Genomic DNA, 53,409 nt, shown 5'->3' on the forward strand with positions numbered 1-53,409 from the left:
AAGAACTGGCCCTCGCGGCCTGACTAGAACTGTCACCTGTTCCTGCATCAGACCCTTCTAAGAAAGTTTTCCGCCGTAAGGCTCTGGGGTGTGTGGCAGGAATCGAGCGCCTACGCGGGTGCGCGGGCACGCGTTCACCACCCCCGTTCACCAGCGCGTCAGAGATTCGTGACTGTGCAGGAGATTGCGGCGCGGATCCGGCACGCGGCCCGAGAATCTCCTACGAACCGAACCGAACGAACGACCGAGGCCCCGCGAGAACGACAGCCCAGGTCTGAACGAGGGCGATGACGCCGGCGCGAGGCGCGGACTCGCCGGCCCCGAACCCACGGAAGACCGTGACTAGTAGTTCTCGGCTGGGACCTTCTCGAACCACCAGAACGGGTGCGTCAGCACCTGCATCAGGGGCTCCTTGCCGACCCACATGCCGAAGTGGCCCTCGCGCCAGCGGCCGCTCGAATCGCTCAGGTATTTCATGTGCGGCATCATGAAGCGCTCCTCATAGGCGTGGTATGCGACGGTGTCGCTCCACTTCTCCTGCAGCGCGTTCGCGAACTCCATGCCGCCCATGCGCGCGGGCTCGTGCGAGCTGAATCCGCCGAGGGGCCGGCCCACGGCGGCCTCGAATACCGCGCGCTGGCGCTCGGCCCACTCCCAGTTGTCGCCGCCAAGCCAGTCCGACAGTCCCCCCTCCAGGTGCAGCTGGACCTCGTGCCCGAGCCCCTCCATCTCCTGGATGAACTGCAGCGACTGCAGGCTCATCAGGTTGTAGCCGCGGGCGTGCACCCGGAGGAAAAAGGTCGAGGTGCAGCCCGCCTCGGCGTCGACGCGCGCCACCCGCATTGCCTGCTCGATTGTGTTGTCGATATCGTGACGCAGCACCAGGTGCTGCGCCTGCGGCTCGGCGAGGTACTGCTGGAACCCGGTGACCGCGTACCCGGCCTCGCGGTAGGCGCGCAGCGTGTCCGAGTAGGACTTCAGCGAGTAGTCGTACGTTTCAGTGGCGGAAGAGGTCATGCTGGTCTGCCGTTCGGGTCGCGGCCAGCGTGCGCCGGCAGTGGGTCTGACAAGAGAACACAATGTGCCCCATGCTACGGGAGGCGCCCCACCGCTCGCACCGGGGCCATTCGAGGGCCCACGCTAGGATTGCTCGCATGGCAGCACCGAACCACGCGGGAACTCGCGCCCTGTGAACCGCAATCGCCTGCCCGCGTGGATCAATCGCGGGATCGACCGCCTCGCTGATGCCCCAATGAGCCCGCTGGGCCGGATCGCCGCGCGACGCCTCGGTGCACCCGCCCCGCGCGGCACGATCCCGGCGACGGAGTTCGGAAGCGCTCCCACCCGCGTCCTCATTGCCCCCGTGAATTATTCGGGTCAGGGCACCGCTTGGGCTCGCGCGCTTGAAGCGGCGGACCCCGAAGTCTCAGCCCGGAATATGGCCATCGAGGTGCCCGGCGGTTTTTCCTTCGATGCGGACCTCGTGGTCCCGGTCGGCACGTACCATAATGACCCCGACTGGCAGCGGCGACAGTTCGCCGCTGCGGCAGGTGCCACCCACGTCCTCATCGAGGCCGAGGAGCCCCCGTTCGGGCGGCTCATGGGCCGCTCAGTCGCAGCCCAAGCCCAGGCGTTGCAGGACCACGGCGTGAATGTCGCCTACCTCGCCCACGGCACCGACGCTCGCCTCCCCTCGCGTCATGCCGCGTCGAGCCCGTGGTCGTACTATCGGGACGAGGCCGTGTATCTGCCGCGCGCCGAGCAGCTCGCGGCCCGGAATATCGCGGTCGTCGAGGCGAGCGGACGCCCGCAGTTCGTTTCCACGCCGGATCTCCTTACCGATCTCCCGAACGCCACGTGGTGCCCTGTGGTCGTGGATCCCGTGCGCTGGGCGAGCGCCCCCCGTATTCCGCGCCCCGCGGGTGCTCCGCTCCGCGTGGCGCACGCCCCGTCGAACCCGGTACTCAAAGGGACCCCGTTAATCATGCCGGCGCTTGAGCGCCTCATCGACGACGGAGTCATCACCCTCGAGCTTGTGCAGGGCGTCCCCTCGGCGCACATGCCCGAGGTGTTCGCGCGCGCGGATGTGCTGCTCGACCAGTTCCGGTTGGGCTCCTATGGAGTCGCCGCGTGCGAGGCGATGGCCGCCGGCTGTGTGGTCGTCGGGCAGATATCCGAGCAGGTGCGCTCCGCGGTGCGCGACCGCAGTGGACAGGAGCTCCCTATTGTGGAGGCGGACCCAGGCACCATTGAGACGGTGCTGCGGGAACTCGCAAACGATCCCGCCCTGTCAACCCGCAGTGAACTGAGCCGGGACTTCGTGCGCACACTGCACGATGGCCGCGCTTCCGCGGCCGCGCTTCGCGCCGCCTGGATCACATCCCCTGGAGAGGACCCCCACCATGCATCCCGCAGCTGAACGCGCGTGGCATCTCGTCCCCAAGTTTGCCCAGGACGCAATCGCGTCGGGGATCGACCGTGTCCGCGGCATCACCCCGCCGGCACCTCCGCTGCCTGATACGAGCAAGCCAATCCGACTCTTCGTTGGCCCAGTGAACTACGCGGGGCAGGGACACCAGTGGGCGCGCGCCGCAGAGTCTTCAGGGCTCGTTTCAGCCCGGAACTTCGTCCATGACGAGAACAATCTGCTCCGGTATCCGGCCGACTACACCGTGCCGTGGCGCACTTCGGAGCACTCACGCGCCTGGCAGAAGGCGATGCTGCGGACGCTATCGGAACAATACACACACGTGCTCATCGAGGCGTGTTTCCCCATCCTCGGCGGCCGCTACTCCGGGGACGTGCGCCGTCAGGTCGCTGAGTTCCAAGACGCGGGTCTGAAGGTCGCGGTCGTGGGCCACGGCACCGACGTCCGCTTGCCCTCCCGCCACGTCACGACCGAACCGTGGTCAATGTTCCACTCGGATGAGTGGGTCGCCCCGGAACTCGTGGAGCACGCCGTCTCCGAGAATCTCAGACTGATTGAGGATCTCGGGGTGCCGACGTTTGTCTCCACCGCTGGCCTGCTCCTCGATTTGCCGCGGGCCCACTATCTTGGAGTGATCATTGAGCCAGAGCGCTGGGTCGCCCCTGAGCCGCCCCTGCAGCGGGACCGGATCCGCGTGGTGCACGCCCCCACGAACCAGCATGTGAAGGGCACCGCGGACATCGCCCCGATCGCCCGGCGCATGCACGAAGAGGGCCTCATCGAGTATGTCGAGATTGACAAGATTCCGCACGCCGAAATGCCCGCGGTATTCGCCGGTGCCGACGTGGTGCTCGACCAGTTCCGCATCGGTGACTACGGCGTCGGAGCGTGCGAGACGATGGCGTCTGGCCGGGTCGTGCTCGCTCACGTCAGCGAGCAGGTCCGCGCTGAGGTCGAGCGGCACGCGGGGATGCCCCTCCCGATCCCAGAGACCACAATCGACACGGCGGAGGATGTGCTGCGCGACATCGTTGCGCGGCGCGATCATTACCGGGAGATCGCAGCGCAGGGCCCGGAGTATGTGCGCCGACTGCACGACGGCCGGTTCTCCCGCGACGTCCTGATGTCGCACTTCCTGGACGCATAGCCATGCGCGTTGTCATCGCCACCCGCATCTACCGGCCCGAACCCTCAGCGGCGTCGTTTTTCCTCGGGTCCGTCTCTGACGCACTGACCGCGGCCGGCCACGAGGTCGAGGTACTCACCGCGAAGCCACTGCCCGGGCAGGGCGAAGCCGCGCGCGGCGAACGCGTCAAGACATTCCCAGTGCTGCGAGACGCAAACGGGTACGTGCGCGGCTACGTGCAGTACATGAGCTTCGATATTCCGCTTGCGTTCCGGCTGTTGTTCGCACGTCGACCCGCCGCCGTGTTTGTCGAACCGCCCCCCACCACGGGTGCCGTGGTGCGCGTGGTGTGTGCGCTGCGCCGGATCCCCTATGTGTACGACGCCGCCGATATCTGGTCGGACGCCGCCGGCCAGGCAACCGATTCCGGGCTTGTGGTGCGGGTACTGCGAGGGCTGGAGCGCTTTGCAATGCGGGGGGCGGCGGAACTTGTCACGATCTCGCAGGGCGTTGTCGACCGCGTTCGGGATCTCGGGGTCACCACCCCTGTGGACGTGACCGGGTTCGGGGCCGACACCTCGGTATTCGGCTACCGGGACGTCCCCACAGAGCGATTGTTCATCTACGCGGGCACCTACACCGGGCTCCACGGTGCCGACATCCTGATCGACGCCTTCGCCCGGTTCTCCGAAACCCACCCCGGCTATCGGCTGCGCTTCATCGGGAACGGCACTGAGCAGGACGAGATGCGGGCGCGCGCCGCCTCGCTCGGGATCGGCGAAAGCGTCGAGTTCGCCGATCCGGTACCAGCGGCAGAACTCAGTCCGCAGCTGTCCCGCGCCGTCGCGAGCCTCGCGACGCTGAAGCCCGGCGGCGGATACGAATACGCGTTTACCTCGAAGGCGTACTCCTCCCTCGCGGCCGGCTGCCCGGTGATCTTCTCCGGGCCTGGGCCCACCGCGCCCTTCCTCACCGAAGCAGCGAAGACGGTGCCTGTGGGCCACGTCGCGGAGTATTCCGCTGACGCCATCGCGGACGCGCTGCGCCAGGCCGCGGACGCCCCGCTCTCCCCCTCCGACAGGCAGCGCGTTGCGGAGTGGACTGCAGCCCACCACTCGATGCGTGCCGTCGCCGAGCGGGTCGCCGCGCGTATCACGGCGGTCGGATCAGCGGGCCGCCGTCCGGGTCGTGCCAGGCGATCCGGAGCGAAAGGTGGCACCGCATGACCGGACTCTTCGCCAGACTCGCTGGGTGGGCTGTGGCCCACCGATCGAAGCTGCCGCAGTGGGCGCAACGCCTCATGGAGTCCGCGGCACGAAACCCAGACGGTCTGGTGGGCCGGCTCAGTGCACGGCTCATGGGTGCCGGCGGCGATGCCCCCGTGACGACGGTGCCGGACACGGAGATTCGCGTCTATGTCGCCCCGACGAACTACGCAGGCCAAGGGTACCTTTGGGCCCGAGCGCTTGAGGCGTCCGACTCCCGCGTCGGCGCTCGCAACATGGCGGTTGAGCTTCCGGGCGGATTCGCGTTCCCGGCCGACACGCTCGTGCCGATCGCCGCAGTGAATGCCTCCGAGGATTGGGCTGCGGCGGAGTGGGCTGCGGCGAGCCAGTTTAGCCACGTACTCGTCGAGGCCGAACGTCCCATGTTCGGCAAGCGCTGGGGCCGAGATCTCGCAGTCGAGGTCGCCGAGCTCGAACGAACCGGCGCATCCGTCGCGTTCCTTGCGCACGGCACCGATGTCCGTGACCCGGACCGCCACATGTCGCTGACCCCGTGGTCGCCCTACATGGAGGACCCGCGCACGGACATCCTCCGAGCAGACGCGCGGGCAAACGTTGCCCTCCTCGAACGGCTCGGCCGGCCGACGTTCTTCTCGACCCCGGATCTTGCCATCGACCTTCCCTGGGCACACTGGTGTCCAGTCGTCGTGGATCCCACCCGCTTCACCGCACCAGCCCCGACGTTCGGGAGCGCCCGAGCGCGCGTGATCCATGCTTCGAGCAACCCACTGCAAAAAGGCAGCGACCGGATCGAACGAGCGCTTGCTCCGCTCATCGCGTCCGGTGAGATCGAGTACGAGCTCATCACGGCAACGCCCGCGGCTCAGATGCCCGCCGTGTTCACCGCAGCCGACATCGTGCTGGATCAGTTCCGGCTGGGTTCCTATGGTGTCGCCGCGTGCGAGGCCATGGCGAGTGGACGAGTTGTGGTTGGGCACGTCCTGCCCGAGGTGCGCGAGCGCGTGCTCCGCGATACCGGACTGGACCTCCCCATCGTGGAGGCGACTCCCGAAACCCTGCACGATGTCGTCGCCGGGCTCATCGCTGATCCCGCAGCCACCCGCGCCGCAGCAGCAGCAGGGCCTGGGTTTGTTGCCGCCGTGCACTCGGGTGCGATGAGCGCGAAGGTGCTCACTGAGTATTGGATCGCGCCGGGGAGCGCCGAAGCGCCCTCCGAAGCACCCTCCGACGCGCGCTAGTTCGCGGAGGCCGCCGCCGACTGCACGGGAGCTCGCCGCTGATCCCGCGCATCCTTCCAGCGCCGCATGCGGCGCTCGACCGGGCGCTCAATCCCGGCGTGCAGGGCCCACGCCAGGACAATGTCGACGGCCAGGATCACACCAAACCACGCAAGGTTGCGCCAGCTCGCCTCTTGGAAGCCGAAAACGCGCAGCGCCAGGTAGATCACCGTCGCGTGCACGAGGTAGAACGCGAACGACCACTCGCCGAGCTTCACCTGCCAGCGAGTTTCGAACAGGAAGCGCTTCCCGTTCAGCGAGTGTGCAGTGAGCGCAACGATCGCGATGCCGACGGCGACCGTGAAGAACTCATTCCCAAACATCGCGAACCGACCGAACACGGGTGAAAGCGGCGAAAGGACGATTGCGGCGACGACTATACCAAGCGCCCCGATCCCCCACACTGGATGCAGGCGCGGTCGCCAGCCCGAGCGCATTGCCCAGGCGAGCGCCATCCCCAGGAGGAACTCCGGGACACGGGTGATGGGCATCGGAACCTGCGTCAACCAGGACTCCGGCCAGACAAGCACGCCGAGACGATAGGCAAACGCCCAGACGATCGCCGCAAGCGCGAGCCAGAGCGCCCCGCGCTTCGCAAGCGGGGTAAGTACTCGCGAGATCACCGGATGCAGTGCATAGAACAGCGCCTCGACGGTGAGGGTCCAGGCAGCCGGGTTCCCCGAGAACAGTACCGCCGGGTTTGCCCACCATCCCTGCAGCAGCACGACCGACAGCAGCAAGATCCCGAGGTCAAAGGGCTTCAGGAAGCTGCCCTCGGGAATCGTCGCAAATGTGTAGAACACCGGGATCGCGAAGAGAAGTGCCACGATGTGTGCCGGCCAGATGCGGGCGAAGCGACGCCAATAAAAAGTCGATGTCGCCACCGCGGGCCGCATCGACCAGGTCAGCACAAAGCCCGAGAGTACGAAGAAGAACGTGACGCCCAGGTACCCTTCGTCAAACAACCGCGTGATCGGGCCGGGGAGCGGCGCAAAGACGCGCATGTGGTACAAGAACACAAGGAACGCAGCCCACCAGCGAAGTCCGGTCAGCGAGTCAAGGCGGGGCGTCGGCGCGGCAAGCGTCGCTGAGGCGGGTCGGGTCACGGGAGTCCAATCGGGATCTGCGGCAGGGACCAGGATACCCGAGCATTTCCTGCAGGCACACGGTGCCGGCCCGCCCGGTACGATCGAGGCTATGCCCGCACCCCGCGTCGACGTCATTATTCCGGTCCACTCGGCTTCCCGGCCCATCGCACGAGCTGTGGCTTCGGTGCTCGATGGGTCCGCCGCGGCAGTGCGGGTGATCGTGATCGCGCACAACATCGAGTCCGAGCTCATTCGTAGCGCACTCCTCGATGTTGCGGATGACCCTGCGGTGGAGGTGATTCACCTCGCAGACGGAATCCCCTCCCCCGCCGGCCCCCGGAACCTGGGCATCACCCACGCGACCGCCCCCTACTACGCGTTCCTTGACTCGGACGACACACTCGCTCCAGGAGCTCTGGATTCGTGGCTCACCCTCGCGGAGGAAAGCCACAGCGCCGTGGTGATCGCGCGGATGGAACAGGAATCATCCGGGGCCGCCGACCCGCTGCCGCCGACCCGCCCGGAGCGGGACCGAGCATTACATCCGGTCAAGGACCGGCTCCCGTACCGTAGCGCACCGTTCGGCCTCATCGACCGCGAGCGCTTTGCCGGGCTCCGCTTCACGCCTGGGCTCGAATCCGGTGAGGACATCGTCGCCTCTGCCGAACTCTGGTTCAGCGGAGCACGCATCGCCTACGATCGCACCGGGCCGGCCTACCGGGTGGGCGGTGACGCGAGCGACCGCGTCACCGCGGCCCGCCGTTCCCTCGCCGCTGACTTCGCATTCCTTGGGGCGATCGCGGCGACGGAGTGGTTCGGACTACTGCCGCGTTCGGCGCGCCGCGCGTTCGGGGTCAAGGTGTTCCGCCTGCACTTCTTCGATGCGGTACTCGCGCGCCTCACCGACGATGGGGTCCACGGCGGTCTCGACGCGCACCGCGAGCCTTTCGCCCGCCTCGTGCACCAGGTTGAAGAGCTCGCCCCCGGATCGCTGGCGCTGCTGTCCCGGCGAGACCGGGCGGCGATCGACGAGGCGACTTCTCCCACGGGCACGCCGGAGACCATCATGGCGCTCCTCGAGGCCCGCTGGCTCGGTGGTATCGACGCGATGCTCACCAGGAATCCGTTTCTGTCGATGCACCGACAGGGCCCGCGCCGCACTCTTCGCGACATGGTGGCGTAGCCGCGCGGTAGCATCGAAGCCATGCTCGAGCCCCGCGTCGATGTCACAATCGCAGTCCATTCCGCCTCGCGCCCCATTGCGCGCGCCGCGTCCTCCATCCTCGACCACACCGAGGCCCCGGTTCGCGTCAATGTCGTGGCCCACAACATTGATCCGGAGATCATCCGCGCCAATCTGGGAGCGTACGCCGACGACCCACGGCTGCGGCTGCTGGCCCTGGCCGACGGCATTCCGTCCCCGGCCGGCCCGATGAACCACGGCTTTGCAATGTCAACGGCCCCGTTCGTCGCTCTCCTCGGTTCGGACGACGAGTTCGCGCCGGGTGCGATCGATTCGTGGCTGCGGGTCCAGGAAGAGACGGGCGCCGAGGCAGTGATCGCGCGGATCCAGCTCGTCACCGGCGGCACTGACCCCTACCCTGCGGTCCGGGGAGGCCGGCGAAGCCGGGAGCTCAGCGGACGGCGGGATCGGCTCTCCTACCGGAGCGCGCCCCTCGGCCTGATCGATCGCCGTCGTTTCGGGGAGCTTCGCCTGACAGAAGGCGTCCGATCCGGCGAGGATCTCGCCTACTCACTCACGGTGTGGTTCACGGGGAAGCACCTTGCGTATGACCTTGACGGCCCGCCCTACGTGGGCCACGACGATGCCGAGGACCGGGTTACCTCGGCCCCACGGCCCCTCGCTGAAGACTTCGCGTTCCTCGATTACATCGAGCAGCTGCCGTGGTTCCGCGACACGTCTGCAGCAGACCGCACAGCGATTGCGGTCAAGCTGATCCGGATCCACGTCTTCGATGCGGTGCTCGCTCGAGTGAGCAGTCCCGAAGCACTCGCGGAGAACCGTGCGGGCTTGCTCGCGCTCGTCGATCGACTCGAGCGGCTCGGCCCAGGAGCGCTCCGACTGCTCGCCCGCACCGACCACGCGGTATTCGACACGTTGCGGGATCCGCAGAGCACCCCGGAGCAGGTCACTGAGCGATTGCAGCGCCGACTCGCCTACCTCTCGGTGCCGACGCTCCTCACCCGCAATCCGTTCCTCGTGTTCCATGCGCAGGCTCCGTTCCGGAACCTGTTCGCGGGCTACCGGATCATGCGGCGCTTCCGCTAGTCCTGTTCGCTCTCGCGCACCACGGACGCGAGGCCCGCGAGCGCGACCTGCTCGCCGAACGCCGGATGCGCGCGGGCCACCTCCGCGAAGGTGCCCTGCGCGACGATGACCCCGTCGTCGAGGTAGCAGATCTGGTCGTAGTCTTTGATCGTAGACAGACGGTGCGCCACCGAGATGAGCGTCACCTCACCCTGAAGACTCCGAATCGACTTGGTCACCTCGTCCTCGGTTTTCGTGTCGAGGGAGGACGTCGACTCGTCGAGCACCAGTACGAGGGGGTCCGTGTAGAGCGCGCGAGCGATACCGAGGCGCTGCTGTTGCCCGCCCGAGAGCGATACCCCGCGCTCGCCAATACGTTCGTGAATTCCGCCGGCACGAGAATCGATGAGTGAACCCAGCTGGGCGCGCCGCAGCGCGCGTTCGACCCGCTCGGGATCGAGTTCATCACCCCAGGTGAGCGCGACGTTCTGCGCAATAGTCCCGTCGAAGAGCGCCACTCGCTGTGGCACGTACCCGACACGGCCACGCCACTGTTTGAGCACCGCCTGGAGCGACTCCGCATCGATGTCGATGCGCCCGGATGACGGTTGACTGAGACCAAGCAACAAGTCGATGAGAGTCGACTTCCCCGCCCCGGACGGGCCGACGATTCCCACGGAGCTCCCGAACGGGATCGCGAGCGACATGCCCCGGATTACCTCGTCGTCAGCCCCCGGATACCGGAAGTGCACGTCGGTCAGCCGGAGCTCGTCCGGGCGCTCGGCAAGCGTCGCGGTGTCCGCGGGTGCCTGTGACGTTTTCATGTCGTGTTCCGCGGCCAACATGTCCCCGATGACATCTTTGGCACCCGGCACACTCGCGGTCGCCTGCACGATCCCGCCCTGCACACCGGTGAGCGCGGGGATGAGGCGGATCCCCGTCATCGCGAAGAGCGACACGGAGGTGAGCCCGGCGGCCATGCCACCCTGCAGCACTGCGACACCGCCGATGAGAATCACGCCACCGAACAGCGCAGCCTCATACGCGAATCCGGGCAGGATGCCCAGGAACGAACCGTTCGCACGCGCACGCACGCTGTGCTTGCGGTTCGCGGTGACAAGATCTGCGACCTCTCCGAGGCCGTTCCGGAGGCTCAGCTCCTTGAGCGCGTCAATCATTTCGGTCATGAGGTTAGCGACTCGGTACCCGTAGTACAGCCCCACCTGGCCCGCTTCAAGAACACGCTTCGTGACAACGAAGTGCACGAGCAGCATGACAAGCGAGAGGTATACGAACGCAATCGCGGAGGTCAGTGGATCAGCGAAGACCAGCACCCCGAGCACAAGCACGAAGGTAAAGAAGGAGCTCGGGATTCGCATGATGGGCAGCACGAAGCCCGCCATCGTGTTCGCGATGCCCGCATCCGCGATACGCGTGATCTCGGCGACCGAGCGCTTCGCGCGCTCCTCCCAGCTGGAATTGATGTAGGCGCGGAAGAGGCGGTCACCGATCTCCAGCTCGTACTTCGCAAAGCGCCGCGTCGCGAACCACTGCAGCACCACGTTGAGCGCCGACTTCAGGATCATCAGCAGCAGCGCGATGAGCACAAAGAGTGGTGCCACCTCGGGGGACACACTGCCAATGACCGGCAGCGTAATCGTCGTGCCACTGATTGCGGGGCCGATCACAACCGCGAGCAGCGCCATCCCAATCGCATCCAGCGTGGTGATGAGGCTCGTGGCAACCATGTAGCCGACGAAGTACCGCTGTGCTCCTGGGGGGAGGAGCGGAAGCAACTGCCGGAGAACTGACCAGATTTCTTTCATAGTGCCGTGAGGCCCCGCGCTCTCGGGCGGTGCCCGAGCCTACGCCCCCGCCTGCAGCACGGCGGTAACGCCGGCGATAATGCGATCAACATCGCCTTCACCCAGCGAGGGGTGCACCGGAAGCGAGAGTACCTCGGACGCGGCCTTCTCGGTTTCTGGGAGTTCCAGGCCCGGGGCGAACGGCGCGAGCGAGGGCAGGCGGTGGTTCGGGATCGGGTAGTACACCCCCGAGCCCACATTGTGCTCCGTCTTCAGGGCGTCGCGCAGGCGATCTCGCTCGCCCGCGTCCACGCGGATCGTGTACTGGTGGTACACGTGCACGGCCTGCGGAGCCACGTACGGGGTAGTAACGCCGGCGATACCTGCGAGCCCGGCGGTGAGCGCGGCAGCATTAGCCTGGCGCTGCGCGGTCCACGCGTCGACCTTCGTGAGCTGCACGCGGCCGATTGCGGCGTGCACGTCCGTCATGCGAGCGTTGTAGCCAATGACCTCGTTGGCGTACTGGGTTTCCATGCCCTGGTTGCGGAGCAGACGCACATTGCGCGCGATCTCCTCGGTGGCGCACGTCACCATGCCGCCCTCACCCGAGGTCATGTTCTTCGTCGGGTAGAGACTGAACATCGCGAAGTCACCCAAAGTGCCAACGGGGCGGCCATCCCAGGACGCGCCGTGTGCCTGCGCGGCGTCCTCGTAAATCGCGAGGCCGTGTTCTTCAGCGATGGCGTTGATCTGGTCCACCAGGTACGGGTGCCCGTACAGGTGCACCGGCATGATGCCCTTGGTCTTCGGGGTGATCGCTGCGCGGACAGATGCCGGATCGAGCGTAAAGGTCTGCGGGTCGATGTCCGCGAACACCGGGGTCGCGCCGGTGAGCGCGACCGAGTTCCCCGTCGCGGCGAAGGTGAACGAGGGGACGATGACCTCGTCGCCCGCTCCGACACCCGCGGCGAGCAGGCCCAGGTGCTGACCGCTCGTGCCCGAGTTCACTGCGACCGTGGCGCGCCCGTTCACGAAGTGTTCAGCGAACTCGGACTCGAACGCGGCGACCTCGGGGCCCTGCGCAATCATGCCGGAGCGCAGCACGCGGTCGACCGCCGCGCGTTCGTCGTCGCCGATGATCGGCTTGGCCGGGGGAATGAACTCTGCTGACATACGGGAACACCTTCCGTGGGCACGGGTATGCCCAACATTCATCTGCCAGAATACCTGTATGACCTCCGAATCCGCGGCAGCAGCCGTCTTCGCTGCCGACACCTGGGTCGTGATCCCCCTGTATAACGAAGCGACCGTGATCGCTGGGGTGATCCGCGACCTCCTCGCGCAGTTCCCCAACATCGTCTGTATCGACGATGGATCACGGGACGGCTCCGGGGATATCGCACGCCAGGCTGGAGCCCGGGTCGTCACCCACCCGATCAATCTCGGGCAGGGTGCCGCACTGCAGACCGGGTTCGAGTACGCCCTCGAGCGCGGTGCTCGATATGTGGTGACCTTTGATGCTGACGGGCAGCACAGAGTCGAGGACGCCGTGGCGATGCTTGAACGTTCACGGTCAGAAGACCTGGCGATCGTGTTTGGCTCCCGATTTCTCGACGACCGGACCAATCCGGGCTTTCTGAAGAAGGTTGTCCTTAAGACCGCCGTGGCCGTGACGAATATCACTACTCGGACCAGGCTCACTGACGCGCACAATGGGCTGCGGGTCATCCGCGCCGACGCGCTCCGGCAGATCAAGCTCCGTCAGGATCGCATGGCCCACGGAACGGAGATCGTGGTGCAACTCGGACGCACCGGCCTGCCGTACGCCGAACACCCCGTTGAGGTGATCTACTCGGAGTATTCAAAGGCGAAGGGCCAGTCCCTGCTGAACTCCGTGAACATCCTCGTGGACCTGATCATCCGGTAGGGACCCCAGACATGACACTCTTCCAGTTCCTCCTCATCGCCGCGGTGATCGTGGCCGCGACGCTCGCGGTCCGGTTTCTGCCCGGCGAGCGCTCACTCGCGCTGAAACGGATCTTCGCGATCCTCTTCGTGATCGCTGCGGTGGTCGCGATCCTCTTCCCCGGAGCGCTCACCTCGGTTGCGAACTTCTTCGGGATCGGCCGAGGCACCGACCTCCTGCTGTACTTGTTCATTGTGGCAATGCTGATCTTCGCTACGGCGACCGTGCGGGCAAAGGCCCGCAGTGACGCCCGCGTCTCGGAGCTCGCCCGGGCGGTCGCGCTGATGGAAGCCCGGATCATCGAAGGCCAGGATGACCCGCAGAGCCCGAGCACCGAGGAGACACCCGCACCGTGATGGCCTGGATCGCCTTCGCCGGCCCCGTGCTCGCGGGACTCCTGATCGTCGTGGTGCTCGGCGCACCGGCCGCGTGGGCACTGCGCCTCCGCGGCATCGCGATCCCGCTCGTGGCCGTGCCCGCGGCGTTCGCCGTCATTGCTGTCAGTAGTGTGGTCGCCTCGATCGCCGGGGTTCGGTGGTCGCTGCTCCCGGCTCTTGCGCTCGCAGTGATTCTTGCCGTGGTACTCCGGCTGCTCAGGCGCTGGATTGGAGCTCCCGCCGGCCCGCGGTCCGGCCGGAACCAGCGGAGCGAGCTCTGGGTCGCACTCGCCGCGGCCGCCATCGGCGGTGCGGTCATCGCGATTTCTCTTGCGGCCGGGCTCCGCACTCCCGGGGCGATCTCGCAGACCTTCGACGCGAACTTCCACCTCAACACGGTTCGCTACATTCTCGACTCGGGATCCGCGTCGCCGTTCACAATGGAGCTCACGACCCCGGGGTCGCCGGCGTTCTATCCGGCGCTCTGGCACGGTTTCGTCGCGCTCATCGCCCAACTCAGCGGTGCGTCGGTGCCAGTCGCCACGAACGCAGCTCTGTTCGTGACTTCCGCTGTGATCTGGCCGGTCGGGGCCGTAGCGCTGGGCCGTGCCGTCGCCGGCCCGAGCACTCGCGTTCTGGTGATTTCGGGGGCCCTGTCGGCCGCCTTCCCGAACTTCCCCCTCTTCCTCGCGGGCTACGGCGTGATCTACCCGAACCTCTTCGCGCTCGCGCTGCTTCCCTATTTGCTCGTCGCGGGGCTTCAGCTTCTGAACCTCGGACCCGCGCGGCGCGCGACCCCTCTGGCCCGTGGCACGCGCTGGTTGCTCTTCGTGGGCGCCCTCGGTGCCGCCGCACTGGCCCACCCAAATGTGATTCACGCGGTCCTCGCTTGGGGAGCGATTCCCGTGCTGTGGGTCGTGTGGCGCGGCCTGCGCGGTGGCCCTGTTCCCGGGCCCGACGGGGTGCGAGTCGCACCACCAACGCACGTTGCTGTTCGCCGCATCGGTGCCGTGATCGGCTTCGCGGTCCTTGCTGTCTCGATCCCGGCCGCCTGGATCCTCGGCCAGACCTACGACAACGCCTGGGAAGGGTTCTACGGTCCCCGGAGCGCCGCACTGCAGCTGATCGGCGGCACTCCGCACCTTGCCGGCCATGCCTGGACCGTAGCGCTCATCGTGTTGCTCGGCGCGCTGCTCGCATGGCGCTCACGCAACGTGCGGTGGCTTCTCGGGTCGGCTGTGGCTCTCGCCTTCCTCTACTGGGTCGCTGATGGGTTCCCTTCAAACGATCTCCGCACTGCGTTTGTGGGCCCCTGGTACAACGACCCCCGCCGGCTCGCGTCACTCGTACCGTTCGGTGCTCTCCCCCTCGCCGTGCTCGGGGCGTCCGCCGCGTGGACGATGCTCCGCCCTGGCCTGCACCGGTTTGCCGGGATGAGGTCGACCCGTCCGCAGCGTGCGCGCCGGATCCTCACTGGTTTCGCGGTGCTGTTCCTGCTTGCAGCAGGGCAGGCGGGCACGTTCTCAGCAATGCAGTCGCTGCGCGACGGCTACGAGACGCACGACGCGATCCTGCTTGACGATGACGAGCGGAAGCTGCTTGAACGGCTCGGGGAGGACGTGCCGGAGGGCGCGACGATCGCGAACAGCCCGCTGAACGGCGGCTCGCTCGGCTACGCGATCGCGGATCGCCCGGTACTCTTCCCGCACACGAACGGCACCTACGATCCCCGCGCCTACACGCTCGTGACGAAGCTGACCTCGGATCCAGCGGCCGCCTGTGCCGCCTCCGAGGAACTTGGCGTCGAGTACGTGTTGGACTTTGGCACGGACTACGTATTCGAGAACGCGGCGAAGGTGTGGCCCCAGTTTGATCAGCTCAAGCATCTCGACCGCTCGCCGCTCCTCACAGAGGTCGATCGCGAGGGCGACGCCGCGCTGTATCGGATCACCGGCTGCGCTCAGTAGCACCCCGGTTCCCAGTGCGTACGCCGCGAGCGCGCTAGCATCGACTCAGACCCCGATCCAGAGGAGCAGCATGCCCGCATCGATCAGTTCGCACGCGTTTATCGGCGAGGGCGTGACCCTCGGCGCCGACGTGACAATCGGCCCAGGTGCCGTGATCCTGGGCCCCTGCGTAATCGAAGCAGGGGCCTGGATCGGCCCTGGTGCCCAGATCGGCGCACCGCCCGAGATGTCGAGCCTGCGTCAGAACACGGCGTGGGCCGGTGATCTCGAACACGCGGGCGTCCACATCGGGGCCGGTGCCGTGATCCGCGAGGGTGCCGTAATCCATCAGGGCACATACCGGGAAACCACCGTCGGACCGCGCAGCTGGGTACTCAACCGCGCCTACCTCGCGCATGATGTCCTACTCGGGGCCGACGCGACGGTCTCCGCGGGCGTCTCGATCGGCGGCCACTGTGTGATCGGTGACCGCGTGAACATTGGCATGAACGCCGTGGTACACCAGCGCCGCGTGATCGCACACGGCGCGATGGTGGGCATGGGTACTCCCGTTACCCGAGACGTCCCCCCGTTCGCGAAGGTGTACGGCACCCCACCCCGCCTCGCCGGTGTGAACGCGGTCGGGATGGAGCGCGCCGGGCACGACCCGGCCCTTGCCGAGGTGCTCGCCTCGCACTATGGCGAGGGTGAGTTGTTCACCAGCACCGAGTGTGTACCGGACGACCTCGGAACCCTGAGCGAGGCCGTGCGTTGGTGGCGCGCTCAAGGCGATCTGCGGCCTGTCTCAGTTGCTTCCCCAGATTTTGCAGCGCCGAGGAAGTAGACTCCTCTGTCGTGGCATATGTAGCAGCACTTTCCGACCCGGAGTTTGATACTCCAGGGAAGAGCAAGGGCCTCATCGATGTATTTCGACACCGGTACCTCCTCTCTCTTCTCCTCAAGAAGGGCATCACCACCCGGTACTACGGGTCCGTGCTCGGCTGGGTGTGGTCGTATGTGCGACCCGCCGCACAATTCCTCATGTATTACCTCGTCATCGGGGTTGTACTCGGCGCGAACAGAGGCATGGATTTTTTCCCTGTCTACCTCTTCGCAGGGATTATCACTGTCAACCTCTTCAGCGAGGCGCTCCGAAACACTACCAACGCGATCACGGACAACGCTGCTCTCGTGAAAAAGATCTACTTGCCAAGGGAGCTTTTCCCCGTTGCAGCCATCGGGGTCGCGTTCGTTCATTTTCTTCCTCAGGCCGCGGTTCTGCTCGCAGTATGTCTATTCCTCGGCTGGACGATTACTTGGATGCAAGTCCTTGCCTTCGCCGTCGGGTTGTTTGTTGTTCTGGTCTTCGCGCTCGGACTCGGTCTGTTCTTCGGGGCGATCAACGTCGCCTATCGTGATGCGCGCAACATCGTCGATTTGATTCTCATGTTCGCAACCTGGGCATCCCCGGTTCTCTATTCTTGGGAAATGGTTCACAAGCTCATGCCCGACTGGCTGTTCAACCTTTTCATGGTGAACCCGGTCACCACGGCAGTTGAACTCTTCCACAACGTTTTCTGGCTCCCACTCGCGCCCGGCACGCCCCGGCCAGAGCATCTCCTCATCAATGCAGGGATCGGGCTTGTACTGGCGCTCATCACGCTGCTTATCGGCCAGTTCACGTTCCGAAAGCTGGAGGGGAATTTTGCCCAGCACCTCTAATTCCGAACCCAAGTCGGTCAAGCCCGCAATTGTCCTCAACGACGTCCGCAAGACCTTCACAATCAAGCACACACAATCCTTCAAGGAAGCATTCGTTGCGACTCTGCAGCGAAAGGAGCTCAGCTCCTCGTTTAATGCCATTGACGGGCTCAGTCTTGAGGTCCCCGAGGGCCAGTCCATTGCGCTTCTCGGCCGCAACGGCTCTGGCAAATCAACCACACTGAAGCTGGTGTCCGGGGTCATGCGGCCAGACGCAGGCTGGATCCGTACCCGAGGCCGCATCGCAGGCCTGCTCGAAGTTGGGGCCGGCTTCAATCCGAACCTCACCGGCCGGGACAACGTATATCTTAACGCTGCGATCCTCGGCATGAGCCAAGAAGAAACCGAAGCGCGCTTCGAGGACATCCTCGAATTCTCCGAGATCGGAGACTTTATTGATACTGAGGTCAAGCACTATTCCTCCGGCATGTACTCGCGTCTCGGATTCGCCGTCGCTGTGCACACGGAACTTGACGTCCTCCTCGTCGACGAGATCCTATCCGTTGGGGATGCGGCATTTCGCGCAAAATGCGCTGAGCGTATGAAAATGCTCCGCGAACAGGGGAAGACCATGTTTATCGTGAGTCATTCTGCTGGGCAAGTAATGGAACTCTGCGAGCGCGGCGTCGTATTGCAGCGAGGCAAGATTGTTTTCGATGGCCCTATCGCGGAGGCAGTCGCCTTTGTCGATCCCTCATCTGGGAAATTGAAAGAGGGGCCAGTCAGCTACTCAGTCCACGGCGACATCCGTTCGGTATACGAACGCAACCGGAGCGGATTTGGCCGTCCGTTGCACAGTGGGGTCGAGGTCTCCGAGAACGGTGGCGGTTGGTTCCAGCAGTTCGAGCACGGACTCATCACATATTCCCATGCGCTCAAGAAGAGCCACGGGATCCTCCACGGCTCGTTTCTCGAAGAGTACCTGGAGCACGGCGGAGCAATGGGCGAATGGGGATTCATCGCTGGAAATGCCAAGGGCCGCGTTGCTGACGGAAACCGTACGCTCGAGTTCCAGAACGGAGTCGCCCGGTACGATGTGAAGACCGGAGTAACATTCACGCCGGCCGCATAACCGGGCCTTTCAGCAGCACACCGACTAGACTTTCTCAGGTGTTTTCAAAGCGAGCGGTTCCCCATGCACTTGAGCAGGGACTTAGTCTCGTGTTCGACCGCCAACGGCCCTGGCGACGAGAGTTCTTCATACTCCGCGCACTCCATTCCTCACGTGGGGCGTACAGCAGTATCACTCTTAGGCAGCGTTCCCGATTCGAGTCGCGTCTTGGGAAATATCCTGACGCCGTTGTGCCTTACTTGCAGTGGGTGAACGAGAGGGAAGGCGGGGACGCAGCTGAGGGCCTTGCCAGAGAACTTGCCGAACAGCCGAAGACGTCGGCCGGGCTCCTCGTTGAAGTTGCGAAATTCCACTATCTCCTCAACCGCACGTCCCTGGGTGATGGGTATATCGAACGAGCCAAAGAGACCGACCCGCGTCTGCTCCGGATCTACGATGAGGAGGCTTGGAATCAGCGTGCACGCGGAAACCTGCACCGCGAGCTCCAAGCAGTGCAACATGCAATAGACGTCGCTCCGGATGTGCCTTCCCGGTTCTATTGGCAAGTATGGCTGGGAGAGATACTGGTCCGCCAAGACCGATTTGACGAAGCATGGCAACATCTCGGGTGTTTCCCCGAGTTCGCGACCGATGACCCTGCCCTGCTGAGCGCTGGATATTGCGCGCACATGCTCGGACTCGACGCTGAGTCGATGGCCGCATACCGACGTTTCGCACCGGAGGGGCCGGACGGATACGACGCAGTCAAAGTGGCACACTCTCAGTTCACACTCTTCCAGCGCGCCACGGAGGCAGCACGCCTACTTGAACCTGTTTCCTCAACGGCTCCGACGAAAGCGCTCGAACTGAGCGCCGAGGTGCAACTCCGGCTCGGCAATCCCGAACGCTCCGCAGTGGAACTGGGCCTCGCGGCTTCACGTACCGACCGCAGCACGGAGGTTCGCCCAAAACTCGCACAGCTGCTCGAACTGCTCGAACGCCCGAGCGAGGCCATTCACGCGTACGAGTCGTTGACAGCTACCGAGTCTTCTGCGTTCCTCCGTTTCAGAGCCGGTGAGCTTCTCGTAGCGCAAGGTCGGACCATGGAAGCTGTGACACGGTTCCTCGCAGATGTTTCGGCCGAGGGCCTCCCCCCGCTTGCCGACGTTGATGTCGATCCCGCACTCCCATCACTCATCGCGCAAACCCGAGATGCCGCGCTCGACGATTTCGGGGCCCTCTTCCCAGAGATCTTGCAGCGGGCAAGCTCTGAAGCGTTGATTTTCGCGGCTTCTCTAGCCTCGGCCGCTGCCCATGCACGTGGTCAGGAATGGGATGCTGCCTGGGCGGCAATCCGACTAGGCCAAACAAACCGTCTCCCGAGCGTCTCTCTCACAGACGGGAGCTGGGAAAACTCGGACTCCCAACGCGCTACGCATTACGCAGAGTGGATCGAGACAGAGCCGATCGCCCCGGACATCACGCTGTATGAATCCTCGCTCGGTGCTACCACCTCCTGCAATCCGTTGGCAATCTGTCTCGAACTCTTGAATAACCCCGCGCATGCTTCACGGGTGCATGTCTGGAGCATCGAACCGGGTGCATCGATTCACCCGGAGCTGCTGAACCGGGCCAACGTACGCTTCGTTGCCAAGCAGTCTCCCGGCTATTTCCGCGCTCTCGCTGTTGCGGGAACCATCATCAACAATGCGACAATCGACCATGAGTTCATGAAGCGCCCCGGACAGCGATATCTCAATACCTGGCACGGTGTTCCCTGGAAACATATGGGCCGCGACAACCGTTCTGAGCCATTTGCATACGGCAACATCGCCCGGAACTTCTTGCATGCTGATGTGGTGCTCGGGCCAGACCCCCATACGCTGGACGTGCTGTCGCGAGGGCATGATGTGGACGAACTCATTCCAGGTGTCTTTGTGCGCGCCGGGTACCCCAGGAATGACCTTACTTTAAACCTGTCCTCGGGACGGCGGGACCATATCAGAACCGCTCTTGGGGTCCGAGAGACCGACAATCTCGTCGTGCTATTGCCCACGTGGAAGGGAACTTTTGCGGATCGCAACAGCGAGGTGGATCAAGTCATTGCGGTCGCTCGCGGACTCCTCGATTCAGGGGCAAAGGTTGCCGTCCGCGCACACCACTATGTCAGCGCCGCCTTCCGCAATACAGAAATTCTCGGAGTCAAACTGGTGCCAGATGAGTTCGACACGAACGAACTTCTCGGTGCCGCGAATGCCATCGTCACGGATTTTTCAAGCGTTTTGTTTGATGCAGCTGCCACGGGCGTCCCGGTCGTAAAACTGGTTGCAGACATTGAGCAGTATGCGGCCGATCGAGGGCTCTACTTTTCAGCCGAAGAGGTTCCAGGTGCCAATGCAGCAACGATCCCGGAAGCTGCAAGACTTGTTGCCGCTGCATGTGCAGATCCCACCACATTCACGGCACAGTACGCCGAGCAGACCGCACGATTCAGCGCCACCGAGGTCGGTTCCTCGGCCCGACACGCTATTTCGTTGCTCTTTGACGACTCATCGCACAACAGTGCGCCCAGACCCGAGCCGGCGAAAAGCGTGCTCCTCTCCACAGGCGGGCTTCCACCAAACGGCATCACACGGTCAACCCGGAGCCTGATCGCTTCGTTGCAGGGCACTGAATACACGCCATACCTTATTCCGGGCAAGAACACTCTTGAGGGCGCTGATCCCGAGACATTGCGTGACGTACGACGCTACGCGAAGGTGCTCCCTCGTGTAGGGACTATCGCTGGTACTCGTATGGAACGTGAGACCCTCTACTTCGGCACAGGACGCAACTATGTTCCATCGCCTATGGTGCAGCGGTTCCTAGATTCCGGCGCGCGACGGGAGGCGATGCGGCTCTTTGGAGATACGAACTTCCACGCTGCGGTGGAGTTCAGCGCCTACGACGCGAAGAACATCACGTTGCTGAATTACGGAGTACACGTTGGTGCTGGACGGCGCGGAATCGTGTTCCACAATGAGATGTGGCAGGAGGTACAGAACCGCTTTCCTCGGCTCCGTTCCGGTTTCTACTCTCTAGACCGTATGGACTTCCTCGCGTCAGTAAGCGATGACGTGCGAGACTACAACGCACGCACGATGCACGAACACTTCGGAATCGCGACTGACCGTCACATCACGATCGAGAACACGATCAACGTCGCTGAGATCCGGGAACTCGCCAGCACACCGCTCGATCAGGAAGACCACGAGTGGTACGAGGCGGACGTCGCCCACGCGTGCATCGTGGCGCGTCTTTCCCCGGAAAAGAATCACGAGCAGTTCTTCGACGCTCTCGCCTCTTGCCGGCGGGATCTGAGCCGCCCGGTCCGAATCACGTGTCTCGGTGACGGTCCACTCCGGATGAAGCTCGAACGTCAGCTTCGCGACCTGGGACTGACAGATATCGTGCGACTGCGTGGCCTCGTGCCGAACCCACAAGCCCATCTGAAAGCGGCAGGAGCGATGATCTTGCCGTCGCTCCACGAGGGCCAACCGCTGGTGATCCTGGAGGCACTGACCGTTGGTGCGGCGGTCGTGGCGACCGATACTCACGGCTCACGATCAGTGCTCCACTACGGGGCGTTTGGTCAGCTGGTCCCGATTTCGAAACCAGGACTCGTGTCTGCGCTGCATCGCGTTGCCGATGGTACCTTGGACGGCACGGCTACCTTTGACGCGGAGGAATTCACTACGCATTCGCGCGACATGTTCCTCGACGCGATAGACCCCGATCGCACACGGTAGTTAGCTGGGAGCCGAAGAGGCTCCGCCCCCCAGCTACCTACCGGCCACGCATACGTTGCAGTGCCAAGCGGATCCGATCGCGAGTTCGCGCCCCGGGCGGACGAACACGATGTGACAGACCCGCGAACTCAGTGCGCAAGTGCTCGAGTTCCTTGCGGAGATGGTCGGCTTCACGATGGTTGGTTTTCTCCGTCCGCTGGTGCGCCCGTTCCAACTGCGCAATGCGGGCAGCATGATCCTCCACGTTGACCAGGTTGTTCATGCGGTACATGTTCGTCGCCTCGTGAGCGACCCGTGACATCGCCAGCAACCGTTCGTCGTGCGCATCACCCCAAATCCACGAGCCCATCTCTGAGGTATCCGCTACCAACACGGGTTCGCGCGTGCGTATGCTCTGCACAATCGCGTCCCACCAACGCGACTGAAATGCCCGTTGTTCGACACCGGCCCCACTGACGTGGGCGGCAAGTTGATCGCGACGCAGACTCAGCGTTTCGAGGAGCGGAGCACCGAGAGCCGGAGTCCAGTACTCGAATGGCACGGCGAGCGATTCGACGCCAAACGCGGCCAAGGCCCCCCGCATCCGAAGAGCAGAATAGTAGCTCGTCACCAGCCCGATCGCAGGGACACCTACCGCGGCACCGAACACCAACGGGTGGTAACGAGTAGACACGGTGTATTCGGCCCCTGTGGTCACGGCAAGCACCTCCCGAGCGGAGATCATCGGCAAGGAACGCACTCGACCGCTCTGTGAGTAGTGCACCACGCGGTCGTGCCCATATACGTCATTGTCTCTGCCCGTTTGTTCTGCTGCTCCTAGTACACCCATATGCGGAAGTAGGACCACGTCGACTCCATGCGCTTCGACGATCCCGTCGACAATGCGTGCGAGGTCACGGTAGTATTCTTCCCGGCCGAGGCCGGTCGAGTATGCGTGGAAGGTGAAGCTTCCCACTACGTATCGCGAAGGAAGCTTCATCGTTTCCAGCCGCTCACTAGAGAGCTCTACAGGATCCAACAGCAGGGCATCATCCAAGGTCTGCACAACGTTACCGATTCCAGCACCGATCTCCCGCATGAGCGCCGCGGTAGCGCGCTCACGAGCCCCGAATGCCGTGGCATACGACAGGAGTTCTCGCACCATTGGGCGGTCTTCAGGCACGAGCAGCGGCCCCACCGTCTGGCTCGAGATAAATAGCGGAACGCCCACCGCCTCGGCGATGCGTTTCAGCGCCACACGCTCAAAAATATGCTGCGAGCCGCTTGAGTTGAGATTCCCTCCCCCCGCAACGACGACGGCGTCGGCATTCTTCACAGCGGCCACGGTCAGTGCGTCGTCCGAGCTGAGTTCCGCACGTCCGCGCGCACCTGCCACCAATGCATCCAGGCGACGCACCCGGGCCGTCCGGGTCTTCTCCCTCACGAAACCGAAACTCGGCACCGCCTCCACGCCATAGTGTTCTCGCGTCACCAAGGGATCGCCCGCAACCACTGTGACCTCACAGCCTCGCTCACGCAACTGAGCGATCGCAGCCTCAGTCATGGCTTCATCACCCAGGTGGTACCGGCCGTTCCAGCTCACATCCCCGATGACAAGCACGCGTGGTGCAATAAGGTCGGATCCAGCCTGAGCCGCAGCAACAAGCCGCGCGGGCCCGTGGAAAGTTGGGCACAGTTCCCAGAGAGAAGAAACGCCGATGGCACCATCCCCAACGACTTCAACCTTTTCTTGGCCAAGTGCCTGAACGGGAGAATGGTTGGTCTGTCCCCGGGCGTCAGTCGCGATAGCGGTGAATTCGAGGACAGGCGACGCGAGCGTGCCGGGGTCGACTTGCGGAAGCGCGACTTCGGCGACCCAACTCACACCCTCATCCGTCGCAGCGTGAGCCGTTGCCATCTGCTGGCGATTTCCCCCGTCAGCAACGAACAGGGAAAGCCGGGAACCTGGCTCACGCAATACGCCGATCGGGTCTGTGCTCCATCCATGCACCCGAATCGTTCGCTCGTCCACTTCGACCCGCTGGATCGCGTGCAGGTACATGAGGTTCGCATGGGTCCTCGGCACTCGGGGCACACCGTCCATTGCGCTCAGCTGCTTGGCGAGAGGAGTCGAAGAGGGGCGACTCTCCGGGTCGCGAGGCGCCCAGAAGCTGGGACTCATCTGGGTAAAGAATCTCCCGGACAGCGCGCCACCGAGCTTGCCGCGGAGTACCGCTCGCACTCCGTCGACGTCCCCCCCGAGCGCGGCAGCATAGAGTAGTCGGTCCCCAAGGAAACGGCGTTCAAACGCCTCCAACGGGGTACGTTCCAGACGCGGACGAATCATCTCCAGAACTACAGCGCACCATTCATCCTCAGCTTCGAGGAAGTCGTTCAGGTAGAACCGCAAGTGGTGCGCGATTACTTTGTCTTCGAACTCCGCACGGACTTCCTCGCCAGATTCCGCAAACGCGGTTTCTGCAAGATCGAGCGCTCGAAGGCGATCCTCGAGATTCTTTCGTGTGTGTCGCTGATTCGTGATCGACTGCCGTTCCTCACGCGGGTACACGTTCCAGTGGTATACCTCGGCTGTGATCTGCGCGATGCCCTGAGCCGCAGCAAGCGTGTGTGCTGAAAACACCACGTCCTCGTACAGCATTCCCTCCGGGAAACGAGCACCAATCCGCTCCAGGAACTCACGACGGTACAGCTTGTTGGTCGTGAGCGTGTCCTGTGATTCGGCGGGAATGTCTGCAAGGGTCGCCCCGTAGCGTAGCTCCGCGTGGAGATTCGGGAACCAAGGCACCCGACGATCTCCTTCGTTTCGGAGCACGCGCACCAGTAATCCCGATACGACGTCGGCCGCACTTCGTTCAGCTTCTTCCAGGAGCGACGCAACTGCGCCAGAAGGAAGATCATCGTCAGAACCGAGGAACATGACGTAGCGCCCCCGGGCGAGCCGGAGCCCGTCATTCAGGGGCCCACCGGGAGCTCCTGAGTTCTCGCTCCGTCGGTGCGACCGAACACGCTGATCTTGAGTGAGAAACGCGGCGACGATCTCCGGCGTCTCATCCGTCGAGTGATCATCGCTGATGATGACTTCGATGTTGCGATGAGTCTGGGTCAGAACCGAGTTTACCGCAACGGGGAGGTGGGCTGCATCGTTGTACCCAATAACGATGACGGAAACGTCGGGCACAGTCATATTGCTGGTCCTCCGGAGTTCAGACTTGGCGCGAGCGAAATCCGCCCAGCGCTACCCCCTAAGAGTATCCGCTGAGTCACTACAAAAGCGCTCGACGCGTGTTCTGCCAATGGCCCGGGCACTCGAGCGTTTTCTCTGCGTTCACGGTACGATTACCTCGGTACATTGGCTTGCATCTCCGGGAGAACCGAACGAAATGATCCACGATTCCTCGGCCCCGGTCCGGGTCACCACAAACGAGCGCGCTGCCCGAGATGATTCAATCCCGCAGCTCAGCCTCGTCATCCCCTGCTACAACGTTGAGACCTATCTCCCCGTTCTGCTCCGCAGCCTTGACGCACAGGACTGTGATCCTGCCGCGATCGAACTAATTTTCGTGATCGACGGTTCGCCAGACGACTCCGAGCATGTGGTCGCAGAGTGGATGCCACGTTCTCAGTTCCCCGTCTCGCTCGTCGTACAGGAGAACCGTGGCGTCTCGGGAGCCCTCAACACTGGCCTTGAACAGGCACGGGGAGAATGGGTGTCTTTCTCAGGACCCGATGATGAGCTCTCCTCCAACTACTTCTCCGAGATCCTCGCGGGGGCTCAATCGTTCCCAGATATCGACATCATAGTTACTCGACTCATTCGCGTTGCCAGCTCAGGCAGGGTGGTTTCGCACCCGCTCGACTACAAATTCGCTGATCGTATAGAAGCTTTCGTAGTCGATTTACATCAGACGCCCGGAATGATTCATTTGGCGGGTGGCACGATCGCCCTCCGACGTATTCGGGTGGAGGAGACTGACGTAACGCACGACGAGACCCTACGAAGCGGCTTCGAAGACGCACAACTTATCTCGCAGTTCCTGCTTCGGCTACCCGAGGCCAGGTATCTCATCGTGCCGCAGGCACACTACTACTATCATTCGCGCGCCGATTCGATCGTTGCGACCGCCTCCTCGGATTACGCCCGCAAGCTCCCGCTGTTCGAAACGGTGTATGGGCGTCTGCTCGACGAGGCCGGTGACACCTGTCCTGCTTGGCTAGCGAATGTAATTCTGTACGACATGTACTGGGTGTTCCGCCAGTTCATGCAGTTCCGTTCGAGCGTTTTCGCGTTGGATTCTGATGCCAATGATCGTTTTGACTCCGCGGCTCGTCGGGTCCTTCGCCGGATTGGCCTCTCCCACATTCAAGCTTTCCGAGTTGTGAATGTGCCGCTCGATATTCGCTCCGCCTGGGAAGCTGCGGTCGACCCGGCTGCGGTCACCTCCGTAGCTATCGTGCGTGAACAGGATCAGACTCGGAGTCTCAGCAAGATTGCTTACCACACGGGCGTTCCTGATCAGGAAGCAGTGGTCTCGCGTGGGGGCGAACGTAGTTCGCTTGCATACACAAAGAGCCGGGCATTGCTCTATTTTGGCCGCCCTTGGGCATACGAAAATATCTATTGGGTAGCCGACCCCGACAATCTGGGAGACATTTCGGAACTGCACTTCTCCTCCCCCGGCTGCTCCTTCTTTGCGGACGGATCGGTTTTCACTACCAGGGATGCCGGGCGTGCACTACAGAAGACTCCCCCCCGCCCTGGCCCGCCTGTGCCAGGGCCACGGCCACAAACTTCGCCCCCATCTGGGCGGGCCGTTCGAGCTCGGGCAGCCCGGGAACGGCGACTCAGACTGTCCTATTCGCTCGCATACCGGCTCGGAGGATTGCTTGGCTGGCGGAAGAAGTTTACAGATGCCTGGGTCCTTATCGATCGGAACACTCAGGCGAACGACAACGCCGAGGCCCTGTACCGGTATCTCAGGGACGCACGACCCGACATCAACGCTTGGTTTGTGATTGGTAAGGGAACCAGCGATTGGACCCGCCTGAAATCAGACGGGTTCCGACTTGTCGCGCACGGCAGCAAGAAGCACTTCGCGCTGATGAAAGAAGCGAAAGTCCTTTCATCATCAATGATCGACCAGTACATCGTGCAGCCGTTCCCCAAGCGGTTCCTTCCAAAGACCTGGAGCTACTCGTTCCTACAGCACGGCGTCACGAAGGACCTGTTGCACCGGTGGTGGAACTCCAAGACCGTCGACCACTTTGTTACCTCAACTCTCCCTGAGCATCACTCGATCGCTGGAAGCCCGTCACCGTATAAGCTCTCCGAACGCGAGGTCACGCTCACTGGCATGCCCCGCCACGACCGCCGATTCCGGCTCATGCAAGAAGCTCCATCACGTCAACCGGGAACTCACCGTATCGTGCTGATGCCGACTTGGCGGAACTATCTTCTCGGCGCAAACACCGGCGCTGAGCGGGATCAGCTCGATAGCTTTGCAGAATCGCAGTTCGTCACCGAATGGTCCGGGTTCCTCAACGGCTCGTATCTCTCCGAATTGTCACAGCGGCCTGGGGTCGAAGTCATTCTGCTCCCGCATCCGGGAATAGACACACATTGGAAGGACCTCGTAGTCCCGCCCGGAATTCGCCGCGTTTCCTATGTTGGGGATGATGTGCAGGAGATACTGGCTGGCGCGACGCTCGTCATTACGGACTATTCATCCCAGGCATTCGAGGGCGCGTTCTGCGATGCTCCCTCCGTCTACTTCCAGTTCGACAGAGTCGAGTTCTTCTCAGGCGGGCACATCGGTTCACCCGGCTACTTCGACTACTTCCGGGACGGGTTCGGCCCGGTATGTGAGGACCGCGCAACGCTTGAGCAGAACCTCGAGGAAATGATCTTGGGTACGCACCCTGAGCTCGCAGAGTATCGACGCCGCATCGAGCGACTCTACCCGTTCCAGGACGGCAAGGCCTCTGAGCGAATCGTCGGCGAGATTGAAGCCAGACTTCGCCCTTACGGGCGCTAGATACACGCAAGGGTAGAGAACTGCCACGGTTCTCCACCCCTGGCAGTCCTTCCGCAACTCAGTGATTTAACCGGTAGATAAATGCCGCCATTGCTTCACGGGAGACGCGATCCTTCGGTGTGTATTTTGGCTTCCCCGAAGGCTGCTTCATCCCTGTGGAGTAGCCCATCTTGTGCATCCAAGTGATCTCGTTGTAGAACTTGTCACCCTTGCGCATGTCGGCGAACGGCGAGGTCGCCGGTCCCGAGTACTTCGCTCCCTCGAGACGGTAGATGAACGCGGCCATCGCCTCACGTGAGACTCTGTCCTTCGGCGCATACTTCGGCTTGCCGGAGGCTTGTTTGATACCAGTGGAGTAGCCCATCTTGTGCATCCAAGCGATCTCGTTGTAGAAAGGATCACCGCGCTTCACATCCGCGAACGGCGAAGTCGCCGGGCCTATGTAGGTTGCCCCCTGCATTCGATAGAGGAATGCTGCCATTGCCTCTCGGGAAACTCGGGTCTTCGGCTGGTACATGGAGGCGCGGCCGTCAGACGTCTTGATTCCCGTGCTCAGCCCGCTCGTCCCCATCCACTCGATCTCCTTAAAGAACTTGTGGTTCTGGGGGACGTCTGGGAAGAACGTGTTTGGGGTGCCGAACCACTGCTTATAGAACTGATAGAAGTTTCGGTTGCCATAGCTGGAGCATCCGTTTCCCTCGCCCCACCCGGCATCGAGTGCCGCTTGATTGGGTCGGTAAGGCGTATAGATGTAGAGCGCCGCTGTCGCCCAGTTCTCGATGTACACCGGCGACGTCCCACAACCCAGGTTTGGGTGCCACTGAATCATGTTGTTCTGGAACGGGCGGTATCGATAGTTGTTCGGGTTGGCCCGGTACACCTTCAACTGCCAGGCACCTCGGTAGACCTGCTGCATGAAACCGGTGTCGCCTGCGTTGCAATTGGCCGAATTATTGGGTCCTGAGTCAGGGCAGTTATATCCCATAGCGAAGTTAAACTGGCGGATGGTCGGCCAGGTGTCTGTGACGAGACTCTGCTCTTTCTCAAGCATCACGAGCAAGACTTTCGGGCTAATCCCGCAGGCCTGCGCCACCTTTGCGATCACTGACGCCGATGATTCAGACGCCGTCCCCTGATAGGCCTTGCAGTAGGCATTTGCTGGCCGAGTCAGCGATGTCGTATTCCATTTGGCATCCTTCAAGCAGCCCCAGGCAAGCGTGGTATTTCCCCATGCCTTGCCCATCTCGCGCCCTGTATCCCCCAGCGTGCACCGCGGCACCCGTTGGTTGAGGAAGGTCTGGATTTGAGCAGCACTCATCGCGTTGCCGTTGTAGAAGTTCGAGTCCGAGATGATGTATCCGGCTTTGAACCCGCTCGCGAGATTCGCGCGAGACGTGATCGCGTTGTTCTGGGCTGCAAGCTGCGCCGCACGCTTCTCCGCTTCCTGGGCGCGCTGCTCCTCGGTGAGCGGCGTCAGCGGTTCTTCCTCCGTAGGCTCGGAGTTCGGTGCAGGCTTCAGATCATCCAGCTCCGTGGGCGCGACAGGGTCCGCGATAAGCTCCGGAGACTCCGACTCCTCAGGCGTGCTCGATTCGTTCGGATCTTCCGGAGAGCCGGGGGACTGCGGTTCGCTCTCCTTACCGAGACCGGGATAATCCGGGTTAGGTTCACTCCCCGGGTTCGGCTGGGGGTCCGTCGCCGGGTTCGAGGTGGTCGGCGGCACCGATTCCTCCAGGTCCCCCGGCGCATTGAGCTCGGCCCAGAGCGCGGCAGCGGAGGCTGTCGGGTCAGACGCCGCGACCGGTGCGTCCGCGGCCGAACTCGTCGCAGGTGCGATCAGCCCCGCGAACATCGCGAGTGCAATGGCAAGCGGGAAGAGTTCTCGGGTGCGCCGGATCATACGTTCCACCTTAGAGTCTGGTCTTCGCACTCAGCAGTAGGAACTATCCGCTGAGTAGCTTCTGCGTCAAAAAGGGCGAGGCCACGTTTGCGGCTGAGACGGGATCGGGTCGGGAGTAGTCGAAGCCCCCCGGAACCCGCGGGCATTGTGTACTTCGTCACCCTTGCGTCTCCATTCGGTACAGGAACGCCGCCATCGCTTCACGGGAAACTGCGCCGGCCGGAGAATACTTGGGTTTCCCCGAGGGCTGGCGGATGCCTGTCGAGAGCCCCGAATCGTACATCCAGGAAATCTCACGGTAGAACCGGTCTCCCGGTCGGAGGTCAGCGAAGCGAGTACTTCCGGGGGCCGTGTATGTGGGGCGCTCGAGGCGGTACAGGAACGCGGCCATCGCTTCACGAGAGACCGGAGCTTTCGGGTCATAGACCAGACCGCGAGACGTCTTGATCCCGGTGCTCAGGCCGACAGCGTGCATCCAGGCGATCTCACGATAGAACTGATGGTTTGTCGGTACGTCCACAAACGGTGAACTTGACGGTGCTGTGAACGACTTGTCTGCAGCTAGACGGAACAGGAAGGCGGCCATGGCTTCACGGGTGACGTTTGCCTTGGGTTGATATTTTGGATTACCCGACGGTTGCTTCACCCCAACGGACAGCCCGGAGCTGAACATCCATCCGATTTCGCGGGAGAACTTGTGGCTGGTCGACACGTCGGCGAATGGCGGCTTCGCTGGCACCACCGGGGTTCCAGGGATCTTGACCATTTCCGAGCCGGCAACCGCGTTCGCGTACCCGTTCTTTGTACCGGTCACAGAGACTGACAGCCTATGTGCGACGTCTTCCTGTGTCACGCGGTAGCTTGCACGATTCGCTCCAGAGATTGCGGATCCGTTCCGGTACCACTGATAGCTCAGCGTGACCGGCGCGGGACCCCACGCACCGGGTTGCGCGATGAGGGTGGATCCCTTCGCCGGAGTCCCGGTGATCCGGGGCGATTCCGGCGTCAAGATCCCGGGCGCGACGGTGTAGTTCTGCGACTCCCGCGTCACACTGGCGTATGCGGGCTTGCTCCCGACCGTTCGGAATGCAATTCGTGCTCCCCGATCCGCGGGGGTCAAGGTGTAGCTCGCACCTGTCGCACCGGAGATCGCTTTGCCGTCACGCAGCCACTGGGAGGAGAGCTTTACCGGTGAGGGCTGCCACTGCCCAGTGCTCGCCGTCACCCTCGCCCCCACGCGCACCTGTCCAGCAATCTGAGGGGTGGGGCGCTGCGCAAGTGTGAGGATCCCGACGGCGCGCGGGTGCGCGGTGACGTTCCATCCGCCAGCCGCAGACCCCATGCCGGCGTGCTCAACCCGGGATGCCCCAAACGACTTGCCGGAGCTTTTCGCGATCCTGACTCCGTCGGCGCTGAAACCCACAATATCGGCGCGTCCGTCTCCGTCGACGTCGGTCACTTGACGCGGCAGCGTATTGTTGCGCCACGCTTTGCCCCCGAATTCGCCGGACCACCGCACCGGCGCGGCGAATCCTGTGCCGGTACTCAGCGCAACGGTGACCCCGTCGTTGTCGAAGCCTACGACGTCGGCACGACCATCGCCGTTCACGTCTGCCAGGACCCGAGGGTGCGCGCCCACGAGCCAGCCCGCGACTGTGCCGAAACCACCGCGCCAACGTTTCATAGCCCGGAGCCCGTTGCCAGAGTTGAGTGCGACGTACACACCGTCGGAAGCGAACGCCACCAGGTCTGGGCGACCATCGCCGTCGACGTCCGCGAGGGTCCGGGGATGTGCGGCCATGCTCCACCCGTCTTTCCCGGCGAACTGCGCGCTCCACTGCTTTGCCCCTGAGAACCGCGTGCCGATGTTGAGCGCCACGTACACCCCGGCATTCGAGATACCAACCACATCCGGCCGACCATCACCGTTCATGTCCTGCAGGAACCGCGGGGTCTTGTCGACGGTCCACCCCTTCGCAGTTCCAAAACCGTCGTACCACTTCTGCATTCCCGCGAAGCCGGAGCCCGTGTTCAGTGCGACGTAGACGCCGTCGGAGGCGAACGCCAAGATGTCGGCGCGGCCGTCGCCATTCACATCGACAAGCGTGCGCGGATGATGCTGCACAGACCACCCGTCGGCCGCCCCGAACTGTGCGGTCCACCGCTTCATCGCCGAGAATCCGCTCCCCGTACTGAGCGCGACGTATACGCCGTCCTCGGCGAATCCCACCACATCGGACTTGCCGTCGCCATTGACGTCGATGAGTGTGCGCGGATGGCGTGCCGGAGTCCAGCCTGTCCCCGTCCCAAATCCTGACACCCAGGTCTTCGCCGCACCGAAGCCGGTCTTGGTCCGCAGCGCGACCTGCACGCCGCTGCTCCCGAAGCCGACGGCGTCCGGTAGTCCGTCCGCGTTCACGTCGGAGTTCCAGGGAAGCATCTCCTGTGTATCGTCGATCCCGTTCCCGTTGCCGTCCGCCATCTGCACCGCACCGGTCGCGGCTGACACCGTGGAGGCGGGGCGGTAGCGCTGCAGGTCTCCCGTCGTTTCGACAGTGATGCGCTTCCCGAGGTCAGCTAGCACGGGCTGGTAGCTCGACTTCGTGGCCCCCGTGATCGCCACGCCGTCGCGCAGCCACCGGTAGCGGTAGCTCGTGGGCTTCGGTGCCCAGCCGGACACCGCGGCGGTGAGTGTGCCGCCCACTATCGGCGCACCGGTGATTGTCGGCTTTGTCGTTTTGGTGAATGCAGAAGTGAGATCCGCGATGTGAATATAGCCCTGGAACTCGTTCGCACGAATCGTGCGGCTGTAGTAGGCCCCGGCCCACCCGTAGTTGTATTCCTCGATGACCACGCGGCCATCGCTGAGCACGTCCGCGACCCAGGCGACGTGACCAAACTCGGAGGCCCCGCCGTACCAAGGTCCGCTCCACGCGATCGCCCCGACCTCGGGAGTCGTGTCCACACGGATACCGAGGCTCCGGGCCGAAGCACCCCACTCCGCAGCGTTGCCCCAGCGGACGAGCCCGCCGTACTGGTTACTGAACGGGATCTTGTTCGCCGTGTTGAGCCGCCACGCGACAAACGAGGTGCACTGCCGGTGCGCAAAGTTCCACTCGTCCCAGCGCACCGGGTACAGCGGATACTGCTTGTATTTCTGCGGGTAGTTGTCGCCGATCAGGGGTCGGGCAGCGGCGTTCGTGAGTGGCGGGATTGCTCGCCCGTCCCACGGCTTCGCGCTCGCCGGCCCGGGCGAATCCGAGACGATGCCACCGTTGGCACCGCGAGGTTCCTGGTCTGCGGGGTCGGGAGTCGGTGCGGGATCGGGGATCGGTGTCGGATCCGGCATCGGTGCGGGATCGGGATCCGGTGCCGGATCCGTCGGGCCCGGGTCCGGGGTCACTGGCGGCGGCGTCACAGGCGGTGTCGGTTCACCGGGCTCGGTGGGCTGCGCCGGATCGCTGCCCGTTTCGGGCGCGACGGTGGGCGCGTCTGTGGGCGCTTCGACCACCGTACGCAGCGGTTCGGCGGCCGCCGGCGGACCCGCAACCACGCCCCCGAGCAGGGCGATTCCGAGGGTGATCCCGAGAGTTCTGGCGGCGTGCCGGTGTGCGCGTCCTCCCGAATGCATGTAGCCAGTCTAGGCGCGCGGTGGCATACGCCCCCGGAATCGCCCGCGCGTCGGGTGCTCCCGAGCTACAAAGCGGTGCGATCTCCGGGGAGTCCGCCGCTGACGAGGCCGCGGAACAGCACACGTTTCAGTCCGGCAGGCATGAGCCTGTAGACCCCCTTCATGATTACGTTGCGCAGGTACTGACCGACGGTGATGAAGCCCATTTTGCGGAGCTCCCCCTGCAGCTTCCACTCGGTGCGCGCTTCAGCCCAGCCGCCGCGCCGGGCAAAGGCTCCAGCCCCCACACGGTACTTCACGAGCGGCTCGGCAATGTTCTCCACGCGCGCACCCGAGTCGATGAGCCGGATCCCCAGCCAGTAATCTTCCATCTTGCCGAAGGGCTGGTAGCGGCCGACTCGATCGAGCGCCGCGATCCGGTACATCATCGTCGGATGGTTGAAGGGATTGTGCGTGCGCGCGTGCTCCCGGATTCGGGCGGCACCAACCGGGGGCGTCCGCACGGAGACAGTCACGGCGGGATCGTTCTCGAATTCCGCCATACCGGTGCCGACCAGGTCGTACCCCTGCTCGATGAGGGCCCACTGCCGCGCGAAGCGCTCGGGCACCGACAGGTCGTCCGCGTCCATGCGCGCCACGACGTTAGTGTTGCAGGCATCGAGGCCTCGGTTGAGGGCCTCAGTGAGCCCCCGGTTCTCGGGCAGGGTCACCCGGATAACGGGGACCGGACTGTCTTGTTCGATCCGGTCGAGTTCCGCGGAGAGCTCCGCCGGAACGGGACCGTCCTGCACGATCACGACCTCCGCCGGGCGCAGCGTCTGCGCAGCAACCGAGCTCTCGAACGCGAGGCGCAGAAACCCCGGCTGATCCCCCGCATAGACGGGGAGCAGGAGCGAGAACGCGGCTGTGGGCACGGCGACGGGAGACTCTGCGGGGCTACTCGGCATGGTCACTCAGCCTAGTCGGTGCCAGCTCACGCACGATTCGGGTCGGTGCGGAGAGGCGCGCGTCGGGCGCGTACCCCGCACGTTCGCCCCGCACCAGCACTCGCAGCGGGAGGCCCTGATCCTGCACACCGGGCACATAGTGTGCGCTCGTTGCCCCCGGGATCGGAATCGCTCCCCGGAACCACTGCATGCGCGGGATCGTGCCGCTCTGCCAGGCCCCGAGCTCAACCGCGAGTGCTTCGCCGACGAGCGCCAGACCTCGGACGCGCGGCTGCGGAAGGCGCAACTCCTGCGGCACGGTGATGCCCGCCGAGGTTTTGGTTGCCGGAGCATAGCCGGGCATGGTGCCGGTGACGCTGACGGTGAGAATAGCCGCGGCGTCACTTTCGTTCGGCTGGTAACTGCCGGAGGTCGCGCCGGGGATCGGGGCCCCGTCTCGATACCATTGCGTCGCGAGCGCCACCCCTCCGGGGTTCCAGCTCCCGGAACGCACGCTCACGGTACCGCCCACTCGGGGGCTCCCCGCGATCCGCGGAACCGGCGCACCCGCAAGGGTCCGCAGCACCGGCGTCGTGGACTCCGATGTCTGCGCCGCGACAACGTACCCGGTGAGTTCTCCCGTCACGGTCACCGCCACCACGGTGCCGGCATCCTCCGCTGCCAGCCGATAGCGCTCACCCGTGGCGCGCGGGATCGCCGCACCGTCACGTAGCCACTGGAAACTGAGCTTGGTCCTGTCGGGCACCCACGCGGGGGTGGATGCGGTGAGTGTGGCCCCCACGATGGGAGAGCCAGTGATGCGCGGGATGCGCGGAACAAGTTCCCCAAAGGTGACGACCTCGGTCACCGGTGAGGCCACGGTGCGGGCCGCAGCCCCGTCCGGCCGGGCCGTCACCGTCACGCTGAGCCGCTCACCGCGATCCGCCGCCACCGGCCTGTAGTGCGCCGCGGTCGCCCCGCGCAGCGCGGCACCGCCGCGCTGCCACTGGTAGCTGAAGCGGGCACCTGCCGCGGCCCAACCGTCGAGCCTCGCGTGGAGCCGCTGGCCCACGCGCGGTGTACCGGACACGGCGACGGTCCCGACCGTGAGTCCCGAATTCGGTGGATCCGGGACAGCCTCGGGACGCCCACCGGATGTGGACTCCTCCGCCGGGGGCACCGTGGCAACCGGAGGCAGGGGGTGTTCAGCTCCCACATCCCCCGGCCCCGGGGGCTCGATCCCCGGCTCAGCGGGCCCCGGTTGTTCAAGTTCCGGATCCGTGGGTGCCGGGTCAGTAGGTACCGTGGTGTCAGGCTCGGAGCCACCGGGATCCGGCGCTTCTGGCGTCGGGATCACGGGCCCCGCGCTCTCCGTCTCCCGCGTCTCTCCGGAGATCACCGGGTCGGCCGCGAGTGCCGGAGCTGCAGTGAGGCTTCCCCCGCAGAGCACCGCGGCGAACAGCGCTATCGGAATCGCACGCTGGCGCAGCCGCGTGATCCCGAACGTCCCGTGTTCGTGCACCGCGCGCCCCTCCCGTCTCGCGAACCTCAGCGTTACCGCTCTTCCAATTTCGAAGCGCGTTCCACGGCGACCATCACGTCGACAGGAACTCCCGCGCCTCGCAGCACCTCCCGCGTGGAGCGCGGGTTGGTGCGCCAGCCTTCGCGCCACCCGCGCTTCAGGCAGTCGCGGAGCTGGGCGCGGTCTGAGGACGCGCGGAACGTACGGAACCAGCGCCGCGCGGTCGCGGCGGAGTACAGCAGCTTCTCCCAGCCAAAGAGCGCCGGGCTGGCACGGAACACCCACAGCTTGTTGCGTACCTCGAAGAAAAAGCGGGGACCGGGATCCTGATCGCTTGAACCACGCTTCACGGTCTTGTGCGTCACAACGGAGCCCGGAACGTAGAGTCCACGTGCGCCACGCAAGAGTCGCGCGGAGTATTCAAAGTCGTCGTTCCATAGGAAGTAGTCCGCGATCGGCAAGCCCAGGTCGCGGACCCGGTCTGCGCGCAGAAACGCGGACACGAAGGAGATCGAGCGGATCTCCATGCCGCCGGCAGCCGCGGCGCGGGATCGCTCCGCCGCGCTCGCCCGAATCTTCGCCTTCGGCGTGTTCATCGGGTGGTCTTCGCCGTCGGTCCACACGACGCGCGACCCCATCACCGCGAGATCGTCCTGGCCGCTCTCGAGGTACCGCGCATGGGCATCGAGAGCGCCAGCGAGCGCGTCCGGCCCGGGCACTGTATCGTCGTCCATTACCCACACCCAGTCGATGCACTCCTCAGCGACCGCCGCGGCGATGCCCGTCGCGAAGCCACCGGCGCCCCCGGTGTTCTCCGAAAGCCGGATCAACCGGCCGCGCTCACCCCAGTGCTCAAGCATCTCAGCGGCAACCGTCGCCGAATCGTCGTCGGAGGCGTTGTCTACCACCACCAGCCGGTCAACGGGTCGACTCTGCGCGGCGAGCGCCTCCAAAGACTCTCGCAACAGCTCTCGCCGGTTGTATGCCACCAGCACCGCGGTCACACGCATGGGTGCACGCTTCCTTTCCGGGTCGCGATGGACCTCGCCCATTCTAGGCGGTTTCGTTTCGTTCGCTGCGCTCACTCTGCAGACCACAGCTCCCGATAGAACTCCACGGCACGACCCTGCACGAGCGCCTCGTACTCGTCGGCGTCCAGATCTCGAGTCGTGCCCGGCGGCACGGCGGCGGGATCCGCGAGCGCTGAGACGCCGGCACCGGCACGATGGTTCTCAGGCGCAAAATCCAGGAGCTCAAGAAGCGTGGGGTACATGCTGAACTGGTCAATATCGGGTTCGCGCACAGTCACCCCATCCGGGCTCCAGATGCGGTTGAAGATCGTACGTCCCTCGACACCGTTCAGTTCATCCCAGAAGCTCCCGCCCTGAGCGAGCATCTTCTGGTGGTCGCCCATCAACACCACCACGGTATCCTCGAGCACCCCCTCGGTTTCGAGGTAGTCCACAAAACTGGCAACCTGCTGCATCGAGCAGAACGTGATCGAGGTCATCGCGACGTCGGTGTCCCACTCGCAATACTCATACACGCGGGGGCCCTCATGCGTATCGAGGGTGAGCATCGTCAGCGCGTACGGCTCGTCTCCAGCTTGCAACTCCTGCACCGCGTCACGGGCACGCTCGAACAGTCGGCGATCCGACAGGCCCCAGTCGTCCCGAACCTCGGTTTCATCAAGGTCCAGCCAGTATGGGAGGTCACGGATCGTGTCGGTGCCGTGGCTCTCCAAGAACGCGCCCTTACCAGCGAACTGGGCATCCGCGCCGCCGAGGAACACATTCCGATACCCCGCCTCAGCGAGCACATCCCCGAGGCAGGTCGCGCCGGGCAAATATGAAGACACCGGGGATCCGAAGCCGAGCTCGTTGAGTTCCGCGGATCCGCCAACAGCCGTCGCGGTGCGGAGCGGGATCCCACACTGCGTACTCACGAGGCCCGACATTGTCCAGCCGCCCCCGGCGTACTGCCGCAAGCTCGGAATCGAGTCCCACCCGTCCGTCACCTCTTGCACGGGGGCGAGCATGTTCTTCTCGAACACTGTGTCATCGGCGAAGGCGTCCTCGACGGACTCCAGGTAGATCAGGATCAGGTTCTTCGGGTCGGTCCCGACTCGCTGAGTGACTGGAAGCTCCGGGGCCACGTAGTAGTCGGCAATCGTCTCGCCGTTGCCCGCTTCGCGCACGAGGGCCGCAACGTAATCTTTCATTCCTACCGTGGCACCGAGCAGTCCCAAACCCGAAACGGGCACGGCCACCGCCAGCAGGACCGCCCCCACGCGCAGCCACCGTTCGCGCGTACCGCGCAGGATCCCCTGCTCGCGAAGCGCGCGAAGCGACCGGGTCACCAGGAACGCGAGCAGCGCGACGACGGCAACGGGGGCCACGATGCCAGTGAGCACGGCGTTCACCACGATCTCTGATCCGCCAGCACCCTCTCCGCCGCCACCGGGCAGGTTCGAGAGCAGCTGATCGATCGAGATGACACCGAAGGTGCGCCGCACCCAGAGGCTCACGCCCAGCGCCACCGACCCGACCCCCACCAACAACCAGCCGAGGATCACGAGAGTGCGGGAGCTCCAGTGTGGACCCGCGCCGGAGGGCGGGTGCTCCGATTCTGGCGAAGTCCCGGAAGGTTCAGACATCACGAACTACTCCTGCGACCCCGCCTCGGCGGCTGCCGCGACACCGTCCGCAACAAGTTGCTGGATCGTGGCGAAGTCGGGGTCCTCCGGATCCACCGCCGGCGGCACCAATTCGACGCTGAGCGGTGCGTGCTCGCGGGCCTTCGCCGCGAGATCTACAAATCGACCCAGCATCGACTCCGGGATGTCAGTCTCGACAAGCTCCGTGCCCGCCGCCGCAACATCCTGGAACCGCAGCAACACGTTGCTCGGATTCATCTGCGCGAGGATTGCGGCTTGCAGCTCCCGCTGCCGCTCCATCCGGGAGTAGTCACCCGCAGCGGAGCCGTAGCGCGAGCGCGCGTACCACTGCGCCGCGTAGCCGTCCATGCCCTGCAGGCCTGGCTCGATCCAGCCCTCAACGTTGTTGCCGAACTCGTCGCCGCCGATGGGGAGACGTTCCTTGACGTCGATGGTGATCCCACCGAGCGCGTTGATGAGGCTCTCGAACGCGTCCATGTTGACGAGTACGTAGAACTGCACCTCGAGGCCAGTGGCCCCGGTCACCGCGTCCTTCGTCGCTTCGATTCCCGGGGACGACCCCTGAGACACCGCGTTCGGGTAGAGCTCAGGGTAGTAGTACTCAGTCTCAGCGAACAGACCATTCAGGATGCAACGCCCCACCTCGCAGCCACCCCACTCGCCGTACGTGTTGGGGGCGACGCCGAAGCCGTTCGGGTGCAGCTCGTACATGGGCGAGTCCTCGGGGAACGGCGCGTTCGCAAGTTCGCGCGGGATCCCCACGATCACAGACTGCCCGGTCTTCGCGTCCACGCTCACGAGCGAGATACTGTCGGGGCGCATACCCTCGCGGTCCGCACCAGCATCCGTGCCGAGCAGCAGAATATTGTAGCGGCCGTCCACGGGCTCGACCGCGGGTGCCCCGCTGAACAGGCCACTCAGCAGCACCCGGCCCGCGTTGATCGTCGAGGCGGCCCACGCCGCGCCCGTCACCGGGACAAGGGTCAAGATGATCGCGAGCATCGCGATCGGAACCTTCCACCCGCGGTGCACCCGGGACAGCCGGGTGAGCTTCAGGGTATTGAGCCCCAACACAAGCCACAGCACCGCGTACCCAATAAGGAGAATCTGGAGCGCCAGCAGCACCACGCTGTTCGTGAAGAACGACAGCGTCGCCACCCGCGCGAAGAGCAGGCCGCCGAACGTGGCCAGCAGTCCCACGATCAGAATGATCGTGGCGGTCAGCCCGACGCGGCCCAGCTTGCGGTTTCCCGCGAGCAGCTGCGCGCTGCCCGGCAGCAGAAACCCGATCACCACAAGCCACCGGGCGCGCTTGGTCATCAGCGGCGGCGACTCGAGGTCCGGGTTCCGTAGCGGACGCTCCAGGTCAAGACTCATCCGGCGTATCCACCCGGGTTCGACGACTGCCAGTTCCAGGAGTCGCGGCACGCCTCGTCGAGCGAGCGCGTGGTGCGCCAGCCTAGCTCTTCGTTCGCGAGGCTCGGATCGGCGACCATCGCGGCGACGTCACCGGCGCGCGCCGGCGCGACCGTATAGGGTACCGGGCGCTCGGCCGCGAGCTCGAAGGCACGCACGACCTCGAGCACGCTCGACCCCGTGCCCGAACCAAGGTTGAAGGTGCGGACGCCGGGAGCGGGCTGCTCGAGCGCCGCCACGTGCCCCTCGGCAAGGTCCATCACGTGGATGTAGTCGCGTACGCCCGTGCCATCCGGGGTATCGTAGCTGTCGCCGAAAACGCTGAGCCGCTCGCGTGTTCCCACAGCGACCTGCGCGATGAACGGCATCAGGTTGTTCGGGATCCCACTCGGATCCTCACCGATGCGACCCGACGGATGCGCGCCGACCGGGTTGAAGTAGCGCAGCAGGACCGCGTTCAGCTCCGGCCACGCGGCCTGCGCGTCCCGGATGATCTGCTCGTTCATGAACTTGGTCCAGCCGTACGGGTTCGTCACCCCCACACCCACTCGGTGCTGCTCGTCGATCGGTGAGGTCTCCGGATCGCCGTACACAGTCGCGGAGGAGCTAAACACCAAGTTGGTGACGCCGCGCTCGCGCATCAGGTCAAGCAGCACCAGCGTGGAGTCGATATTGACGCGGTAGTAGCGCACAGGCTCGGCTACCGATTCACCGACAGCCTTCAGCCCCGCGAGATGGATCACCGCGTCAAATTCGACGCCGTGAAGTGCGGCGCTTGCCGCTGCACGATCCGCAAGATCCGCCTCGATCACCGGGATCGATGCGTCGCAGAGCGCCTCCACTCGCCGCACCGCCTCCGCACTGCTGTTCGAAAAGTCGTCGAGCACGATCACATCGTGCCCGCGCTCCACAAGGACGAGTGCGGTGTGCGAGCCGATGTACCCGGCGCCACCTGTCAGCAAAACACGCATGGACACCAGGGTACTTGTCTGAGCCGGAAGAACCCCGCGCAACCCGAAGAAAGCTCAAGAAACCCCAAAAACACTGAAAACATGGGAATTGTTGTGACCGTCGCGACGCTCCCGGACGCAGGACCCCTATTAGCGAAGGTCACGATTGCCTCTCACTCGGCCCCGGCACTCCGCAATGTGTGTCAGTTCACACCTACCAACTCCATAGAATGGGGGGATCAACACTGATCAGTGACGTATTCGAACAGAAGGGGGGATCGAGGCGTGGCAACACTCACCCTGATCGCCGATCCCTTCCCCGACTGGGAGTCTGCAGCACAGGCCGCGGCCGCGCGTGATCTTGCTATCGCGATCGCCGAGACCGCACCCCGCAGTTGTAGCGCACGGTACCTCGCATCCCGCGGGCTCGAGGCCCCCGAGTTCACTTCCCCGCTGCTCCGCACCGAACACATGCCGCTGCGCGCGGGGATGCTTCCCTTCGCGTGGCAGACCAGCGCGACGGCGCGCCCGCTCGATGGTGAGTTCGTGCACTCGCTCACCCCGCTTGTCCCGCTGCGCTCCCGCGGCGATGACGACGGCTCACAGACGTCCGTCACGATCACGCACGGGGTCCCCTGGGAGGCACCAGCGCTTGTCGGCAACAGCCAGGCCCGGCTCTACCGCGCCTTCGTGCGCCGCGCGGTCAAGCTCGCAGACGTCATTCTGACACCCACGCACGCGACCGCGCGGATTTTGCAGGAGCACTACGGGGAAGACCTGCCCGTTCAGGTGATCCAGTTGGCCCCGCCCAGCGAGTTTCTCGCACGCGCGGACGCGGCGGACCGACGCGCGGCCCATGCGCTGCCCGACGAGTATGCGCTGACAACCGCCGCCCCCGGTGAACCTGGCCGCCTGGAGTGGATCTTTGACGCGATGCGCGCCGACGCAGGCCTCCCGCCGCTTGTTGTCCTCGAGGGCATGGACCCGTCCGTACCGAGCCGCGAGAAAGCCGGCGCGGAACTCCGTCCCGTTCCTGTCCCCGAGGAGCTTACGGGTCGCGTTCACGTGGTACGCGCCTCCGAGCTCAGCGATGTTGGCGCGATCGTCGCCGGCGCATCCGTGCTGGCCCAGCCCCAGGCTTTCGCTGGTACGGGGTATCTGACGCTCGCTGCGCTGCGTGCATCAGTCCCGCTGTTGCACACCGGCCATGCCGCAACGGAAGAACTTGTGCTCGATGCCGGCACAGTCGCGCAGGATGCCAGCGAGTTCGGTGAGCGTCTCAGCGGGCTGTTCCGCGAGTCGGGCGCGCTGAGCCGATTGTCGGTACTCGCCGGTGACCGTAGCCGTGGCTTCACCTGGAACGGTGCCGCCTGGCAGTTGTGGGAGACCCACGCGAACCTGTAGTTCGCGTGGACCTCATCCGCGGTCCGGTGGCTACTGGCTGGCTTCGCTGGCCACGCGCTGCTGCAGGGCGGCGTTCTTGACCTCAACCATGTCAGTGAGCTGCTGCGCGTAGTCAACGAGCTGTGCGGCGACCGCCGGATCGGCCGCCCCGAGAATGCGGGCCGCGAGCAGCCCCGCGTTCTTTGCCCCGCCGATTGACACCGTCGCGACGGGGATCCCGCCAGGCATCTGCACGATCGAGAGCAGCGAGTCCATGCCGTCGAGCTTGGCGAGCGGCACGGGCACGCCGACGACAGGCAGCGTGGTCATCGACGCAACCATCCCAGGCAGGTGCGCGGCCCCACCGGCACCGGCGATGATGACGCGGAGGCCGCGCCCAGCGGCGGCACGCGCGTAATCCACCATCTTGTCGGGCGTGCGGTGCGCGCTCACGACCTCGACCTCGTGCGGGATCCCAAATTCGCGGAGTACCTGCACGGCGTCAGCCATGACTGTGTAATCGGAGTCGGATCCCATGATGACGCCGACGAGGGGCGTTGCGCTCTGTGCCATGCATCAATCGTAGACCGCCGCGCGCCTGCCCCGAGCCGGCCCCGCCTTGTCTACCCCTCCAGGCGGGCACCCCCAAGCACCCAGAAGCCAATCTCGCACATTCCCCGGCCCGCCAGGGTGCCAAACTGGCTTCTCGGCGGGGACTTGAACCCGAGGAAATGAGAAATGCCGTCGCCCACCTGAGTGAGAGACGGCATCCGAACCCCTGGGAAAACGGGGACTTCGGTGCTCACATTATCCTTGCGTGCATGCTGAGTCAAATGGAACCTGCCCATGCGCCCACTCTTCAGCGACTCATTTCCCCGAAACGGTATAAGCAATACACCGCAGTCTTTGGCGGGGACCAGCGGGCCGGCGCTGCACTGTACGTGCTTGATGTTGAAGCGCGCGGAGCGCTGCTTGAACTCCTGCATTTCGTTGAGTTGCCGTTACGGGACGAGATACATCGTGCATTATCCGCGAGCTATCGCAAGCGATGGTACGAGAGGGACGACATCCTCGATCACAGGACAATTCGCTCCTTCAATAAGGCCAAAAGGGAGCTCGGCGGGCGCTTCGCACAGGAGCCTGACCGTGTCGTGGCGCAGGTCTCCCTGGGAACGTGGACAGGCCTGTTGGAACCAGGAGGTCAAATCCGGGACGCGGATGGTCAGTACCTCACGGCTGCTGACTACGAACGCGACCTTTGGGAACCTGCATTGCGAGAATCCTTCTCCGGCCTAGCGGGGACCAGAGCGGACGCCGAAGCACTTCTCCGCAGAGTACGGCGTGCACGAAACCGCGTGGCCCACCATGAGTCAGTAGTCTTCGGTATCCATCAGATTGGGGAACGTGACAACGGAAAGCTCGTCCGGCAGCTCCCTATGTCAATGTTGAGAGACGTAAGAAGGTTGCTCGTTCACCTCGCACCAGACATGAAGGACTGGCTGGCTTCTTGTGATCACGCTGAGGAACTTCTCGCTGATCAACTCGCCTTGGACGCATTGAATTACGCACGCCTCAAGCGACAGGTTTCTTGGATCTGAGCGGCGCAGGGGGCATCCCCACGCACCCAGAAGCCAATCTCGCACGTTCCCCGGACCGCCAAGGTGCCAAACTGGCTTCTCGGCGGGGTTTGGGGTCTTTCCTGGAGGGGTACGCCCCCGGCGCGACTAGTTGTCGAAGGCCGCCGCCGCGGCCTGCGCCGCCGCGCGCACCGCTGCCGGGTCCTCACCGGTCACGGTGACGTGGCCCACCTTGCGACCAGGCCGGGGCTGCTTGTCGTAGCTGTGGAACTTCGCGTGCGGGTGGGCGGCGAGCGCGGCCGCATAGCGCACGGGCATCGGCCCTTCGGCTGGTCCGCCGAGCACGTTCACCATCACGGCAGCGGGGGCCGTCATCGCGGTGTCGCCGAGCGGGAGGTCCGCGACGGCACGCAGGTGCTGCTCGAACTGGCTGGTCACCGAACCTTCGATGGAGAAGTGGCCGGAGTTGTGCGGGCGCATCGCGAGCTCGTTCACGAGCACGCGGCCGTCACGCGTTTCAAACATCTCAACAGCGAGCACGCCGGTGACTGCCACGCCCTCGGCGACAACTGCGCCGATGCGAGCGGCTTCGTCAAGCGTCGCGGGATCCGCCACCGGGGCGGGGGCAATGACCTCCGCGCACACGCCATCGCGCTGCACAGTTTCGACAACGGGCCACGTGCGGGTCTCCCCGCTTGGGCGTCGCGCGACAAGCTGCGAGAGTTCGCGCGTGAAATCGACGAGCTCTTCCGCGAGCAACTGCCCGCCGCGGCCATCCTCGGCAAGCGCAGTGAACCAGTCGCGGACCTCGGTGGCGTCGCTGACAACGCGCACACCCTTGCCGTCGTAGCCGCCGCGCGCGGTCTTCACTACGGCGCGGCCGCCGTTCGCCGCGATGAACTCCTGCAGCTCGGCTTCATCGGAGACTGCCGCCCACGCGGGCACGGGTACGCCGAGCTCGCCCAGCTTTTCGCGCATCAGGATCTTGTCCTGAGCGAACTGCAGCGCGCCGGGGCGCGGGTGCACGGCAACGCCGCGGCGTTCGAGTTCGAGCAAGATCTCCTGCGGCACGTGTTCGTGGTCAAACGTGACCACGTCGACGGTGTCGGCGAAGGCATACACGGTCTCCGGGTCACGGTAGTCCCCGACCGCGTCCGCGGCTCGCTCTGCGCTCGAGCCCTCGGTCTCGGCGAGCACGCTAATACGCAGCCCCAGGTTGATGGCCGGCGGCACCATCATCCGAGCGAGCTGACCGCCGCCGATGACGCCGATGCGAACAGTGCCACTCTCAAGTCCCATACCTCTATTCTGCCGTATTCCCCCGGGCCCGGCACACAACTCCGTAGGGCCACCACGACCCCAACTCAGCATTAGTTGACATATATCAACCATCGGCCTATAGTTGACCCTTGTCAACAAATTGGGGCCGCCGTTGTGGCCCCCTCGTTTCTGTCGCGAAGGATCTCCACCCCGAATGACCGCAGCACCACATTCCGCCCCCGCCGCGGGGCTTCTCACCGGCCGAGCGAAGCGCCTCGCGCTCGCCGGCCTCTTCCTCAGCATGTTCGTGTCGATGCTCGCCATGAACGTTGTGGGCACGTCGATGCCGATCATCATCGCTGACATCGGCGGCACGCAGGCCGCCTTCACGTGGGTGGTCACCGCCACAATGCTGGCGAGCGCGATCTCCACCCCGATCTGGGGCAAGCTCGCCGACCTCACGAGCAAGAAGGTACTGCTCCAGGTCTCACTCGTTGTCTTCACGCTGGGTTCAGCCCTCGCGGGCACCGCGCAAGAACCGTCCTGGCTCATCGCGTTCCGCGTACTGCAGGGCCTCGGGGCCGGCGGCCTCGGCGTGCTCGGCCAGATCGTGCTCGCGGAGGTCGTCAGCCCACTCGAGCGTGGTAAGTACATGGGCATCATGGGCGCGATCATGGCTGTCGCCACTGTTGGCGGCCCGCTCCTCGGCGGCCTGATCACTGACACGATCGGCTGGCGCTGGAACTTCTACGTCGCCGCTCCCATCGCCATCATCGCGATCATCATGCTGCAGCGCACACTGCATCTGCAGACGATCAAGCGCAAAATCAAGATTGACTATCTCGGGGCTATCCTGATCTCACTCGGCTTCTCCAGCCTGCTGATCTGGGTCACCCTCGGCGGCTCGAACTTCGACTGGTGGTCCTGGCAGACGGCCGCAATGCTCGGCGGCGGCGTACTCGTGCTCATCCTCGCGGTAATCGTTGAGATTCGCGCCGAGGAACCGCTGATCCCGCTCACGCTCTTCAAGAACCGCACGTTCACCCTCTCGGTGATCGCGAGCATCGCGGTCGGGCTCGCGATGTTTGGCACCGCAGTGTTCCTGGGCCAGTACATGCAGCTCGCCCGGGGCCGCACCGTGATCGAGGCCAGCCTGCTCACGCTCCCCATGATGGGCGGCGTACTGATCTCCTCGACAATCGTGGGCCAGATCATCACCCGTACGGGCAAGTGGAAGCGCTACATGGTCTCCGGCGCGGTCGCGCTGCTCGCCGGGCTCTTTATGATGGGCCAGCTGCGCTACGACACCTCGTACTGGTACGTGGGCGTCTCCATGTTCATTATGGGCGCGGGCGTCGGCATGACGATGCAGAACCTCGTCCTCATCGTGCAGAACACGGTCTCCCCCACGCAGATGGGTGCCGCGAGCTCCGGAGTGACGTTCTTCCGCACAATCGGCGGCACCGCGGGTATGTCCGTGATGGGCGCGATGCTCGCAACGCAGGTTGCCGAGTACATCAAGGACGGCCTCACCAAGCTCCCGCCCGCGGATCTGGTCGGCGCGGAGGTGCTCGCGAGCGGGGTTCTTCCGAAGATTGCGGATCTCCCTCTTCCCATTCGTGTGGTCGTCGAAGCGGCGTATGGACACGGGATCGGCAACGTCTTCCTCGCGGCGTCCCCGGTCGCGCTCGTCGCGCTGATCGCGATCATCCTGCTGCCCAATATCCCGTTGAGCACGCAGAGCAACGCCGAAAAGATCGCGGCGCTGCAGGCCGCCGAGGAACAGGATCCCGAGGCGCTGACCCACCGCTCCGGTTCGGTGACAGTCCTGACCGACACCACCGGCCCAGTCGTGCTGCCGACGCGCCACGGGCGCAGCTCCAGCTCGAATTCTCCCGGCGCGGAACACTAAGGTCGTCACCATGCAGGATCGCCCGTTCCCGACCCCCGACTCAGCCGAGCCGGGGGCCGGGCGCGACGACATCGTCGCCGACATCATCTCCGAGTTCTCAGAGGTCATCGCCTTCGCGCGGAGCCGCTGGGCCCGCTATGCCGAGGACGTGCACGCGGATCTGCGCGGGGTCGGGCTGATCATGCTCCAGGTGATCATGCGGAAGGGGCCGCTGACTGCCACGGGGATCGCGCAGATGCTCGACATGGACAAGGCCGTGGTGAGCCGCCAGCTCGCGAAGCTGCGCGAGCTTGAGCTCGTGGATGCGGAGCCCGCTTCGGAGGATCGTCGTGTGACGCTCCTCACCGCGAGCGCCCGGGCACACGAGCTCCTCGACGGGATCCGCGTGAAGTGGGCGGGGGCGTACCATGAGCGCTTCGCCGGGTGGAGCGCGGCGGAACTCGATCACCTGCGCAGCGGACTGCACCGCTTCAATGCGTCCGCCGATCTGCAACTGCCGGATTCACCCTCCGGTCGGTGCTCGCGCGATCAGTCGGGCGACGCCTCAACCGACGAGTAGCGCGGTGGCCTATTGCAGGCGCTTCCGGATCCAGGCGGAGGCCAGATCCACGAGCACGATGACGATCAGAATGATGATCAGGTAGGTCATCATCTCGTCGAACTGGAACGTCTTGATTGACTTGTTGATGAGTAAGCCGATCCCCCCGGCCCCGACGAGGCCGAGCACCAGCGACGAGCGCACGTTCACGTCGAAGCGGTAGAGCAGCAGGCCGGTGAGCTGCGGGAGCACCCCGGGGATCGTCGCGTTCGCGACAACCTGCCAGCGACTCGCACCGGCGGTGCGGAGCGCTTGCTCCGGGCCGGGATCAACGTCCTCCATCGCCTCCGACCAGAGTTTGCCCATGACCCCAGTGTTGTGGCAGATCAGGGCCAGCACCCCCGCGAACGGGCCGAGCCCGACGGCGGTGACAAAGATCAGCGCGAACACGATGTCCGGCACCGCGCGGAAGAACGACAGGATCCCGCGGGCCACCTGGTAGACGAACGCGTTGGGCGCGGTGGTGCGCGCGGCGAACACGGCGAGGAGCAGCGCGAACGGCACCGACACCGTGGTGCCGAGCAAGCCGATCCACAGGGTCGTGAGCGCCCCCTCGAGGCCGGCGCGCACTACATCGCCGCTGAGGTCCGGCGGGATCGCCTCGGACAGGAAGTTCCACATGCCCGTCGCGCCCGAGACGAGCTTTTCGGGCCGGAAGTCAGTGGCCTGGAAGGCGAGCAAGTGGAGCACCACGAGCACGCCCAGGATCACGGCCCACGAGCCGGCGCGGTACGGGGTGCGGGGATCGCGTGGCACGGGCAGCGATCGCGGCGCGCGCTCGGTGGCGCGGTCAAGGGTGTCAGTCACGGGATCCTCACGGAGTGTTTCGGGGCGGATGGGGTGCGGGCTCAGAGGTACAGCGTGGCGAGCAGGGCGTCGTCGATCTCACCGACGGCTGCGTCGAATACAAGTTGCCCGCCGCGCAGACCGATAATGCGGTCGGCGTAGGCCCGCGCGAGCTGCGGCTGATGCAACACAGCGGCCACGCCGAGCCCCTCGTTTGCGGCGAGATCGTGGAGCAACTGCATGACGTCATCCGCGGCCTTCGGGTCGAGTGCCGACACGGGTTCGTCCGCGAGGATCATGCGGGGACGCTGGCACAGCGCCCGGGCGATGGCGACGCGCTGCTGTTGGCCGCCCGACAGGCTCCCGGCGCGATCATGGGCCCGGTCGGCGAGGCCGACGCGGTCGAGGCAGGCCATCGCCTCCGCCTGCAGCTCCCGCCCGAATAGCGGTGGGATCGACCGCCACCCGGGCAGGCGTGCGAAGCCACCGGCACACACGTTCTGCAGCACCGTGCGGCGGGGTACCAGGTGGATCTTCTGGAACACGGTGGCAGCCGAGCGACGGGCCTCGGCCCGCCGCTGCGCGCTTGCTTGGTTGAGGCGAACCCCGGCGATGGTGATGTCGCCGGAGTCCGCTTCAGTGAGCCCGTTCACCGCGCGCAGTGTCGTCGACTTCCCAGAGCCGTTGGCCCCAAGAAAGGCGACAACCTCTCCGGCGTGCACGCGCATGCTCATGTCCTGCAGCACAACGCGGTCGCCAAAGCTTTTGGATATGGCGCGCACGTCGAGGAGTACTTCGCCCGGGGTGTTCAGCGGTGCTGCGTGGGCGGTTGTCCCGGGTGCCGGGAGCGCGGTGACGGGGTGCATTACACGTCTTTCTCGGTGAGGCCCATAGTCTCGGCCAGATCAAACAGGGGCTGGTACGTGTCGACCGTGACCGGGATCAGCGGGCCGGCCGGATCGACGCCGAGGAAGGCGCTGACCTGCTCTACGTCTTCGGTCTTGAGGGTGAGCAGGGCTTCCGCGACGGCGTCCTTGAACTCCTGCGGCAGGTTGCCGCGCACGGTGATCGGGTCGTTCGGGACTTCCTCCGATTTCCAGACCTGCCGGAACTTCGACTCGTCAAACGTGCCTTCGGCCGTCGCGGTGGCGAGCGTCTGGGAGTTGATCTGCGCCGCGTCGACAGTCCCGTTCACGAGCGCAAGCAGCGCCTCCGGGTGTCCGCCGGCGTAGTCCGCCGTGACCTGATCAGCGATCCCCGCGTCAGCGAGGGCCGACATCGGCAGTGCGTCGCCCGAGGTTGAGCCGGGGCTACCGAGCGCAAGGGTGTGACCCACGAGATCCTCGACGCTCTGGATCTTCGAGTCCTTCGGCACCCAGATGCCGCCCGTATATGTGGTGGGGTTTCCGTCGGCGTCGCCGAAGGAGGCGAGCGGCGTGGCGTCTGCGCGCTGATTCGCGAACACAAAGCCGAGCGGGCCGAACTGGGCGATCTCAAGCGAGTCGTTTTCCATCGCGAGCACCTCGGCCGCATAGTCTTCGGTGATGATCACCTCGACTGGGCAGTCGAGCTGCTCTGAGAGTGCTGCGCCAAGTGCCTGGTACGCGGGTTCGAGACGCTCGGGGTCCTCGTAGGGCAGGATCCCGAAGCGGATCTTGCCGTCCGGGCAGGTGGCGGACGCGGTGCCTTCGGCTGATTCCGCGCCGGGTGCGCAGGCGGTCAGGCCGAGGGACAGCGCGGCGAGCGTAGTGGCGGCCAATACGGCGTGCTTCTTCTTCACGATTCTCCTTGGTGTGGGGTCGTACAGTGAGTGTCGATGGTGCAAGTCAGTGCGGTGTAAGACCGGATCGGTATCGGATCGGGTCACAGCGCCGCGATTGTGCGCGCTCCGAGCGCAAGGCCCACGGTCATGCCGATGCCGGTGGTCAGCGTGACCACGTTCACCCCGGGTGCGGGAGCCGCACGGAGCAGGTCACCCTGCTCGCTCGTCGCGTAGAGCCCTTGCCAACGCTCGAGCACCTCGAGCCGCTCGGCCCCAAGCACATCTGCGACCTCGTCGAGCAGGATCTGGGACCAGCGTTCCTCAAGGAACGGTGGTGCCGCGGGATGAGCGGCGTGGGAGTCGCCGACGAGCAGCGTGCCGTCCGCCTGTTGCGTAAACATCACGTTCGCGTCGATCTCGGCAAACTCGGGGCGTTCGGACAGGAGTTCCGCCCGCAGTGCCTCGGCCGCGGGGCCCGCGAATCGGCCGTAGCGCAGCATCGAGGTGCCTGTCAGCACCGCCGGGCCAAGGCCCATCGCGTGCGGCGCGCGGACCCGGGTCATCTGCAGCGCGCACTCGCGCACCCCGGCACTCGCGGCGAGCTCGGGGAACAGCCGACCCACGAGGTGTCCCGCCGCGACGATGATGTGATCCGCCGCCACCCGGCCGCGACTGGTCTCGACAACTCCGGTATCCACGGCGTGCACCGCAGTGGAGAATCGGACCTCTCCGCGTTCGTGCCCATCCACCCACGCGGCGATCTGCGCGACCGCGGTGCGGGGGTTTGCGGTCACGTCCGCGGGGAACAGGAGCCCTCCACGCACGCGGCCCGACGCAGCCGATCCCGGTGCCAGGTGCAGGGTGTCCGCGGCGTCCCGGGCGCTCAGCAGCCGAGCTCCCTGCGGGGCCCGTTCTGCGGCGACTTCCTCGATGACGGCGAGCTCGGCGGCCGAGCGCGCAAGCGCCAGAGTGCCGGAACGACGGGCGTCCACCCCGGCACGCTGAGCGAGATCCAGCCAGATCGGGAGGCTTTCCTTGGCGAGCTCACCGAGCTCCCCCGATTGCACTGAGGTGCCCACGTGCCCGAAGTTGCGGATGCTCGCGGTGATTGCCGCGGCGTCCTGCTCGAGCACGGTCACACGGTAGCCCGCGTCGAGGGCGGCCACCGCGTGAGCGAGGCCGATGATGCCCGCGCCGACGATCACGATGTGCGGGGCGGAAGTCTGGGATGTCATGCTTCGATCCTGCGGCCCGAAAAGTAGTCAACACAACTCAGAACGGCGGTGTTCGCTGAGCGTTCACGGAGGTCGCCGGAGCGCCGCCGAGCCGACATCAATCGTTCACAATCCGGTCACCGGCGAGCCCATTCACCGGTCTTGACAACTTGTAGTCTGACGGCATGACAAGCTCCGCACCCCTCCACGTTCAGCTGTACGAGGAGATGATCCGACGCATCCGCTCCGGTGCCTGGCAGCAGGGTGACAAGGTGCCCAGCGAAAAGTCGCTCATTGCCGAGTTTGGGACCTCGCGCGGCCCCGTACGCCAGGCACTCGCGGCGCTCCGAGCCGAGGGCATGATCGTCGGGGGGCGCGGCACACCACCACGCGTGCAGCGCACCGCCCCGGTGCAGTCGTTCGACACGTTTATGTCGTTCACCGAGTGGGCGCGGGATCTCGGCTTTGTGCCCGGCCAGCGCGTCATCGAGGCAAGCCGTCGCCCCGCCACCGAGCGTATTGCTACGGAGCTCCGCCTCGCTCCCGACTCCCCCATCGTCGAGATCATCCGGGTGCGCCTCCTCGACGGGAAGCCAGCGATGCTTGAACGATCGCTCTACCCCTACGAGATCGGCCGACACCTCCTCTCCGCGGATCTCGACGGGGGCAGCATCTACCAGGCGCTCGCCGGCGCCGGTGTCGTGCCTGTGCGCGCTCGCCACGTGATCGATGCCATCGCCGCACACCCGCTCGAGGTCGAACAGCTCGGGGTCGCCCCGGGGTCGCCGCTCCTCCGGGTTCGACGCCTCGCGACAAACGAGTTCGGCACGGTCATCGAGACCGCCGATGACCGCTATTTGCCCTCGATGACGAACTTCGCAGTGGAGAACAGTGCGGAGCACCGGATCCCGCTCACCCGGCAGGCTGTGACCCCGGCCCCGCTCGCCTTCGCGTCGGAGTAGCCCGGCTCCGTTTGTCCTATCCAGCGGCCCCCACGGCGGCAGCGTAGGCGTCCGCAGCATCCGCGACGTCGTTGTTGTAGGCGATGTTCGGGTTGTAGGAGTCGACCGCGCGGATCCAGTTCTCGGGCTGCGTCAGATCTCCCCCGATGTCGCACAGCATCGTTGCGGCTCCCCACGCCGCGTCGTCGATCTGATGCGGGTCGGGGGTTCCGTCCCCGCTCGCATCCCGCCCGTAGCTCTGCCATGTTTTCGGCAGGAACTGCATCGGCCCCACAGCCCGATCCCAGGTTGTGTCGCCGTCGAGGACCCCACCGTCCGTATCCGGGATCGCGTCGTAGACAGTGCCGTCGAGCGCGGGGCCGGTGATCGCGGGGAGGGCACGGCCGTCGGTCCCGAGCACGGCCTCGTTGATGCTGCCGTGGGCCGATTCGACGAGCCCGATCGCGGCGAGCGTGTTCCAGCCGATCCCGCATCCCGGGGTGGCTTCTTCGGCGCGAATCGCGGCCTGCGCATACGCGGTCAAGGCGCGCTCAGGGATCCCTGCCGCGGCCGCGGTTTGCGCCACCCACGCGGGATCCGCGCGGCGCTCCGCGGGTGCCGCCTCCAGGGTCGGAGCAGCACGTTCAACGGGAGTCACAGGAACGAGGGGCTGCCCCGGAGCGGGTTCGGAGCGGGCGGCGGGCGGCCCGGACGTTTGTCCCCCGATCAGCCCGAGCGCCAGGGCCACCCCTGCCGCCCCACACGCGAGACCCAGCGCCCCCACGCCGAGAAT

Annotated in this window: 38 protein-coding genes; 18 read left to right on the forward strand and 20 right to left on the reverse strand. The window is 64.9% G+C overall.

All coding sequences use genetic code 11. The features are described 5' to 3' along the window. Positions 1–342: 342 nt before the first annotated feature. Positions 343–1,017: a GCN5 family acetyltransferase gene (locus FM113_RS17475; RefSeq protein ID WP_087016216.1), complete on the reverse strand. Its 675-nt coding sequence runs from the start codon at positions 1,015–1,017 to the stop codon at positions 343–345. A 172-nt stretch (positions 1,018–1,189) separates the two neighbouring features. Here FM113_RS17475 and FM113_RS17480 point away from each other — a divergent pair, with 172 nt between their 5' ends. The 4 genes from FM113_RS17480 to FM113_RS17495 are packed head-to-tail and all read left to right on the forward strand — an operon-like array spanning position 1,190 to position 6,039. Next, positions 1,190–2,419: a hypothetical protein gene (locus FM113_RS17480; RefSeq protein WP_087016218.1), complete on the forward strand. Its 1,230-nt coding sequence runs from the start codon at positions 1,190–1,192 to the stop codon at positions 2,417–2,419. Then, the gene (locus tag FM113_RS17485) at positions 2,403–3,575 is read left to right on the forward strand and encodes a glycosyltransferase (protein WP_087016221.1); all 1,173 of its coding nucleotides are present in this window, start codon (positions 2,403–2,405) and stop codon (positions 3,573–3,575) included. Before FM113_RS17480 ends, FM113_RS17485 begins: the two co-directional genes overlap by 17 nt. Positions 3,576–3,577: 2 nt before the next feature. Then, positions 3,578–4,780 (forward strand): glycosyltransferase, encoded by a 1,203-nt coding sequence (locus FM113_RS17490; protein WP_087016223.1) that lies wholly within the window; start codon positions 3,578–3,580, stop codon positions 4,778–4,780. Beyond that, positions 4,777–6,039 (forward strand): hypothetical protein, encoded by a 1,263-nt coding sequence (locus tag FM113_RS17495; protein WP_087016226.1) that lies wholly within the window; start codon positions 4,777–4,779, stop codon positions 6,037–6,039. The genes FM113_RS17490 and FM113_RS17495 overlap by 4 nt, the downstream gene beginning before the upstream one ends. Here the strand turns inward: FM113_RS17495 and FM113_RS17500 are convergent. Beyond that, the gene (locus FM113_RS17500) at positions 6,036–7,184 is read right to left on the reverse strand and encodes an acyltransferase (protein ID WP_254909079.1); all 1,149 of its coding nucleotides are present in this window, start codon (positions 7,182–7,184) and stop codon (positions 6,036–6,038) included. The two genes, FM113_RS17495 and FM113_RS17500, sit on opposite strands and share 4 nt — an antisense overlap. Before the next feature lie 91 nt (positions 7,185–7,275). On the opposite strand from FM113_RS17500, the gene FM113_RS17505 reads away from it, so the two are divergent. Together FM113_RS17505 and FM113_RS17510 are read left to right on the forward strand one after the other, a co-directional pair. Then, positions 7,276–8,349: a glycosyltransferase family 2 protein gene (locus FM113_RS17505; RefSeq protein WP_087016230.1), complete on the forward strand. Its 1,074-nt coding sequence runs from the start codon at positions 7,276–7,278 to the stop codon at positions 8,347–8,349. 21 nt (positions 8,350–8,370) lie between these two features. Then, positions 8,371–9,456 carry a glycosyltransferase gene (locus FM113_RS17510; RefSeq protein WP_087016232.1) on the forward strand — a complete coding sequence of 362 codons (1,086 nt, stop codon included), beginning with the start codon at positions 8,371–8,373 and terminating at the stop codon, positions 9,454–9,456. Here the strand turns inward: FM113_RS17510 and FM113_RS17515 are convergent. Next, positions 9,453–11,261 (reverse strand): ABC transporter ATP-binding protein, encoded by a 1,809-nt coding sequence (locus FM113_RS17515; RefSeq protein ID WP_087016234.1) that lies wholly within the window; start codon positions 11,259–11,261, stop codon positions 9,453–9,455. The two genes, FM113_RS17510 and FM113_RS17515, sit on opposite strands and share 4 nt — an antisense overlap. Positions 11,262–11,300: 39 nt before the next feature. Further along, complete coding sequence (locus FM113_RS17520; RefSeq protein WP_087016237.1) at positions 11,301–12,413, reverse strand: DegT/DnrJ/EryC1/StrS aminotransferase family protein; 1,113 nt, start codon at positions 12,411–12,413, stop codon at positions 11,301–11,303. Between the two features lie 58 nt (positions 12,414–12,471). Between FM113_RS17520 and FM113_RS17525 the strand changes: the two genes are divergently transcribed. From FM113_RS17525 to FM113_RS17560, 7 genes are all read left to right on the forward strand, one after another. Beyond that, positions 12,472–13,167: a glycosyltransferase family 2 protein gene (locus tag FM113_RS17525; protein ID WP_087016239.1), complete on the forward strand. Its 696-nt coding sequence runs from the start codon at positions 12,472–12,474 to the stop codon at positions 13,165–13,167. A gap of 11 nt (positions 13,168–13,178) precedes the next feature. Further along, a complete protein-coding gene (locus tag FM113_RS17530; protein ID WP_087016241.1) occupies positions 13,179–13,562 on the forward strand; it encodes a DUF2304 domain-containing protein in 384 nt (127 codons plus the stop codon). Beyond that, positions 13,562–15,550, forward strand: coding sequence for a DUF6541 family protein (locus FM113_RS17535; protein ID WP_087016242.1), 1,989 nt, complete (start codon positions 13,562–13,564; stop codon positions 15,548–15,550). The genes FM113_RS17530 and FM113_RS17535 overlap by 1 nt, the downstream gene beginning before the upstream one ends. A gap of 70 nt (positions 15,551–15,620) precedes the next feature. Then, positions 15,621–16,373 (forward strand): DapH/DapD/GlmU-related protein, encoded by a 753-nt coding sequence (locus FM113_RS17540; RefSeq protein ID WP_087016244.1) that lies wholly within the window; start codon positions 15,621–15,623, stop codon positions 16,371–16,373. Positions 16,374–16,384: 11 nt separating this feature from the next. Next, the gene (locus tag FM113_RS17545; RefSeq protein ID WP_087016246.1) at positions 16,385–17,251 is read left to right on the forward strand and encodes an ABC transporter permease; all 867 of its coding nucleotides are present in this window, start codon (positions 16,385–16,387) and stop codon (positions 17,249–17,251) included. Further along, a complete protein-coding gene (locus tag FM113_RS17550) occupies positions 17,235–18,362 on the forward strand; it encodes an ATP-binding cassette domain-containing protein (protein ID WP_254909080.1) in 1,128 nt (375 codons plus the stop codon). Before FM113_RS17545 ends, FM113_RS17550 begins: the two co-directional genes overlap by 17 nt. Positions 18,363–18,610: 248 nt before the next feature. Beyond that, the gene (locus tag FM113_RS17560; protein WP_140393412.1) at positions 18,611–22,129 is read left to right on the forward strand and encodes a CDP-glycerol glycerophosphotransferase family protein; all 3,519 of its coding nucleotides are present in this window, start codon (positions 18,611–18,613) and stop codon (positions 22,127–22,129) included. Positions 22,130–22,166: 37 nt separating this feature from the next. Here FM113_RS17560 and FM113_RS17565 read toward each other — a convergent pair whose 3' ends face one another. Further along, positions 22,167–25,313, reverse strand: a complete 3,147-nt coding sequence (locus tag FM113_RS17565) for a polysaccharide pyruvyl transferase family protein (RefSeq protein ID WP_087016254.1) — start codon at positions 25,311–25,313, stop codon at positions 22,167–22,169. Positions 25,314–25,509: 196 nt separating this feature from the next. On the opposite strand from FM113_RS17565, the gene FM113_RS17570 reads away from it, so the two are divergent. After that, a complete protein-coding gene (locus tag FM113_RS17570; RefSeq protein WP_176387290.1) occupies positions 25,510–28,161 on the forward strand; it encodes a CDP-glycerol glycerophosphotransferase family protein in 2,652 nt (883 codons plus the stop codon). Between the two features lie 58 nt (positions 28,162–28,219). Here the strand turns inward: FM113_RS17570 and FM113_RS17575 are convergent, their stop codons facing one another. The 8 genes from FM113_RS17575 to galE all read right to left on the reverse strand — a co-directional run bounded on the left by FM113_RS17575 (position 28,220) and on the right by galE (position 41,204). Then, positions 28,220–30,061, reverse strand: a complete 1,842-nt coding sequence (locus FM113_RS17575; protein ID WP_087016259.1) for an S-layer homology domain-containing protein — start codon at positions 30,059–30,061, stop codon at positions 28,220–28,222. Between the two features lie 157 nt (positions 30,062–30,218). After that, positions 30,219–33,692 (reverse strand): FG-GAP-like repeat-containing protein, encoded by a 3,474-nt coding sequence (locus FM113_RS17580; protein WP_087016261.1) that lies wholly within the window; start codon positions 33,690–33,692, stop codon positions 30,219–30,221. Positions 33,693–33,757: 65 nt separating this feature from the next. Next, entirely contained in the window at positions 33,758–34,639 is an 882-nt protein-coding gene (locus tag FM113_RS17585) for a glycosyltransferase (protein WP_087016263.1), read from the reverse strand. Then, positions 34,629–36,140 carry a hypothetical protein gene (locus FM113_RS17590; RefSeq protein ID WP_087016265.1) on the reverse strand — a complete coding sequence of 504 codons (1,512 nt, stop codon included), beginning with the start codon at positions 36,138–36,140 and terminating at the stop codon, positions 34,629–34,631. Before FM113_RS17590 ends, FM113_RS17585 begins: the two co-directional genes overlap by 11 nt. A gap of 32 nt (positions 36,141–36,172) precedes the next feature. Continuing rightward, positions 36,173–37,150 (reverse strand): glycosyltransferase, encoded by a 978-nt coding sequence (locus FM113_RS17595; protein WP_087016267.1) that lies wholly within the window; start codon positions 37,148–37,150, stop codon positions 36,173–36,175. Between the two features lie 71 nt (positions 37,151–37,221). Continuing rightward, positions 37,222–38,796, reverse strand: a complete 1,575-nt coding sequence (locus FM113_RS17600; protein ID WP_087016269.1) for an LTA synthase family protein — start codon at positions 38,794–38,796, stop codon at positions 37,222–37,224. A gap of 6 nt (positions 38,797–38,802) precedes the next feature. Then, positions 38,803–40,194 (reverse strand): LCP family protein, encoded by a 1,392-nt coding sequence (locus FM113_RS17605; protein WP_087016271.1) that lies wholly within the window; start codon positions 40,192–40,194, stop codon positions 38,803–38,805. Then, a complete protein-coding gene (galE, locus tag FM113_RS17610) occupies positions 40,191–41,204 on the reverse strand; it encodes a UDP-glucose 4-epimerase GalE (protein ID WP_176387291.1) in 1,014 nt (337 codons plus the stop codon). The genes FM113_RS17605 and galE overlap by 4 nt, the downstream gene beginning before the upstream one ends. 264 nt (positions 41,205–41,468) lie before the next feature. Here galE and FM113_RS17615 point away from each other — a divergent pair, with 264 nt between their 5' ends. Beyond that, positions 41,469–42,587 carry a mannosyltransferase gene (locus FM113_RS17615; protein WP_087016273.1) on the forward strand — a complete coding sequence of 373 codons (1,119 nt, stop codon included), beginning with the start codon at positions 41,469–41,471 and terminating at the stop codon, positions 42,585–42,587. Positions 42,588–42,617: 30 nt separating this feature from the next. Here FM113_RS17615 and purE read toward each other — a convergent pair whose 3' ends face one another. Both purE and FM113_RS17635 read right to left on the reverse strand, forming a co-directional pair. Next, on the reverse strand, positions 42,618–43,139 hold the full coding sequence (purE, locus tag FM113_RS17620) for a 5-(carboxyamino)imidazole ribonucleotide mutase (RefSeq protein ID WP_087016275.1): 522 nt from the start codon (positions 43,137–43,139) through the stop codon (positions 42,618–42,620). A 1,151-nt stretch (positions 43,140–44,290) separates the two neighbouring features. After that, positions 44,291–45,442, reverse strand: coding sequence for a 5-(carboxyamino)imidazole ribonucleotide synthase (locus FM113_RS17635; RefSeq protein ID WP_087016282.1), 1,152 nt, complete (start codon positions 45,440–45,442; stop codon positions 44,291–44,293). 175 nt (positions 45,443–45,617) lie between these two features. Between FM113_RS17635 and FM113_RS17640 the strand changes: the two genes are divergently transcribed. Then, a complete protein-coding gene (locus FM113_RS17640) occupies positions 45,618–47,315 on the forward strand; it encodes a DHA2 family efflux MFS transporter permease subunit (protein ID WP_087016284.1) in 1,698 nt (565 codons plus the stop codon). 10 nt (positions 47,316–47,325) lie between these two features. Continuing rightward, on the forward strand, positions 47,326–47,874 hold the full coding sequence (locus FM113_RS17645; protein WP_087016286.1) for a MarR family winged helix-turn-helix transcriptional regulator: 549 nt from the start codon (positions 47,326–47,328) through the stop codon (positions 47,872–47,874). A gap of 9 nt (positions 47,875–47,883) precedes the next feature. Here FM113_RS17645 and phnE read toward each other — a convergent pair whose 3' ends face one another. The 4 genes from phnE to FM113_RS17665 form a co-directional block, all read right to left on the reverse strand. Beyond that, positions 47,884–48,720: a phosphonate ABC transporter, permease protein PhnE gene (gene phnE, locus FM113_RS17650; RefSeq protein ID WP_087016288.1), complete on the reverse strand. Its 837-nt coding sequence runs from the start codon at positions 48,718–48,720 to the stop codon at positions 47,884–47,886. A gap of 41 nt (positions 48,721–48,761) precedes the next feature. After that, positions 48,762–49,565, reverse strand: coding sequence for a phosphonate ABC transporter ATP-binding protein (locus tag FM113_RS17655; protein WP_176387292.1), 804 nt, complete (start codon positions 49,563–49,565; stop codon positions 48,762–48,764). Continuing rightward, the gene (locus FM113_RS17660) at positions 49,565–50,479 is read right to left on the reverse strand and encodes a phosphate/phosphite/phosphonate ABC transporter substrate-binding protein (RefSeq protein WP_087016290.1); all 915 of its coding nucleotides are present in this window, start codon (positions 50,477–50,479) and stop codon (positions 49,565–49,567) included. The genes FM113_RS17655 and FM113_RS17660 overlap by 1 nt, the downstream gene beginning before the upstream one ends. Before the next feature lie 83 nt (positions 50,480–50,562). Beyond that, entirely contained in the window at positions 50,563–51,696 is a 1,134-nt protein-coding gene (locus FM113_RS17665; protein WP_087016293.1) for a TIGR03364 family FAD-dependent oxidoreductase, read from the reverse strand. A 164-nt stretch (positions 51,697–51,860) separates the two neighbouring features. Between FM113_RS17665 and FM113_RS17670 the strand changes: the two genes are divergently transcribed. Then, entirely contained in the window at positions 51,861–52,637 is a 777-nt protein-coding gene (locus tag FM113_RS17670; protein ID WP_087016295.1) for a GntR family transcriptional regulator, read from the forward strand. A 16-nt stretch (positions 52,638–52,653) separates the two neighbouring features. On the opposite strand, the gene FM113_RS17675 is transcribed toward FM113_RS17670, so the two are convergent. Then, the coding region (locus FM113_RS17675; RefSeq protein WP_369676718.1) for a lytic murein transglycosylase at positions 52,654–53,409 on the reverse strand (756 nt) is incomplete at its 5' end.

The sequence above is a fragment of the Leucobacter sp. 7(1) genome, assembly GCF_900163635.1.
Taxonomy (GTDB): Bacteria; Actinomycetota; Actinomycetes; order Actinomycetales; family Microbacteriaceae; genus Leucobacter.

Excerpts from the sequence above, each read along its gene's own strand:
- FM113_RS17475 (WP_087016216.1), bottom strand. The coding sequence starts at position 1,017 with ATGACCTCTTCCGCCACTGAAACGTACGACTACTCGCTGAAGTCCTAC.
- FM113_RS17485 (WP_087016221.1), top strand. The coding sequence starts at position 2,403 with ATGCATCCCGCAGCTGAACGCGCGTGGCATCTCGTCCCCAAGTTTGCC.
- FM113_RS17490 (WP_087016223.1), top strand. The coding sequence starts at position 3,578 with ATGCGCGTTGTCATCGCCACCCGCATCTACCGGCCCGAACCCTCAGCG.
- FM113_RS17495 (WP_087016226.1), top strand. The coding sequence starts at position 4,777 with ATGACCGGACTCTTCGCCAGACTCGCTGGGTGGGCTGTGGCCCACCGA.
- FM113_RS17505 (WP_087016230.1), top strand. The coding sequence starts at position 7,276 with ATGCCCGCACCCCGCGTCGACGTCATTATTCCGGTCCACTCGGCTTCC.
- FM113_RS17510 (WP_087016232.1), top strand. The coding sequence starts at position 8,371 with ATGCTCGAGCCCCGCGTCGATGTCACAATCGCAGTCCATTCCGCCTCG.
- FM113_RS17515 (WP_087016234.1), bottom strand. The coding sequence starts at position 11,261 with ATGAAAGAAATCTGGTCAGTTCTCCGGCAGTTGCTTCCGCTCCTCCCC.
- FM113_RS17520 (WP_087016237.1), bottom strand. The coding sequence starts at position 12,413 with ATGTCAGCAGAGTTCATTCCCCCGGCCAAGCCGATCATCGGCGACGAC.
- FM113_RS17525 (WP_087016239.1), top strand. The coding sequence starts at position 12,472 with ATGACCTCCGAATCCGCGGCAGCAGCCGTCTTCGCTGCCGACACCTGG.
- FM113_RS17530 (WP_087016241.1), top strand. The coding sequence starts at position 13,179 with ATGACACTCTTCCAGTTCCTCCTCATCGCCGCGGTGATCGTGGCCGCG.
- FM113_RS17535 (WP_087016242.1), top strand. The coding sequence starts at position 13,562 with ATGGCCTGGATCGCCTTCGCCGGCCCCGTGCTCGCGGGACTCCTGATC.
- FM113_RS17540 (WP_087016244.1), top strand. The coding sequence starts at position 15,621 with ATGCCCGCATCGATCAGTTCGCACGCGTTTATCGGCGAGGGCGTGACC.
- FM113_RS17565 (WP_087016254.1), bottom strand. The coding sequence starts at position 25,313 with ATGACTGTGCCCGACGTTTCCGTCATCGTTATTGGGTACAACGATGCA.
- FM113_RS17570 (WP_176387290.1), top strand. The coding sequence starts at position 25,510 with ATGATCCACGATTCCTCGGCCCCGGTCCGGGTCACCACAAACGAGCGC.
- FM113_RS17575 (WP_087016259.1), bottom strand. The coding sequence starts at position 30,061 with ATGATCCGGCGCACCCGAGAACTCTTCCCGCTTGCCATTGCACTCGCG.
- FM113_RS17580 (WP_087016261.1), bottom strand. The coding sequence starts at position 33,692 with ATGCATTCGGGAGGACGCGCACACCGGCACGCCGCCAGAACTCTCGGG.
- FM113_RS17585 (WP_087016263.1), bottom strand. The coding sequence starts at position 34,639 with ATGCCGAGTAGCCCCGCAGAGTCTCCCGTCGCCGTGCCCACAGCCGCG.
- FM113_RS17595 (WP_087016267.1), bottom strand. The coding sequence starts at position 37,150 with ATGCGTGTGACCGCGGTGCTGGTGGCATACAACCGGCGAGAGCTGTTG.
- FM113_RS17600 (WP_087016269.1), bottom strand. The coding sequence starts at position 38,796 with ATGTCTGAACCTTCCGGGACTTCGCCAGAATCGGAGCACCCGCCCTCC.
- FM113_RS17605 (WP_087016271.1), bottom strand. The coding sequence starts at position 40,194 with ATGAGTCTTGACCTGGAGCGTCCGCTACGGAACCCGGACCTCGAGTCG.
- galE (WP_176387291.1), bottom strand. The coding sequence starts at position 41,204 with ATGCGTGTTTTGCTGACAGGTGGCGCCGGGTACATCGGCTCGCACACC.
- purE (WP_087016275.1), bottom strand. The coding sequence starts at position 43,139 with ATGGCACAGAGCGCAACGCCCCTCGTCGGCGTCATCATGGGATCCGAC.
- FM113_RS17635 (WP_087016282.1), bottom strand. The coding sequence starts at position 45,442 with ATGGGACTTGAGAGTGGCACTGTTCGCATCGGCGTCATCGGCGGCGGT.
- FM113_RS17640 (WP_087016284.1), top strand. The coding sequence starts at position 45,618 with ATGACCGCAGCACCACATTCCGCCCCCGCCGCGGGGCTTCTCACCGGC.
- FM113_RS17645 (WP_087016286.1), top strand. The coding sequence starts at position 47,326 with ATGCAGGATCGCCCGTTCCCGACCCCCGACTCAGCCGAGCCGGGGGCC.
- FM113_RS17655 (WP_176387292.1), bottom strand. The coding sequence starts at position 49,565 with ATGCACCCCGTCACCGCGCTCCCGGCACCCGGGACAACCGCCCACGCA.
- FM113_RS17665 (WP_087016293.1), bottom strand. The coding sequence starts at position 51,696 with ATGACATCCCAGACTTCCGCCCCGCACATCGTGATCGTCGGCGCGGGC.
- FM113_RS17670 (WP_087016295.1), top strand. The coding sequence starts at position 51,861 with ATGACAAGCTCCGCACCCCTCCACGTTCAGCTGTACGAGGAGATGATC.